55 protein-coding genes and 19 tRNA genes (1 of these 74 cut by a window edge) are annotated in these 57,427 nt (G+C 38.0%); 58 read left to right on the top strand and 16 right to left on the bottom strand.

What is annotated here, in order from left to right:
• Positions 1-169 precede the first annotated feature (169 nt).
• Positions 170-243, bottom strand: a tRNA-Gly gene (locus tag KJ562_01640).
• Positions 244-413: 170 nt separating this feature from the next.
• On the opposite strand from KJ562_01640, the gene KJ562_01645 reads away from it, so the two are divergent.
• From KJ562_01645 to KJ562_01655, 3 genes are read left to right on the top strand one after another with little or no spacing between them, the layout of a single operon-like run.
• The gene (locus KJ562_01645) at positions 414-686 is read left to right on the top strand and encodes a metal-sensing transcriptional repressor (GenBank protein ID MBU3964416.1); all 273 of its coding nucleotides are present in this window, start codon (positions 414-416) and stop codon (positions 684-686) included.
• Between the two features lie 9 nt (positions 687-695).
• Positions 696-2,216: a sulfite exporter TauE/SafE family protein gene (locus KJ562_01650; GenBank protein ID MBU3964417.1), complete on the top strand. Its 1,521-nt coding sequence runs from the start codon at positions 696-698 to the stop codon at positions 2,214-2,216.
• Positions 2,131-4,482: a heavy metal translocating P-type ATPase gene (locus KJ562_01655; GenBank protein MBU3964418.1), complete on the top strand. Its 2,352-nt coding sequence runs from the start codon at positions 2,131-2,133 to the stop codon at positions 4,480-4,482. Before KJ562_01650 ends, KJ562_01655 begins: the two co-directional genes overlap by 86 nt.
• A 106-nt stretch (positions 4,483-4,588) precedes the next feature.
• Here the strand turns inward: KJ562_01655 and KJ562_01660 are convergent.
• A tRNA-Pro gene (locus KJ562_01660) sits at positions 4,589-4,662 on the bottom strand.
• Positions 4,663-4,759: 97 nt separating this feature from the next.
• Between KJ562_01660 and KJ562_01665 the strand changes: the two genes are divergently transcribed.
• The 30 genes from KJ562_01665 to KJ562_01810 all read left to right on the top strand — a co-directional run bounded on the left by KJ562_01665 (position 4,760) and on the right by KJ562_01810 (position 25,915).
• Positions 4,760-5,716: a HAMP domain-containing histidine kinase gene (locus KJ562_01665; GenBank protein ID MBU3964419.1), complete on the top strand. Its 957-nt coding sequence runs from the start codon at positions 4,760-4,762 to the stop codon at positions 5,714-5,716.
• A gap of 49 nt (positions 5,717-5,765) precedes the next feature.
• Positions 5,766-6,155, top strand: a complete 390-nt coding sequence (locus tag KJ562_01670; GenBank protein MBU3964420.1) for a response regulator — start codon at positions 5,766-5,768, stop codon at positions 6,153-6,155.
• 25 nt (positions 6,156-6,180) lie between these two features.
• Positions 6,181-7,935, top strand: coding sequence for a GspE/PulE family protein (locus tag KJ562_01675; GenBank protein ID MBU3964421.1), 1,755 nt, complete (start codon positions 6,181-6,183; stop codon positions 7,933-7,935).
• A gap of 10 nt (positions 7,936-7,945) precedes the next feature.
• Positions 7,946-9,157: a type II secretion system F family protein gene (locus KJ562_01680; GenBank protein ID MBU3964422.1), complete on the top strand. Its 1,212-nt coding sequence runs from the start codon at positions 7,946-7,948 to the stop codon at positions 9,155-9,157.
• 39 nt (positions 9,158-9,196) lie between these two features.
• A complete protein-coding gene (locus KJ562_01685; protein ID MBU3964423.1) occupies positions 9,197-11,053 on the top strand; it encodes a type II secretion system GspH family protein in 1,857 nt (618 codons plus the stop codon).
• A 12-nt stretch (positions 11,054-11,065) separates the two neighbouring features.
• Positions 11,066-12,061, top strand: a complete 996-nt coding sequence (locus tag KJ562_01690; GenBank protein MBU3964424.1) for a prepilin-type N-terminal cleavage/methylation domain-containing protein — start codon at positions 11,066-11,068, stop codon at positions 12,059-12,061.
• A complete protein-coding gene (locus KJ562_01695; protein ID MBU3964425.1) occupies positions 12,061-13,524 on the top strand; it encodes a hypothetical protein in 1,464 nt (487 codons plus the stop codon). Before KJ562_01690 ends, KJ562_01695 begins: the two co-directional genes overlap by 1 nt.
• Complete coding sequence (pilM, locus tag KJ562_01700) at positions 13,521-14,618, top strand: type IV pilus assembly protein PilM (protein MBU3964426.1); 1,098 nt, start codon at positions 13,521-13,523, stop codon at positions 14,616-14,618. Before KJ562_01695 ends, pilM (KJ562_01700) begins: the two co-directional genes overlap by 4 nt.
• Positions 14,611-15,144 (top strand): hypothetical protein, encoded by a 534-nt coding sequence (locus KJ562_01705; GenBank protein MBU3964427.1) that lies wholly within the window; start codon positions 14,611-14,613, stop codon positions 15,142-15,144. Before pilM (KJ562_01700) ends, KJ562_01705 begins: the two co-directional genes overlap by 8 nt.
• Positions 15,134-15,706 (top strand): hypothetical protein, encoded by a 573-nt coding sequence (locus KJ562_01710; protein ID MBU3964428.1) that lies wholly within the window; start codon positions 15,134-15,136, stop codon positions 15,704-15,706. The genes KJ562_01705 and KJ562_01710 overlap by 11 nt, the downstream gene beginning before the upstream one ends.
• Positions 15,693-16,013, top strand: a complete 321-nt coding sequence (locus KJ562_01715; protein MBU3964429.1) for a hypothetical protein — start codon at positions 15,693-15,695, stop codon at positions 16,011-16,013. Before KJ562_01710 ends, KJ562_01715 begins: the two co-directional genes overlap by 14 nt.
• 108 nt (positions 16,014-16,121) lie before the next feature.
• Positions 16,122-16,193 (top strand) — tRNA-Arg (locus KJ562_01720).
• A 279-nt stretch (positions 16,194-16,472) separates the two neighbouring features.
• Entirely contained in the window at positions 16,473-17,534 is a 1,062-nt protein-coding gene (locus tag KJ562_01725) for a Fic family protein (protein ID MBU3964430.1), read from the top strand.
• Between the two features lie 284 nt (positions 17,535-17,818).
• Positions 17,819-18,769 carry a hypothetical protein gene (locus KJ562_01730; protein ID MBU3964431.1) on the top strand — a complete coding sequence of 317 codons (951 nt, stop codon included), beginning with the start codon at positions 17,819-17,821 and terminating at the stop codon, positions 18,767-18,769.
• A gap of 141 nt (positions 18,770-18,910) precedes the next feature.
• Positions 18,911-19,153, top strand: coding sequence for a hypothetical protein (locus KJ562_01735; protein ID MBU3964432.1), 243 nt, complete (start codon positions 18,911-18,913; stop codon positions 19,151-19,153).
• A gap of 8 nt (positions 19,154-19,161) precedes the next feature.
• The gene (locus tag KJ562_01740; GenBank protein MBU3964433.1) at positions 19,162-19,401 is read left to right on the top strand and encodes a hypothetical protein; all 240 of its coding nucleotides are present in this window, start codon (positions 19,162-19,164) and stop codon (positions 19,399-19,401) included.
• Positions 19,402-19,540: 139 nt separating this feature from the next.
• Positions 19,541-20,173 (top strand): hypothetical protein, encoded by a 633-nt coding sequence (locus KJ562_01745; GenBank protein ID MBU3964434.1) that lies wholly within the window; start codon positions 19,541-19,543, stop codon positions 20,171-20,173.
• A gap of 13 nt (positions 20,174-20,186) precedes the next feature.
• Positions 20,187-20,260, top strand: a tRNA-Arg gene (locus tag KJ562_01750).
• A gap of 2 nt (positions 20,261-20,262) precedes the next feature.
• Positions 20,263-20,333, top strand: a tRNA-Ala gene (locus KJ562_01755).
• A gap of 24 nt (positions 20,334-20,357) precedes the next feature.
• The gene (locus KJ562_01760; GenBank protein ID MBU3964435.1) at positions 20,358-21,566 is read left to right on the top strand and encodes a tyrosine--tRNA ligase; all 1,209 of its coding nucleotides are present in this window, start codon (positions 20,358-20,360) and stop codon (positions 21,564-21,566) included.
• Positions 21,550-22,530: an NAD(P)/FAD-dependent oxidoreductase gene (locus KJ562_01765; protein ID MBU3964436.1), complete on the top strand. Its 981-nt coding sequence runs from the start codon at positions 21,550-21,552 to the stop codon at positions 22,528-22,530. Before KJ562_01760 ends, KJ562_01765 begins: the two co-directional genes overlap by 17 nt.
• 60 nt (positions 22,531-22,590) lie before the next feature.
• Positions 22,591-22,679: transfer RNA gene (locus tag KJ562_01770), tRNA-Ser, on the top strand.
• Positions 22,680-22,900: 221 nt separating this feature from the next.
• On the top strand, positions 22,901-24,394 hold the full coding sequence (infB, locus tag KJ562_01775) for a translation initiation factor IF-2 (GenBank protein ID MBU3964437.1): 1,494 nt from the start codon (positions 22,901-22,903) through the stop codon (positions 24,392-24,394).
• A gap of 11 nt (positions 24,395-24,405) precedes the next feature.
• Positions 24,406-24,753, top strand: a complete 348-nt coding sequence (rbfA, locus tag KJ562_01780) for a 30S ribosome-binding factor RbfA (protein ID MBU3964438.1) — start codon at positions 24,406-24,408, stop codon at positions 24,751-24,753.
• A gap of 15 nt (positions 24,754-24,768) precedes the next feature.
• Positions 24,769-24,840: transfer RNA gene (locus KJ562_01785), tRNA-Cys, on the top strand.
• A 13-nt stretch (positions 24,841-24,853) separates the two neighbouring features.
• A tRNA-Leu gene (locus KJ562_01790) sits at positions 24,854-24,936 on the top strand.
• A 3-nt stretch (positions 24,937-24,939) separates the two neighbouring features.
• Positions 24,940-25,017 (top strand) — tRNA-Val (locus KJ562_01795).
• Between the two features lie 115 nt (positions 25,018-25,132).
• Positions 25,133-25,204: transfer RNA gene (locus KJ562_01800), tRNA-Phe, on the top strand.
• Positions 25,205-25,225: 21 nt separating this feature from the next.
• Positions 25,226-25,301 (top strand) — tRNA-Gly (locus KJ562_01805).
• Between the two features lie 107 nt (positions 25,302-25,408).
• On the top strand, positions 25,409-25,915 hold the full coding sequence (locus KJ562_01810; GenBank protein MBU3964439.1) for a 3D domain-containing protein: 507 nt from the start codon (positions 25,409-25,411) through the stop codon (positions 25,913-25,915).
• 80 nt (positions 25,916-25,995) lie between these two features.
• On the opposite strand, the gene KJ562_01815 is transcribed toward KJ562_01810, so the two are convergent.
• From KJ562_01815 to KJ562_01845, 7 genes are all read right to left on the bottom strand, one after another.
• Positions 25,996-26,079: transfer RNA gene (locus KJ562_01815), tRNA-Leu, on the bottom strand.
• Between the two features lie 17 nt (positions 26,080-26,096).
• Complete coding sequence (gene rplS, locus KJ562_01820; protein MBU3964440.1) at positions 26,097-26,690, bottom strand: 50S ribosomal protein L19; 594 nt, start codon at positions 26,688-26,690, stop codon at positions 26,097-26,099.
• Positions 26,675-27,358: an RluA family pseudouridine synthase gene (locus tag KJ562_01825; protein ID MBU3964441.1), complete on the bottom strand. Its 684-nt coding sequence runs from the start codon at positions 27,356-27,358 to the stop codon at positions 26,675-26,677. The genes rplS and KJ562_01825 overlap by 16 nt, the downstream gene beginning before the upstream one ends.
• Positions 27,359-27,402: 44 nt before the next feature.
• A tRNA-Val gene (locus KJ562_01830) sits at positions 27,403-27,478 on the bottom strand.
• A 166-nt stretch (positions 27,479-27,644) separates the two neighbouring features.
• A tRNA-Ile gene (locus KJ562_01835) sits at positions 27,645-27,716 on the bottom strand.
• 63 nt (positions 27,717-27,779) lie between these two features.
• Positions 27,780-29,633: an ATP-dependent zinc metalloprotease FtsH gene (gene ftsH, locus KJ562_01840; GenBank protein ID MBU3964442.1), complete on the bottom strand. Its 1,854-nt coding sequence runs from the start codon at positions 29,631-29,633 to the stop codon at positions 27,780-27,782.
• A gap of 36 nt (positions 29,634-29,669) precedes the next feature.
• Complete coding sequence (locus KJ562_01845) at positions 29,670-30,791, bottom strand: S1 RNA-binding domain-containing protein (protein MBU3964443.1); 1,122 nt, start codon at positions 30,789-30,791, stop codon at positions 29,670-29,672.
• A 115-nt stretch (positions 30,792-30,906) separates the two neighbouring features.
• Here KJ562_01845 and KJ562_01850 point away from each other — a divergent pair, with 115 nt between their 5' ends.
• From KJ562_01850 to KJ562_01915, 14 genes are all read left to right on the top strand, one after another.
• Positions 30,907-31,560, top strand: a complete 654-nt coding sequence (locus KJ562_01850; protein MBU3964444.1) for an MBL fold metallo-hydrolase — start codon at positions 30,907-30,909, stop codon at positions 31,558-31,560.
• A 3-nt stretch (positions 31,561-31,563) separates the two neighbouring features.
• Complete coding sequence (locus KJ562_01855; GenBank protein ID MBU3964445.1) at positions 31,564-31,764, top strand: hypothetical protein; 201 nt, start codon at positions 31,564-31,566, stop codon at positions 31,762-31,764.
• Positions 31,765-31,775: 11 nt separating this feature from the next.
• Entirely contained in the window at positions 31,776-34,298 is a 2,523-nt protein-coding gene (gene gyrA, locus KJ562_01860; GenBank protein MBU3964446.1) for a DNA gyrase subunit A, read from the top strand.
• Between the two features lie 16 nt (positions 34,299-34,314).
• Positions 34,315-34,839, top strand: coding sequence for a class I SAM-dependent methyltransferase (locus KJ562_01865; protein ID MBU3964447.1), 525 nt, complete (start codon positions 34,315-34,317; stop codon positions 34,837-34,839).
• A gap of 17 nt (positions 34,840-34,856) precedes the next feature.
• Positions 34,857-35,843, top strand: coding sequence for a pilin (locus KJ562_01870; protein MBU3964448.1), 987 nt, complete (start codon positions 34,857-34,859; stop codon positions 35,841-35,843).
• Positions 35,844-35,849: 6 nt separating this feature from the next.
• Positions 35,850-36,629: a DUF4215 domain-containing protein gene (locus KJ562_01875; GenBank protein MBU3964449.1), complete on the top strand. Its 780-nt coding sequence runs from the start codon at positions 35,850-35,852 to the stop codon at positions 36,627-36,629.
• Between the two features lie 4 nt (positions 36,630-36,633).
• Complete coding sequence (locus KJ562_01880; GenBank protein MBU3964450.1) at positions 36,634-37,209, top strand: hypothetical protein; 576 nt, start codon at positions 36,634-36,636, stop codon at positions 37,207-37,209.
• Between the two features lie 45 nt (positions 37,210-37,254).
• Complete coding sequence (locus KJ562_01885) at positions 37,255-38,016, top strand: pilin (protein MBU3964451.1); 762 nt, start codon at positions 37,255-37,257, stop codon at positions 38,014-38,016.
• A 108-nt stretch (positions 38,017-38,124) separates the two neighbouring features.
• A complete protein-coding gene (locus tag KJ562_01890; GenBank protein ID MBU3964452.1) occupies positions 38,125-38,499 on the top strand; it encodes a hypothetical protein in 375 nt (124 codons plus the stop codon).
• A gap of 115 nt (positions 38,500-38,614) precedes the next feature.
• Positions 38,615-38,696: transfer RNA gene (locus KJ562_01895), tRNA-Leu, on the top strand.
• A gap of 17 nt (positions 38,697-38,713) precedes the next feature.
• On the top strand, positions 38,714-39,637 hold the full coding sequence (locus KJ562_01900; GenBank protein MBU3964453.1) for a glycosyltransferase family 2 protein: 924 nt from the start codon (positions 38,714-38,716) through the stop codon (positions 39,635-39,637).
• Position 39,638: 1 nt separating this feature from the next.
• Positions 39,639-40,373, top strand: coding sequence for a GNAT family N-acetyltransferase (locus KJ562_01905; GenBank protein MBU3964454.1), 735 nt, complete (start codon positions 39,639-39,641; stop codon positions 40,371-40,373).
• Positions 40,370-41,401 (top strand): SDR family oxidoreductase, encoded by a 1,032-nt coding sequence (locus KJ562_01910; protein ID MBU3964455.1) that lies wholly within the window; start codon positions 40,370-40,372, stop codon positions 41,399-41,401. The genes KJ562_01905 and KJ562_01910 overlap by 4 nt, the downstream gene beginning before the upstream one ends.
• Before the next feature lie 29 nt (positions 41,402-41,430).
• Positions 41,431-42,558, top strand: coding sequence for a DegT/DnrJ/EryC1/StrS family aminotransferase (locus KJ562_01915; protein ID MBU3964456.1), 1,128 nt, complete (start codon positions 41,431-41,433; stop codon positions 42,556-42,558).
• Positions 42,559-42,635: 77 nt separating this feature from the next.
• Here KJ562_01915 and KJ562_01920 read toward each other — a convergent pair whose 3' ends face one another.
• The 4 genes from KJ562_01920 to KJ562_01935 are packed head-to-tail and all read right to left on the bottom strand — an operon-like array spanning position 42,636 to position 46,394.
• Positions 42,636-43,928, bottom strand: coding sequence for a phospholipid carrier-dependent glycosyltransferase (locus tag KJ562_01920; protein MBU3964457.1), 1,293 nt, complete (start codon positions 43,926-43,928; stop codon positions 42,636-42,638).
• Positions 43,929-43,988: 60 nt separating this feature from the next.
• Positions 43,989-44,396, bottom strand: coding sequence for an Hsp20/alpha crystallin family protein (locus tag KJ562_01925; GenBank protein ID MBU3964458.1), 408 nt, complete (start codon positions 44,394-44,396; stop codon positions 43,989-43,991).
• A 7-nt stretch (positions 44,397-44,403) separates the two neighbouring features.
• Positions 44,404-45,120, bottom strand: a complete 717-nt coding sequence (locus KJ562_01930) for a PrsW family intramembrane metalloprotease (protein MBU3964459.1) — start codon at positions 45,118-45,120, stop codon at positions 44,404-44,406.
• A 59-nt stretch (positions 45,121-45,179) separates the two neighbouring features.
• Positions 45,180-46,394 carry a tRNA (adenosine(37)-N6)-threonylcarbamoyltransferase complex transferase subunit TsaD gene (locus KJ562_01935; GenBank protein MBU3964460.1) on the bottom strand — a complete coding sequence of 405 codons (1,215 nt, stop codon included), beginning with the start codon at positions 46,392-46,394 and terminating at the stop codon, positions 45,180-45,182.
• A gap of 235 nt (positions 46,395-46,629) precedes the next feature.
• Between KJ562_01935 and KJ562_01940 the strand changes: the two genes are divergently transcribed.
• Positions 46,630-46,701: transfer RNA gene (locus tag KJ562_01940), tRNA-Glu, on the top strand.
• A 13-nt stretch (positions 46,702-46,714) separates the two neighbouring features.
• Positions 46,715-48,301, top strand: a complete 1,587-nt coding sequence (locus KJ562_01945; GenBank protein MBU3964461.1) for a glycosyltransferase family 2 protein — start codon at positions 46,715-46,717, stop codon at positions 48,299-48,301.
• 71 nt (positions 48,302-48,372) lie between these two features.
• Here the strand turns inward: KJ562_01945 and recG are convergent, their stop codons facing one another.
• Positions 48,373-50,505: an ATP-dependent DNA helicase RecG gene (gene recG / locus KJ562_01950; protein MBU3964462.1), complete on the bottom strand. Its 2,133-nt coding sequence runs from the start codon at positions 50,503-50,505 to the stop codon at positions 48,373-48,375.
• Between the two features lie 43 nt (positions 50,506-50,548).
• Positions 50,549-50,620, bottom strand: a tRNA-Arg gene (locus KJ562_01955).
• Positions 50,621-50,728: 108 nt separating this feature from the next.
• On the opposite strand from KJ562_01955, the gene KJ562_01960 reads away from it, so the two are divergent.
• The 4 genes from KJ562_01960 (at position 50,729) to KJ562_01975 (ending at position 52,773) form a co-directional block, all read left to right on the top strand.
• The gene (locus KJ562_01960; protein MBU3964463.1) at positions 50,729-51,709 is read left to right on the top strand and encodes a hypothetical protein; all 981 of its coding nucleotides are present in this window, start codon (positions 50,729-50,731) and stop codon (positions 51,707-51,709) included.
• A 28-nt stretch (positions 51,710-51,737) separates the two neighbouring features.
• Positions 51,738-51,825 (top strand) — tRNA-Ser (locus tag KJ562_01965).
• Positions 51,826-51,919: 94 nt separating this feature from the next.
• Positions 51,920-52,003 (top strand) — tRNA-Ser (locus tag KJ562_01970).
• 83 nt (positions 52,004-52,086) lie between these two features.
• Complete coding sequence (locus KJ562_01975) at positions 52,087-52,773, top strand: NYN domain-containing protein (GenBank protein ID MBU3964464.1); 687 nt, start codon at positions 52,087-52,089, stop codon at positions 52,771-52,773.
• A gap of 254 nt (positions 52,774-53,027) precedes the next feature.
• On the opposite strand, the gene KJ562_01980 is transcribed toward KJ562_01975, so the two are convergent.
• A complete protein-coding gene (locus tag KJ562_01980; GenBank protein ID MBU3964465.1) occupies positions 53,028-53,720 on the bottom strand; it encodes a hypothetical protein in 693 nt (230 codons plus the stop codon).
• A gap of 94 nt (positions 53,721-53,814) precedes the next feature.
• Between KJ562_01980 and pilM (KJ562_01985) the strand changes: the two genes are divergently transcribed.
• The 5 genes from pilM (KJ562_01985) to KJ562_02005 all read left to right on the top strand — a co-directional run.
• On the top strand, positions 53,815-54,873 hold the full coding sequence (pilM, locus tag KJ562_01985) for a type IV pilus assembly protein PilM (GenBank protein ID MBU3964466.1): 1,059 nt from the start codon (positions 53,815-53,817) through the stop codon (positions 54,871-54,873).
• A gap of 17 nt (positions 54,874-54,890) precedes the next feature.
• A complete protein-coding gene (locus KJ562_01990) occupies positions 54,891-55,430 on the top strand; it encodes a PilN domain-containing protein (GenBank protein ID MBU3964467.1) in 540 nt (179 codons plus the stop codon).
• A gap of 5 nt (positions 55,431-55,435) precedes the next feature.
• Positions 55,436-55,960: a type 4a pilus biogenesis protein PilO gene (pilO, locus tag KJ562_01995; GenBank protein MBU3964468.1), complete on the top strand. Its 525-nt coding sequence runs from the start codon at positions 55,436-55,438 to the stop codon at positions 55,958-55,960.
• Positions 55,961-56,002: 42 nt separating this feature from the next.
• On the top strand, positions 56,003-56,290 hold the full coding sequence (locus tag KJ562_02000) for a hypothetical protein (protein ID MBU3964469.1): 288 nt from the start codon (positions 56,003-56,005) through the stop codon (positions 56,288-56,290).
• A gap of 75 nt (positions 56,291-56,365) precedes the next feature.
• On the top strand, positions 56,366-57,427 hold the 5' portion of the coding sequence (locus KJ562_02005) for a GspE/PulE family protein (protein ID MBU3964470.1). Its footprint extends 669 nt past the window's final position; 1,062 of the gene's 1,731 nt are visible here — the first part of the coding sequence; it begins with the start codon at positions 56,366-56,368; the stop codon falls past the right edge of the window.

The following is a 57,427-nucleotide window of genomic DNA, read 5'->3' on the forward strand; positions in this document are numbered from 1 at the left end:
GGGTTTCCAGCAGGCGGGCAAAAAGGAAGGGGGTTGGGGGGAAGAAATTTTTGTCCGCCTGCTCACCGCGCCGAAGGCGCGGCTGGGGCGAGAACGGCGCTACTCTCTTGCTCCGATCCAAACTAAACCAAAAATCCGCTGAACAGCGGATTTTTGGTTTGAGGGCTTGTGGAGCGGGAGACGGGAATCGAACCCGCATTAACAGATTGGAAATCTGGAGTTCTGCCATTGAACTACTCCCGCAGAGGACTTATTAGGCAAGGTAAACCATTTTTAAATGAGAATATGCCTCTAATTTAGCACAGATATTGTCAAAAGTAAATTTGCTATTGACAATATATCTTTGCGTGATACCGTGTACCTACACCTATGGTTAAGGTGTACATAAATCATTAACTACTTATTTTAAAAACATGACTACTCGCAAAGAAAGGGCTCTTATAAATTTTAAAAAAACCCAAGGGCTGATGTTAAAAATCATTAAAATGGTTGAAACAGACAAATACTGCATTGACATTATGCAACAAAACCTGGCAGCAGTAGGGCTTTTGAGGTCAGCCCATCAAATGTTGATGGAAAATCATCTCAATACTTGTTTCAAAATGGCAATGGGAACAAAAAACGAAAAAATGAAACAAGAAAAGGCCCAAGAAATTCTAAAAGTCACAAAACTATTTAACAAATAACTAAATCATATGAGCGAAAACATAAAAGAACATACTTATCATATAAAGGGCATGCATTGCGCTTCTTGCGAGATATTAATAGAGAAAAGATTATTGGAATTGGAAAATATAAAATCAATAGAGGCCTCGGCTGCCAAAAGTAGGGCGCTAATTGAGCATGAAGGAGAAAGGCCATCGCCCGCAAGATTGAATGAAATCTTTAGAACAGAGGGCTATATTTTTTCCGACCAACCAGAAAAAGAGATGAGCCGGTTTAAACCAAGGGAATTTTTCATTACACTATTTTGGGGGCTGTTAATTGTTGCTGTATTCATAGGGCTGAATAGATTCGGACTATCTGGGCTTATAAATGTTAGCTCAAAGTCGTCACTATTGGTGTTTTTAGTATTTGGATTTATGGCTGGGATTTCCAGTTGCGCAGCATTAGTTGGCGGAATAATTCTCTCTATGTCCAAACAATGGGGAGAATTATACTCAAATACTGACTCTTGGTGGAAGAAAATTCAACCACACTTAATTTTTAACGCTGGCAGGATTATTTCTTACAGCGTTTTGGGGGCTGTTTTGGGCGCAATTGGAAGCAGATTAAATTTTTCTTTGAGCTTTGGGTCAATCTTGGTTATGGCTGTTTCAATTATAATGATTTTTCTGGCCCTGCAGATGTTTGGCTTTAAGGCGTTTAGGAAATTTCAGTTTACAATGCCAAAATTCATTACAAGATTTATTGCTGACGAATCTCATTTCAAGGGTCGCTATATGCCATTTTTAATGGGCGCATTTACCTTTTTCCTGCCTTGCGGTTTTACAATAACAGCACAAGGGCTTGCCCTAATATCTAGCAGCGCAATTCAGGGTGGCTTGATTATGCTTTTATTTGCCATTGGCACATTGCCAATGCTCTTGATGATTGGCTTGTCCAGCGTTAAATTTTCTCAAAAACCCCATTTGTCTCATAGGTTTTTGAAAATAGCTGGAATCTTGGTTTTGTTCTTTGCTCTGTATAATATAAATTCACAATTAAATGTTTTGGGCATGCCCAGTTTTAGCGACTTGGGCGCCAATTCTAATCAACCAAGAGCTGTTGTAAAAGATAATGGGCCTCAAAAACAAGATGGATTAGCGCCTATTGTTGATGGTAAGCAAATCTTAAAAATGGATGCTTCTTCTCGCGGATATTCGCCAAGTTATTTTAAAGTAAGGGCTGGGATGCCAGCAAGATGGGAAATCACTGATAAAGGAACCAGTGGTTGTACAAATGCCATTATTTCAAAAAATTTATTTGACGGAGAGATTCCCCTAACCCCAGGCCAGACGAGCATTAAGGAATTTATTCCTGGAAAACCGGGTAAGTATAAGTTTAGTTGTTGGATGGGCATGGTTTCAGGAATTATAGAAGTTATTGACGATGGCAATGTAGTACCAGAATATAATTCTTTAAATAGCAATGGAGATTCATTTAACCCATCAGGAGCAGAGGGTTCGGGTGGAAGCTGCGGCTCAAGCGGAGCATGCAGTTGTGGAGGAGAATAAAAATATAAATTTAATTTTTATGAAGATGAATCAGAAAACGATTCTAAAAATATCTGGCATACGCTGCGCTTCTTGTGTGGCAAACATTGAAAACGCTTTAAAAAAAGAGGCAGGAATTAAATCTGCTAATGTTAATTTTGCTTCAGAGAAACTTTATGCAGAGTTTGACCCCATAGAGACAAGCATTGCTAGCATTCAAAAAACAATTGAAAAATTGGGGTACATGGCGATAGAAGAAGTCACAGAGCAAGAGACGCATGACCATCATAAAGATGTGAAAGCTCAAGAAATTAAAAAACTAAAAACACGGCTTATCTTTGCCCTGGTTTTTGGTTTCCCGATTATCTATATGGCAATGGGCGAAATGCTTGGATTGCCAATGCCAACAGTTTTTAAAAATTACAGCGCTATCATCCAATTTGTTTTGGCAACAGCCGTTATTGTTTCCTGTTTTAATATCTGGGCATCTGGCTTTAGAAAAATGTTGGGCTTGTCTCCGAATATGGATACACTAATTTTTCTTGGCACAGCTGTCGCTTATTTTTACAGTTTAGTTATTTCTATTTTGATATTTTTAGGAACAAAAATAGAAGCTAATCTTTACTATGAAAGTGCAGCCATGATTTTGGTTTTTATTTCTTTTGGCAAATATCTGGAAGCAATAACCAAGGGCAAGACAAGCGATGCGATTAAAAAGTTAATTGGGCTCCAACCAAAAGAAGCGACCACAATAATCGGTGATGAGGAAATTAAAATTCCTATTTTTGAAGTAAAAGTCGGTGATATTATTTTGGTAAGACCTGGTGAAAAAATTCCAGTTGACGGGATTGTTATTGATGGATATTCCGGCGTTGATGAAAAAGCGATTACAGGAGAAAGCATACCCGTGGAAAAGAAAAAAGGCGATGAAGTGATTGGCGCAACAATTAATAAAACCGGTGTTTTGAAATTCAGAGCAACCCGAGTAGGCAAAGACACTATGTTGGCTCAGATTATAGAAATAGTGGAACAGGCAATGGGGTCTAAGGCTCCAATCCAGCTTTTGGCCGATAAGGTCTCTTTTTATTTTGTTCCATTTGTGATTGGCATTGCTGTTTTATCTCTCTTAGTTTGGCTTCTATTGGGACAATCACTTGCTTTTGCTTTAACAGTTTTTGTAGCTGTCTTAATTATCGCCTGCCCTTGCGCGTTAGGTCTGGCAACGCCAACCGCTGTGATGATGGGCACTGGCTTGGCAGCCAAAAGCGGCATTTTGATTAAGAGCGGTAAGGCGTTGGAAATCGCTAAGAATGTAAATATTGTTATTTTTGACAAAACAGGAACGCTAACTCGCGGAGAGCCGAGTATTACTGATATTATCCAAGTTAAGAATGAGATTAGCGAAGATTCTATCTTACAAATTGCTGCATCAGTTGAAAAGAATTCCGAGCATCCCTTGGCACAGGCAATTATTAATAAAGCAAAAGAGAAAAATCTTGTCTTGAGCAAAGCAGAAGGGTTTCAAGCCATACCCGGCCATGGTGTTTCGGCCCAATTGTCTGGAATTAAAAAAATACTTTTTGGAACAAGAAAACTAATGACTGACAATCAAATTAATCCAGACAGGATAGAAGAAAAAATGGTCGTTTTAGAAGACCAAGGCAAAACAGCAATGATTTTAGCGCAAAATAAAGAGATTATTGGCATTATTGCAGTGGCTGACACTCTTAAGGACTATTCAAAACAAGCAGTTCAGATGCTTCACAAGATGGGCAAGGGGGTTGCAATGATTACGGGAGATAATAAAAGGGTCGGGCAAGCCATTGCCAAGCAAGTTGGCATAAATAGGGTTTTGTCAGAGGTTTTGCCGCAAGAAAAATCAGCTGAAATTAAGAAGATACAAAGCCAAGGGAATATTGTTGCAATGGTTGGAGATGGAATAAATGATGCTCCAGCTCTGGCGCAGGCGGATTTAGGCATTGCATTGGGGTCTGGCACAGATGTGGCTATGGAAACAGGAGAAATAGTTTTAATCAAAGATGATTTGAGAGATGTGATAACAGCGATTGATTTGAGTAAATACGCTTTAAGTAAAATTAAGCAGAATCTTTTCTGGGCATTCTTTTATAATATTGTCGGCATTCCTATTGCTGCTGGTATTTTATATCCTTTTACTGGTTGGCTTTTAAATCCAGCGATTGCCGCCGCTGCTATGGCGTTTTCATCGGTTAGTGTTGTTTCAAACTCTCTTTTGATGAAAGCGTACAAACCAAGAATCATTAAATAATCTAAACAACAATATCTATAAAGGCGGAATTTTTATCCGCCCGTTTTTTGTTGAGTTCGTGGCGATAGAACAACCAATCGCCTCTGAATTTGAAAAAAGTTTAATCTGGTCGGGGTGCCCGGACTCGAACCGGGACTAAATCCTCCCAAAGGATTCGTGCTACCATTGCACTACACCCCGCATATATGATGTTAAAGGAAAATCAGTGGATTGTGAAGGGGTTGCTTCTTGCTTTCTTTTAAATGTGTTAAAATATATCAATATATAAGCGTGCCTAATGGCCAAAAAATTTTTCCAATTCAATATTTTCGCACAGTGTAAGAGATATCAAATTCCTGCATGGCAATGCCCCGAGTTTTTATTTTTTATTATGGGCATAATAATCATCATCTCAAGTATCTCATTTTATGCGATAGGCGAAAGATATGTGTCAGACCCCAGAATAGTGGCGTTAATTGTAATGATAGTTTCCATGACCCTTCTTGTCATCGCTTTCACGATTACACGCAGTTTTGAGGACTTGGCTGAAGCAAATAGAATGAAGGCAGAGTTTGTTAATATCGTTTCCCACCAATTGAGAGCTCCATTGACCAATTTAAGGTGGGCAACCCAATTTCTTCTGTCAGAAGATTTTTCCACAGTGGCTAAAAAACTTTCTACTGGCAAAGAATCAGAATACTTTGATATTATAAAAGAAAATTCTTACAGGATGGAACAATTGATTGATGATTTGCTTACCATTACTCGCTTAAAAGATGGTAGAACCAACAGCAAGAGGACAAAATTTTCTTTAGCAGGCATTACCAAGGGCACTATGGAAGAATGCCGGGCAATTGCATCAGCGTCTAATCTGTCAATAGAATTGAATGAGGATAAAAATGCGCCTTTAGTTTTTTCCAGTTATCCATTGATAAAGATAGTAGTTGATAACCTTTTGGGCAATGCTATCAACTACAGCAATGGCGGCGGTAAAATAGCGATTAAAATTAAGTCATTGCCAAAAAAGGTCCAATTTGAGATAACAGATGAAGGCATTGGGATTCCTGCAGAGGACCGGAAATATATTTTTGAAAAATTTTTCCGAGCCAAAAATGCTGTTAAGGCCGAGGTCTATGGAACCGGATTAGGGCTTTTTATCGCGAAATTAATTATTGACCAAATGAAAGGAAGGATTTGGTTTAAATCACAACAAGACAAAGGCACAACCTTTTATTTCACGCTACCAATCAATTAATCACTAATCACTAATAACTAATCAATAATAATTAATTATTTCTACTATTATGAGCAAAATTTTATTCATAGAAGATGAGGCAGCTATCCAAAAAACGCTTGGTGAGTCGTTGCGCTCAAGAGGTTTTGATGTGAAGTCAGCGCTTGATGGCGAAATAGGTCTCCGCTTGGCGAAGAGCGAAAAGCCGGACTTAATTCTTTTAGACCTGATATTGCCCAAAAAACACGGGTTAGAAGTTTTAGAGGAGTTGAGGAAAGATGAAACCACATCAAATATTCCGGTAATGATACTAACTAATTTGGAAAACGCCGGAGAGGTTGAAAAAGCAATTGAGCTTGGAGCAACCACTTATTTAGTAAAGGCAAACTACAGCTTGAACGAGGTCATAGAAAAAGTTGAACAAGCCCTGGCAAAAAAAAACATAGACAGCAAGGCATAATTAATTTTTTACTCTGTTTTTTATTATGAAACTTGATGTTAAAAGATTAAAAGCGTTCATTTTAGACGCTGATTTAGTCACAAAAGAGCAATTTAAGAAGGTAGAGCAGATAGCTAAAGCCAATGACCAGAATATAGAGGATGTTCTATCCTCTCATGATTTTATTTCCCCTGACGATTTGGCTCGGCTTAAAGCATATATTCTCGGGATGCCGTTTATTAATTTAGAGCAGTCCATAATCCCAAGCGATGTTTTAGAAATCATTCCAGAACCAATCGCCCGTTCTAACAACATAGTCGCTTTCAGAAAAGACAAGAAAAATTTAGAGGTGGCGATGATTGACCCGGATGACTTACAAACCATAGAGTTTATCAAAAAGAAATCCAACCTGAAAATCCTCCCTCGCCTGACTTCTCCGGAAGGGATTAAGAACGCCTTAGCCCAGTATAGAAAAACTTTAAAAGCGGAATTCCAAGACCTTATAAAAAAAGACGCAAATGGCGTGAAGGTTATTCCTTTTAAAAGAGAATTTGGAGACAAAGAAAAACAAAATCTTAAAAAAGTAGCCGAGGAACTGCCTGTTATAAGAATTGTTGATACTCTTTTAAGGCATGCGGTTTTAGATAGGGCTTCAGATATTCACATAGAGCCGACAGAAAAAGAGGTCTTGGTTCGTTATAGGATTGATGGCATATTGCACGATGCTATGACATTACCCAAGCAAATTGCCCCGGGTATTGTTGCGAGAATTAAGGTTCTTTCTAATCTCAAACTGGATGAGCAACGATTGCCCCAAGATGGACGATTTAAGTTCAAAAGCAATGACGATAAATATTCAGTAAGAGTTTCAGTCCTCCCTGTTTTGACTGGTGAAAAGGTGGTTATGCGACTTTTAGCAGAAGGAGCCAAGGGATATTCGTTGGAAGAATTAGGCCTTAAGGGCGAGGCCTTAGAATACATCCATTCAGCGATTAAGAGACCGACTGGCTTGATTTTAGTGACAGGGCCTACTGGTTCTGGAAAAACCACTACCCTGTATTCAATCTTGGAGATGTTGAATACCCCGGAAATTAATATCTGCACTGTGGAGGACCCTATTGAATACCGGATACCGAGAGTCAACCAAACACAGGTTATGCCGAAAATTGGGCTTACATTCTCTAGTGGGTTAAGGTCTTTATTAAGACAAGACCCTGATATTATAATGGTTGGCGAAATCCGCGACAATGAAACTGCTTCTTTGGCAATAAATGCCGCCCTCACCGGACACCTTGTTTTATCAACACTTCATACAAATGACGCTGCCGGAGCAATTCCAAGATTGATAGATATGAAAATAGAACCGTTCCTAATCGCTTCTACCCTCAATGTTGTTCTTGCCCAGCGGTTGGTCAGGAGATTATGCGCTTCAGGAGAGGAATACGCGCCAAGTCAGACAATTATTAAAAATTTATCCAAGCAATGCGATTGTTCAAGATTTCTCGCCGCCCTAAAAGAAGATAAAATAATAAAACAGAGTCAGAAGCTCACAGATATCAATTTTTATCATCCCAAAAAGAGCAAGTCGTGTCCGGAAGGATATAAAGGCAGGAGCGGTATTTTTGAGGTCTTGCCCATCACCGAGTCAATCAAGAGATTGATTGATGAAGGCGTTTTTTCAGAAAAAATAAAAGACCAGGCCATTAAAGAGGGAATGAGAACAATGGTGGAAGATGGTTTGGTTAAAGCAGCCCAGGGCATTACGACCATAGAAGAGGTGCTGAGAGTAATAATGGAATAACTCAAAATTTATGTCTGTCTATTCATATACTGCAAAATCGTTCAGCGGGAAAAGCAAAAAAGGAACAGTAGAGGCCAAGAGTAAAAAAGAATTGGCAAGCATGCTTAAGCAGGATGGGTTTTTTTTGATTTCAGCGGAAGCTGGGAAAGCGCCGAATAAGAAGATAAAAATTTCTTTAGGCATAAAATATGTTTCTCTTACAGAGAAACTGATGGCAACAAGGAATCTGCAGGTGATGATTGCTGCGGGAGTCCCTTTGCCAAGGTCATTGGAAATTTTGAGCACTCAGGCGAAGAACAAATATTTTAAGAAGGTTTTAGCCAATATTAAAAATGAGATTATTAAGGGGACAACTCTTTCAGATGCTCTGAAAAAATATCCAAGGGTTTTTCCGGAAATATATTACAGTATGGTTCAAGTCGGAGAGCAAACAGGTAAAATGGAAGAGGTTCTTGATATTCTCGCCATCCAACTTGAAAGAGCTCATGAGTTGAAGTCAAAGGTGATTGGGGCGATGGTTTATCCAGCAGTGATTATTGCAGCAATGCTTGTTATTGGAGTTATTATGTTGGTCAAGGTCGTGCCTCAGCTTAGTAAAACATTTGAGGAGTTGGGAGTAGACCTTCCTCCGATGACATTGCTTGTAATCGGACTCGGGAATTTCTTAGTCAATAGGTGGTATATAGTAATTTTAATATTATTGGTATTGGTCTTTGCAATTATAATTCTAATAAGAAATAAGACCGGCAAGAAGTATTTTGACGCATGGCTTTTGCGAATTCCAGTAATATCAGGGTTAATTAAAAAAATTAATTGCGCCTATACTTCTATCACCTTGAGCGCATTGATTCAAGGAGGGGTCCCGATTGTTACAGCATTGGGGATTTCGGTTGGCGCAGTGAGCAATACTCATTTCAAAGACGCGCTTAAAGACGCTGCCAAAAAAGTCCAAAAAGGAGAACGATTGTCTTCTGCTATGTCTAAGTTCCCGAATCTTTATCCGAACCTATTTTTACAGATGCTTCAAGTTGGCGAAGAGACCGGCGAAACATCTGGTATGCTTTCCAAATTAGCTAATTTTTTTGAGGGCCAGGTAAATAATATTACTAAGAATTTATCGTCTATTATAGAGCCGGTTCTTTTACTCTTTGTTGGAGCTGTTGTCGCTTTTTTTGCAATTGCCATGGTTCAGCCGATTTATTCAATAATGTCGGGCATGTGAGGAATCGTAAAGCGAAAAACACAAAACACAAAATAAAAAGTGAAAAAGATAAAAAAGAAATTATCCAATAAAGGATTGACTCCCCGCTTTTTTTCTTACAATCAAAATGGGGGGTTCACCTTAATAGAGGTGCTTGTTGCCACTCTTTTAATCTCCATTATTTTTTTGGGGATTTTCGGCGGTTTTCAGTTAGCAGTAAGGGTAGTGGCGCAATCCAAAGCCAGAATGCAGGCAGTGTATTTGGCGTCAGAAAAAATAGAAGAGATGCGAGGATTGAACTTTGTTGACATTGAAACAACCCAAGAAAGTATTGTCGTTAATGGCGTTGAATATAATACGGAAACAATAGTAGAGGATTTTGACGATTGCGCGGACGGGACTATTGAGGGATTTGATTGTTCTGGAGCAATTGTTTTGCCGGATACCGCGCCTGATGATTATAAAAAAATAAAAGTAAGGGTTTCCTGGCAGACCTTTTTTGGCGGTGAAATGGTTTTAAGCTCTTATGCTGCCTCTGAATCATTGGAAACAGGGGAAGGCAAGGGGGCTATGAGGGTTTCTTTAAGCGATAGCTTGGGCCAGCCAATAGAGATTTTGACTGGGGACCAATTAGCCCCATGTTCTGCGAGTTCAATCAATATAATAAACAATGGGTATGGCCTTGACCAATGTTATGGCACAGATACCAATAACCCCGGGGTCAGGGTTTTAATTTTGGATGAGTCATTGGAGCCGGATGATTATAAAATTATTGTTTCAAAGAGTGGTTATGCCGCAGCCGAGACATTTCGTTCTGGAGACACATACGGAGGAACAATAATCTCCACGCCAAACAGGAAAAATCCAACAATCAATGAAGGAGAGCTCTATCCGATTACTTTTATCATTGATTTGTTGAGCGATTTGAATATTAGCACAGCGCTCGCTTGGAGCGGAGATAGTTTTTTTGATACTTTTCTGAACCAGAACAAAATCTCTACAATAGAGAATCTTATTGTATCCAACGGACAAGCAACTCTAGCAACCAGCTCCCCTATTAGTTATTTTGATTCAGGATATTTAGAATCAACGCCAATAGTTCCCGGCGAGATTACTGAATGGTATGATTTTGAATGGTCGGAATTAGAAGACACAGATACAGATATTACATATCAGGTCTTTTATGCAACCAGTAGTTCGTGGCTTTTGGTTCCTGATATTGATATCCCGGGAAATAGCAGTGGCTTAGAAATGTCACCCGTTGATTTAAGCCAAATGGATATTAATAAATATTCTGAATTAAAAATAGGGGCGAATTTTTCAACAAGCGATGTCCTTAAAACACCCACCTTATATGAATGGCGCGCTTCTTGGAAGAATGGCGAGGAGACAATTATTTCCAATGTGAGTTTCGATATTAGGGGAGACAAGACAGTTGGGACAGATATCGAGGAATACTTGATTTATAAATATTCAGAAACACTAACATCAGATTCAGGCGGGCATAAATTAATATCAGGATTAGAAACAGATAATTACTATTTTTCAGGTTTTATAAAAAACGGAAGCGCGCTTAATCTTAACAGTAGTTTGAGCCCAATGCCTTTTAATCTTTTATCAGGCACAAGCACGGGATTTACTCTATACCTTGAATCAGACAATTCTTTACTCGTTAAAGTTAAAGATGTTTCAATCGCAGAGCCGGTTTTTGGCGCTGGAGTCCGACTTTCCAATCAAGGATTAGGATATGATGTGAGCTTGACTACGAATGAGTCAGGAGAAGCGTTGTTCCTTCCTTTGCAAATAAGCGCAAATTATGTTTTAGAGATTCAGGCGCAAAATTATTATGAAGAAACGATTCCTATTGCTGTTTCAGGAAATAATTATAAAGAAGTAGGCATAGAGAGATATGAATAAACGATTCTCACTATGAATAAAGGATTTACATTAATAGAAACAATTGTCGCTGTGTTTATTTTAAGCGTTATAACAACAGGGTTATTTTCTATCATCCCTGCCATTTATCGCGTTGATAGCTATGCTTGGCATCAGGCGCACGCAACCAATGAGGCAAGGAGAGGGATGAAGACAATGATAAGAGAAATCAGAGAAGCAATTACCGGCGAAGACGGGTCATATGTGCTTTTATCAGCCCAAGACAACGAACTCATTTTTTTCAGCGACATTGATAAAGACAATGACATAGAAAGAGTAAGATATTTTTTGGGAGGGACTTCAGATTATCAACAGACGCAGGAATGCGTTACCTATATTGACGGGGGCTCATGTTCAATAGTATTTTCTGATTTTTTTAATGGAACATTAAATCAAGCAGTAGTACAGGTAGGCGTTAAGGGCGATTTCGGGCTGTCTAGCGAACTCGCCAATATTTATGCTGATAGTGTTTTATTGGGTTCAATTTGTTCCAGCGTGTCATCTTGCGAAGATTGTTCAACTGTCTGGAACGGAATAATGAGCTTTGATGTTATGGGTCAGGCGTCTGATAATTATTTGCAATTGACAGCTGATGCCAGTAGCTATGTTAATGACATTTGTTCTCCGGGATATTTTGCTATGCGCGCGCAGTTTCAATTAAATTGGCAGGCAGAGGAAGCAGGAAAGGAAAGAGAGTTTAAGAGAGGGGTTGTTGAGCCAATCGGCGATATTCCACAATACCTTACAGATACGGAGGAAATAACTGTATTGTCCCGCTATGTTCAAAATCAAATAAACAGTCCACAAAAAACCGTTTTTAAATATTATGATAAAGATGGGCAGGAAATAATTGACCCGATAGAAAGAATAAACAGCACTAAGATTATAAAGATTATGTTGATAGTGAATGTTGAGCCGAATCGCGCGCCCGATGATTATTATCTGCAAAGCAAAGTTCAATTAAGAAATTTAATTTTTGATAACGAATAATGAATAGGGAAAAAGGATTTGTCATCACTTATATATTGGTCTTTGGTTCAGTGTTTTTGGTTTTGTTGGTGGCTCTTTTGGGCTTTATCTTAAGCCAAATGAGGCAGTCGCAGCACGAGTTGGCTTATGAACAATCTCTTCATATCGCAGAAGCAGGTCTAAATAGATATAGGTGGTATTTACTGCACAAAGAGCAGGAACTTTTTGGCGGGATTGAGATTGGTTGTCCGCCTTCTGATTGCGTTTCTTGCGACCCCTGCGAATACGAATATAGTTTGCCGGGCATCGGAGTAATCGGCAGGTATCGGTTGGATGTTGTTGAGGAGAGACCATGCGACATAACTACATCAATACAAGTGACTTCAACTGGCTGGACCAATCAGTTTCCCAATGCAGACAGAACAATAAGGGTTCATTATATCAAACCAACGGTTGCAGAATATTCATATATTCTTGACCATAATGTTTGGGCAGGAGATGACCGGCTAATTATGGGACCATATCATTCCAATGGAGGAATCCGTATGGATGGGCAAAATAATTCTTTTGTGAGCTCTGAACAGGAACAATGGGTTTGCACTGATTCGTATGGTTGTTCTCCATGCCCACAGGAGTGCGATTATAGCCCATTGCAAGGATGCGTTTGCTCTGGTGTTTTTACTACTGCCAATGGCAACGAAGATTTATTCAGAACAGGCGTGTCCCATTTTGACTTTGAGGGGATTACCATTGATTTGGGCACAATAAAAGGACTCACAAAACCGCCACCAGAAGGAGAGGGCAAGGGCATATATATTCCTCCTTCAAATGCTTATGGTTATCATGTTATAATCAACCAAAGGCAGTTGTCTGTAAGAAAAGTTGAGCGAGTGAGCAGTGTGTATGCTTATGATACGGAGTTGGGTTATTTCTGGGAGTATTCAATAATCAGCAGAGAGAGTTCGGCTGTTAATTACAATTTAAGCGATTGCGGATTGGTATTTATTGAAGACAATGTTTGGCTTCAGGGTACGGTGAGCGGAAAAATCACTATGGCTATCGCTGACCTGATTACACCGAGCACAACAAGAAATGTTTGGCTGAAAGACGATATTGTATATTTGAATCCTGATAATTCCGACAGTTTGGTGGTTCTTGGGCAGAACAATGTTTTGATAACCCCTGACTCGCCTAATTATTTGGACCTGCAAGGAGTGTTCATAGCCCAGACCGGCCATTTTGGAAGAAATTATTATTCTCCGTATAGTTATCCGAGTTATGCTAAAAAAGAACAGCTAAATATGTTTGGCTCTATCATTAGCAACGGCAGAGTGGGCACAAAATGGACATCTGGCAGTGTATGGGTCTCTGGCTATAAAGAGAGGCAGAATATCTATGACCCGACTATGAGCTTTAATCCCCCGCCGTTTTTACCATCTATTTCAGAGGAGTTTAGTTATAAAAAGTGGGAAGAAATACAATGAAGTTTAATGTGCTTAATTTACATCCCGGGACATTTGGGTTAGATATTTCTGACCTGTCTTTAAAAGCGGTTTCATTAAAGAAACACAGAAGACATTTAAGAATAGAGTCGCTCAAAGGAATTCTTTTGCCAGATGGCATAATTCAAGGCGGGGAAGTCAAAGATATAGAAAAACTTGCTGATTTTATAAAAAAAATAGTTAGCAAACTTAGGGGGCTTGATACTAATCAGGTGATTGTGTCTCTACCAGAAGAAAAGTCGTTTATACGGTTGCTTCGTATGCCGATAATGCCTGCGCAGGAAATAAAGGAAGCTGTACGATTTGAGGCAGAGAACTATATTCCGTTTTCAATAGACAAAGTTTATCTTGATTCACAGATTGTTCAGTCATTGGATAAAGATAATAGTTTCGTGGAAGTTCTGATAGCTGCTTTGCCGAGAAAAACAGTTGACCCTTATGTGTCTGCGATTTATGAGGCCGGCCTTATTCCTGTTGCCATGGAAACCGAATCCCAGGCAACTGCGCGAGCGCTGATAAAGGGTTCTTATATCCAGAAACCGGTTTTCATTGTTGATATGGGCGCAACTTCTACGAATTTTAGTGTTTATTCAGGCAATTCTCTGCGCTTTACTTCGTTTATCCCATTTTCTACAAATAGCTTAACAACTGTTTTATCTAAGGCATTAAAAATTAGCCCGCAAGAAGCGTATAAAGCGCAACTTCTATATGGATTTCAAAAGAAAGGAGAACGGTCTAAAAGAATATTTGAGGCGCTCCTTCCCTCAATAACCGGATTTATAGAGGAAATCAATAAACATATTGATTATTATCAAACCCATTCTTCCCAGAAAGTAAAAGATAGCGCTGATATGGATGTGAAAGAATTGATTTTCTGCGGAGGCGGAGCAAGGATTAAAGGGTTAACTGGTTTTATGTCTGAAGAAACAGGGCTGAAGGTTCAAAAGGGGGATCCATTAACAAATCTTCCATTGGAAGAGAAATTGAATAAGAAAATATCTAAAGACGAGCTACTCCCTTTTACAACAGCCATAGGACTTGCCTTGAGGGGATACAAAATTGAACTATATGATTAATTTATTGCCACCAATTGAAAAAGGTAAGAGGAGGCGAGAAAAGCAATTAAAATTGATTTGGATTTTAGGCATTTTAGTCGTGGCATCAGTCCTTTCATTCGCCTTGATTTTGCTTTCTATGAGGTTTTATATCGCTGGCCAGATAAGGGAGCAGGACATTTTAGTAGACGAAGCAAAAGGAAAAAATATTAAGGTAAATATTCTTCAGGAGAAAATAAAATCAGTCAATCGCACCTTGTCAGGACTGAATGATTTTTATCAGAGCCAATTTCCTCTTACAGATTTTTTGGAAAGGATCTCTAAATTACTTCTTCAGGATATGTATTTAGAAAGGTTCTCATATCAGGAGGAGGGCTCGCGCGTGACTTTTACCTGCTATGCACCGACAATTGATTCAATTTATCAATTCCGCGAAAGGGTTAGAAGCCAAGACGATTTTGAAGACATCAACTTTGTATTGCCGGATTGGCTTGAGCCAAACAATATAATTTTTAGAGTGAGTTTTAAGCTAAAATATGAATTATAGAAAAATATTTTATTTATCTATATTCTTGATAATACTCACAGTGTTTTTGCTTTTTATGTTTTGTATTTTTCCGGCATTAAGGGCGATTAACTTGAGCTCAAAAGAATTGGCGCTTCGCCGTCAGGAGCTTGCGTCAATTGAGTTTTTAGCTCAAAGCTTTGAGGATTTTGAAAAGAATTTTCAATTTTATGAAGAAGGGCTTGCTGAAATGGATAATCTCCTCCAGGCAGAATCCTTAATTGACCCGGAGATACCAGTGAGTTTTATTAATTTTTTTAAAGAAGAGGCATTAAATCTTAATCTTGTTTTAAAGATTTCCCCTGTCGCCTTTCATGAGAATAATAATGGACAATGGGATTATATGGTGTTCAGGATTGATGGTATGGGTAAGTTTGTTGATGCGATGAAATTTCTTGAAAAATTAGAAAACAGCAGGTGGTTAATAAAGGAAACGACATTTGACATTTCAAGCGTAAGGCAAGTCCAAGGGGCAGAAGAGTCAAAATTTGGCGGGGATTATGTAGAAATTTATCTTTCAATCGAGGCCTATGCCAAGAATTAATTTTAGAATAAATATCAAGGGCGCAAAGCGGATATCAAGAAGAGTTCTTTGGTTTTTAGGGGAAAGGGCATTTGTTGTATTTTTAACCCTTGTTTTTGTATCTCTTTTTATTGGAGCTGTAATTTTTTATTATTATGGTTTCTTGGTCATAATTGATGAACCCGAGGCAAGACCGCAAGAGGTTCAGCTTGGCGATGAGTCATACCAGCAGTTTCTGGAAAACTATCGCCAGAGGAAAGCGAACTTTGAAAATACTGACTCTAAAATTTATTTTAATCCGTTTTTCCATACAAATATTCAGCAATAAGAGGGAATTATTTTTCTAATTATTTTGCGCTAATACTCCTTGAGGCGGGCCTGTCCGCCTCAAGGGCTTGATTTAAGTAGGGTTTTTATTGTATAGTGTGAAGCATTAGCCCTCGTAGTTCAACGGATAGAATAGGGCCCTTCTAAGGCCTAGATATAGGTTCGATTCCTATCGAGGGCACAAGCGACCACTTCGTGGTCTAAATTAAAGGTTAAAAATGAAAAGTTAAAAATAAAAGATAAAATTAGAAATTAGAAATTAATATTATTATGGTGGCTATGGTGTAATGGCAGCACAGAAACTTGTGGAGTTTCCAGAGGCGGTTCGAGTCCGCTTAGCCACCAAAAATGCCAAAAACCCTTGTATTTACAAGGGTTTTTGGGTTTTATGTTTACTGGTTGTTTGACTTTTGTTTTGTAATCTAATATAATCTTATATAGTTAAAGTATAAGATAATTTATGACAAAAAATAAACGATTTGACCAACGATTATCTCAGATTCCAGCTAAGATATGGTCAAAAATAACACAGATTGATGAATTAAAAGGACAATGGATTGCTGGCGCACGATTAAGTCCGCAGATTTTAGGTCGCTTGAAGCAGTCGGTTTTGATTACCTCCACTGGCGCCTCTACTCGTATTGAGGGCGCTCGTCTTTCTGATGAGGATGTAGAAAAATTGATGCGAGGTATTGATATTCAAAAATTCACTGATAGGGATAAGCAAGAAGTGAAAGGTTATTTTGAATTGCTCGAAAATATTTTTAATTCTTGGAAATCTCTTAAATTTTCAGAAAATACTATTAAGCATTTTCACAAAGAGCTTCTTAAGTATGTCCAAAAGGATGAGATTCACCGAGGTGATTACAAAAAAGAAGAAAACAAAGTGCATATGATTAATGCAGTTGGCGAATCTGTTGGCGATCTTTTTGATACTGCGCCGGCATATCTCACGCCGAAAGAAATGCAGGAATTGATTGAGTGGACTCAATGCGTACTGAATGAAAAAAAATATCATCCACTTCTGGTTATTGGTAGTTTTTTGGTTGATTTTTTACAAATACATCCATTTCAAGATGGCAATGGTCGGCTTTCCCGTGTTTTGACCAACCTTCTTTTATTAAAAGAGGGCTATTTATATGTGCCCTATATTTCTCATGAGAAATTAGTCGAAGACAATAAGCCGGAATATTATCTTGCGCTTCGTCAAAGTCAGAAAACATTTAAGACAAAACGCGAAAACATTATTCCGTGGCTCGATTTCTTTTTAACTATTTTCCTTAAACAATCGCAGATGGCTGTTGAGTTATTATCTAAAGAAAACATAGAAAAACTTCTTTCAAGGAAACAACTTGCAGTATGGCAGTATTTGCAAGAAGTGGACGAAGTAAGTCCCGGCGAAATCGCTAAAAAAGCAAAAATTGCTCGTCCTACAGTTAATCAAGTGATGGATAGACTTTTGCGCCTTAAGAAAATCGAACGCATTGGCCTTGGCCGAAGCACAAGGTATAGGAAGATATAAAAATCATTTATAATCTTCAATCTATTCGGTGCTTGACTCAACGGGTTCTAATATCGTCCGATAGACGACCCTGTCATTCGGAAACCCAAAAACCCTTGTAGTAAATGAAGGGTTTTTTGGTTACACTATAGGCAATTTTTGTTCTCCAGTCAGACAAGTGTTATAGATGATAATCAACCAAACGAGGATATAGAGGAAGTCGTTTATCAGAATAAAATGGAGATGGGTTTAATGATGTTTTTTTTAATGCTAAAATACTAAGAATCATTAATATCTATAAAACTATGAATGATCAAAACGAAAAAGTGTCGCCAAAGCATGTTTTTTTGCATCTTTTCTCGATAAGCATGCTTTATGTAACAACAATAAATATTCTTACGCTAATTTTTCAGTTTATAAATCAGAGCATAAAAGACCCCCTTGTTTATAGCATTTATAGCAGCATTAACTCTGCAGCATATTATAGCCATAACCTTGTCAGGTCCGCATTAGCATCAATTATCATAGTTTTTCCATTATTTATTTGGGGTTCATGGTATTTGAATAAAATCTATTTAAGAATTCCTCAAGTCAGACAGATGAAAACTAGAAAATGGCTCATATATTTAACCCTCTTCATTGTTTCTCTTGTAATAGTCGGTGATTTTATCAGAATTGTTTGGGGATTTTTGGGCGGAGAAATCACTTTACGCTTTATCCTAAAAGCGTTTGCAGTTTTCATCACTTCAGGATGTATTTTCGGATATTATTTATGGGATGTGCGCAGGGAAGCGCCATCCAATCGTTCAAAATATTTTGCTTGGTTAGCGAGCGCAGTTGTCTTAACATTAATTGTAATTGGTTTTTTTCTCACAGGCTCTCCAAAACAGGAAAGATTAATGCGTTTTGATTATCAAAGGGTTAGCGCTTTGCAGGAAGTACAGTATCAAATAATAAGCTACTGGCAGAGCAAGGAGCGTCTGCCACAAGAACTTCAAGAATTAGAGGACCCGATAAGTGGATTTATGGTGCCACAAGACCCGCAGACAGGAAATCTATATGAATATACTATAAAAGGAGAGAATGAATTTGAGCTTTGCGCGGAATTCAATTTACCAAGTGATGAGAAACTGGATATAGCGGAACCAAGAATGTTGTCTGGTTCCAATTTTTCAAAGTGGAGTCATCCAGCAGGCAGATTTTGTTTTGAAAGAACAATAGACCAAGAGCTTTATCCGCCTTTCAAAAAATTATAGAAATACCTAACCTTTAGGATAGAAATTTTTCATTGACTACCCTGCGTCGAAAGCCCCGCCCTTTAGGGCGGGGAGGTTGACATTGATTTTTTGTTTTGATAAAGTAAGAATGTAAGAAAGTATTACTTAATTTAAAAATTTATGACTACAATAGTTAGGGCAACAGCTAAAGGTCAAATTACCCTGCCCATTCGATGGAGGCAGAATTTTGCTAGTAACCGCTATATTATCAAAGAGAGAGGCGGGAAATTAGAGATTGCGCCGTTTAATCTTGAAAGGTTAGAAAAAGAAGAGGGATATACGGTATTTGACGCTATCCGCGATAACAAGGGCAAGGGAATTAAGGCCAGGGACTTGGTTAAGATGTTGAAAAAAACGATTTAACTTTTTTTATGAAGGGAATAGAGAAATTATTAAAAAAGATTAACAAGCAGGATAGGCAGAGATTATTGGAGTTCATAGAAAAGTTGATTCAAGGCGAGGGAAAAGGATTGAATATTAGAAAAGTCACGGACAGTGATTTTTATCGTTCAAGGTCAGGTCGTTTTAGGATTATATTCCATTATGAAAATAAGGAGATTATCATTGACAGTATTAAATTAAGGGATAAGAATACATATAGACGATTGTAAGTTGCCCCCATAGTTCAACTGGATAGAGAAATTCTGCGTTTCAACATGTATTATTAAATCAAGAAATTGTTTTAATAGAACAAGTTTTATCTATATTTAGGGCTATTGCTATTTCTATTGAGCATGTTAAAATGAAAATATGAGAATTCACTCAATAGAAAAAATAAAAGAGTTAAAAAGACTAAGAAGGAAAGGACTTAGTATTAATGAATTAGTAACGCAATTATCAATCCCGAAGACTACGGTATGGCACCATATTCACGATATTGATGTTCCGGCAAAATATATTCCGACACTGAGAGCCAAAAGAGGTGGTAGTAAAGAACGTAAACAGAGAAACATAGAAAAAGCACAGAAACGCGCTCAAGAATTATTACGAAGTCCTAACAGGGATTTGTCAATCGTAATAGCTATGCTCTATTGGGCCGAAGGGAGCAAAAAGGGGTGCGAATTTATTAATTCTGATGGGAAAATGATAAAATCCTATTTGACTGTACTAAGAAATGTATTTAATGTTCAGGAGGAATTTATAGAGCCAACTATGAGAATATTTTCTGGCATGGATAGAAGAGAATGTTTAAATTATTGGTCCTTTATTACAGAAATACCGAAGCATAGATTTATTATTCGATTTAATGATGGGGGTAGTAAAGGAAGAACTAAATACGGAATGTGTAGAATAACAGTAAAGAAAGGGGGCGATATTTTAAAATTAATACAATCATTGAAAGATCAGGTTTATGAAGAGATAATGAACAAAACTGTAGTATAGTATTCATACAGATGCCCTCGTAGCTCAGTGGACAAGAGCAGGACACTCCTAAGGTCAAGATCGCAGGTTCAAATCCTGCCGAGGGCACAGGGCCCGTAGTCTAGTGGCAAAACACGTCTATGGCATAGATGAGCTGAGGGTTCGATTCCCTCCGGGTCCACAAGGGTTAATTATTAAACCTATTATGAAAATTGATTCTAAAAAAATAGACGAGGTTCTGACAAGGAGCGTTGAGCAAATTGTCGACAGAGATCACTTCAGTAAAGCCCTTGCTTCGGGTAAAAAATTGAGAATTAAGCATGGCATTGACCCAACTGGAGACAAGATTCATATTGGCAGAGCCATCCAGCTCTGGAAATTAAAAGCATTTCAGGATTTAGGGCATAAAATCGTTCTGATTATCGGCGACTTTACTGCTCGCATCGGCGACCCATCAGATAAGCCAGAAGGCAGAAAAGGACTTAAAGACGAGGAGATAAAAAAGAATGTCAAATCATATTCAGACCAAATTGGGAAAATACTTGATTTAAAAAAGACCGAAATTAGATATAACAGCGAATGGTTTAATAAGATGCCTCTTGGTGATTTTTTGCATTTGTCTGGCAATTTTTCTGTTCAACAATTAGTTCAAAGAAGAAATTTCCACGAAAGATGGAAAAAAGGAGAGCCAATTTCATTGAAAGAGATTTGCTATCCCCTTTTGCAGGGCTATGATTCAGTAGCAGTCAAGGCAGATATTGAATTGGGCGGTTATGACCAGCTTTTTAATCTTAATGCTGGAAGAGATATTCAGCGATTATTTGGAATGTATCCGCAAGATATAATGACCTTAAAAATGCTTTCAGGGCTTGATGGCAGAAAGATGTCCACTAGTTGGGGTAATGTGATTAATATTGTTGATAAACCGGAAGATATGTATGGGAAATTGATGTCTATGCGGGATGAAATGATTTTTGATTATTTTGAGCTTTGCACGCTTCTTGCTGAAAAAGAATTAAGCGAAATTAAAAGAGAACTTAAGAATAAGAATATTAATCCAAGAGACATTAAAGCCAGATTAGCCAGAGAGATTGTTTCTATGTATCACAGCGAAAAATTAGCGCAAAAAGCAGGGCAAGAGTTTGATAAAATATTCAAAGAGAAAAGAATGCCCTCCAAGATGCCAGTATTTTTTACTCCAAAGCCGAGTTATCCAATAGTTGAGCTTTTATTTCATCTAGGACTAGCCAGCTCTAAGGGGGAGGGCAAGAGATTGGTGCTCCAGGGAGGAGTTAGAGTTGATTCTAATGTAATAAAAGATTTTAAACAGGAAATAAAAGTGAGGGATGAAATGATTATTCAAGTTGGCAAAAGAAAATTTGCTAAGCTAATTACCCATGACATCAGATGCTAATAAAGAAAGAGTCGCCATTGTTGGCGCAGGAATTATTGGACTTTATTTGGCTTGGCGCTTAAGCCAAAAGGGCCATAGCGTCACGGTGTTTGAGAAAAAGAGCAATATTGGAGGCAAGCCCTGCACTGCCCTGATATCAGAAAGGATTAAAGAGTATTTGCCAATAAGCGATAGAGTTTATCAAGGAAGAGTAGAATCAATTTTAGTTCATTTTCCCAAGAAAGACATCAGAATTAAAGCGCGCCCTGCTTATCTTGTTTTTAATAGAGATGCCCTGGAGAACTTTGTCTATGATTTAGCAAAACAAGCAGGCGCAGAGATAGTTTTTAATAAAGAAATCAAGGAAATTCCAAAGGGTTTCACAAAGATTATTGGATGCGACGGAGCCCTATCGCAGACAAGGCAATTATTATCTATACCAATTCCTGTTTGTCGTTTGGGAATACAATTTTTTGTTGATAGGGCTGATAGGACTGATATGGCCGGAGAATCTATTGAGGTTTGGCCTCAAAAATTCGCTTGTCCTCCGAAATACGGCTTTGCGTGGAAAGTTCTCAAGAAAGACAACATTGAATATGGAATTATTGGCCCAACCAAAGAGGCGAAGAATGGGCTTGATGTATTTTTGACAAAACAAGAAATATATTTAAATGAAGGTGATTTTAAGGCAGCGATGATTCCTCAAGGATTGCGGTTGCCAAAATCAGACAAGATTACTTTGCTTGGTGATTCCGCTGGCATGACCAAGCCGACAACTGGTGGGGGGATTATTTGGGGATTTAAAGCTGGCGATATTTTAGCAGATTGTTTTCCTGATTTTAAAAAATATCGAAGAAAGACCAAAAGATTTTTTATTCTCAAGATTTTAAAAGGCAGAATAGCAGTTTCTGCTAGTTATTTCTTGGGCAATTATTTCCCCTTCCTGCTCCCTAAAAAAATATCAATTGACCCAGATTTATTTTAAATCTGTCATCTGTATTTTAGGAATAGTAAATAATCAATAATAAATAATAAATAATGACTTGGAGAGGTACCGAAGTTCGGCTATAACGGCACGGTTTCGAAAACCGTCGGCCCCTAAAGGGCGCGTGGGTTCAAATCCCACCCTCTCCGCATAAATTTTTGCCTTTACAAAAATTTGAGTAGTTAGTAATTAGTAATTAGTAGTTAGGACAAGGAAGTAGATTTTTATTCAAACAAAAATTTATTCCTAACTACAAATTACACACACAAATTACGATTTCAAATAAAGGAAAAAGCCGCATGAGGCGGTTTTTGCTTGAAAAATAGCGGGATTAGGTGTATTATTCCTATTACTCTATCTATGTCTGCATATGAAAAAATCAAAAAAAGACAATTTAAAAGAACGGGCGCCGATAGTGGTGGTTATTGGTCATGTTGACCATGGTAAGTCCTCGCTCTTGGAGGCGATTAAGGATTTTCGAATTACACAAAAAGAATCAGGCGGGATTACTCAGCATATCGGGGCTTATGAATTAGAGCACAAAGGAAAGAATATTACATTTATTGATACGCCCGGGCATGAAGCGTTTTGCGCTATGCGCTCAAGAGGCGCTAATGTTGCTGATATGGCTGTTTTAGTAGTAGCTGCCGAAGAGGGAGTGAAACCGCAAACAAAGGAAGCGATAAATTGCATTCAAGAAACAGGCATACAGGTTATTGTGGCTATCAACAAAATAGACAAGCCAGAAGCTAATCCGCAAAAAGTAAAAGGCGAATTAGCAAAGGCAGGAATAGTTACAGAAGACATGGGTGGCAATATTCCTTGTGTTCTAACTTCTGCGACCCAAAAGATAGGGATTGATGATTTGCTGGAAATGATTTTATTGCTCGCCGAGATGCACGAGATTAAGGCTAGATATGAAAAGCCAGCAGAAGGCGTGATTATTGAAACTTATTTGGATGATAAAAGAGGGTGCATGGCAACGCTTTTGGTCAAAGACGGAATTTTAGAAGCGCAGGACATTGTAGCCACACCGTCAGCCATTGGAAAGATAAAAAATATGGAGGATTTCCAGGGCAATAATCTTAAGCAAGCAATTCCCTCTCAGCCAGTTTCGGTCTTAGGATTTGAAACAGTGCCTTTTGTGGGAGAAATTTTTAAAACATTTCCTGATATTGAAAAGGCGAGAGAATATGTTATAAAAGAAGGCAGAGAAAAACAGCAAAACTGTATTCAAACGGAAGAGGGGCATAAGTTCTTGAATATTATTTTAAAAACAGATGTTACAGGGTCGCTGGATGCCATAGAAGGAATGATTAGGGCAATACCGCAAAATGAAATGGCGGTCCATATTCTCAAGTCAGGAGCAGATACTATCACGGAAGATGATGTCCAAACAGCGGTTTCTGGAAAAGCGAAAATATTCGCTTTTAGGATAAAAGCGAATCCAAATGCCATAAGGTTGGCTGACCAGAAAAAGGTAACTATTCTGCATTACGATGTCATATACGAGCTGATTCAAAATCTTAGGCGCTTGATGAAGCAGGAAGCAGAGCAGGAAATAGTGCGTAGAGATATCGGGAAAATGCAGATATTAAAGGTTTTTATGACCGAGAAAGACAGTCAGATTGTAGGTGGCAGGGTGGTGGAAGGAGAAATTATTAAAAATTCTAAATTAGAAATATACAGGAATAACGAATTAATCGGCAAAGGTACGATTTCAGGAATCCAAAAAGAGAAAAAATCAGCGGAAAGAGGGGTCTTGGATGACGAAATAGGAATACTTTATCGGGGGACCACCAAGATAGAAGAGGACGATATTTTATCCTTTTTCGTAGAAGAGAAAAAGCAAGTAGATATTTAAACATAATATAAATGTTTTCAAGGATAGACCGACTTAACGAGCTTTTAAAAAGGGAAATAGGAAGCATTATTTTAAGAGAAGAAGGGTTTGATAGAAATGTTTTGGTCACGATAACTAAAGTGGATATTTCAAGTGATTTGAGCAACGCAAAAGTGTTTGTGAGTGTGATGCCTGCGGACAGGAGAAGGGAAATGATAAATTATCTTAGGGCTGATATTTATAACATACAGAAAATTCTGGACAGGAAATTGCGCATAAGAAAAGTTCCTAAAATAATTTTTTGTGAGGAAAAACAGGTTGAAGAAGCGGGAAGAATTGAGGAATTGTTGTCAGTGATTCATAAAAATAGCGAACAATAATTGATAATTGTCTTTGGCCAGGTAGCCAAGTAGCAAGGCAGCGGTCTGCAAAACCGCTATACGTGGGTGCAACTCCCGCCCTGGCCTTAAAATATATTGCGCCGGGGTGGTGGAATGGTTTACACGATGGATTTAAAATCCATTGGGCGCAAGCCCATGTGGGTTCGACTCCCACTCCCGGCATATGGGCGGTTAGCTCAGTTGGTAGAGCGTTCGCTTGACGTGCGAAAGGTTTCACTGGTTCGAGCCCAGTACCGCCCACCAAGCCGCGGTAGCTCCCTCCTTCGCCCTCATAATATTCGGGCTTCGGAAGGGCAAGTATCAATTTTGAGAATCATATTTGCTTTTCCGAAGCTCTGGTACTCCAGAGCACAGGAGAGCCGCGGTAGCTCAGGGGTAGAGCAAACGACTGAAAATCGTTGGGTCGTCAGTTCGATTCTGACCCGCGGCACATAATTGAGCATTTTGAAATGCGGGTGTCGTATAATGGTTCATTACGCTACCTTGCCAAGGTAGTGATGGCGGTTCGATTCCGCTCACCCGCTCCAAAAATACGCCTGTTTGGCGTTTTTTGTTCCAAAATACCCAAAATCCTTGACAAGTAGGGTGTAAAAATGCTATGATATAGTCAGATTCGGAAAAAATATATAAATATATGAAAACTAAAATTCAAGGATACATTGAATTTTTTATTATCTGGGGCGTTGTTGGCGGAGTAATTTTTTCTTTGTCAGGCGCTTTAGCTGCTTACCAGGACAATTCTTTGCCTGATGATTATTTTGAATCAGGAGGCGCTTTGGCATTTGTTCAAGGAAATAGCGCTGTTTCCAATATAGAGCATTTTTTAGCAGTGCCGAGAGCAACAAATTCAAAGACGATTAAGGTTGTTGTCACTGCTTATTCTTCTTGCCCAATGGAAACAGATGACGACCCATATATCACTGCTTCTGGCTCATGGGTTCGTGACGGCATAGTGGCTACAAATTTTCTTCCCTTTGGTACAGAAATAAGGATTCCAGAGATATATGGAGACAAGGTTTTCGTTGTTGAAGACAGAATGCATTCCAGAAAGACGCAACAAGTGGATATTTGGTTTCCATCTAAGCAAGAAGCCCTTGAATTCGGAGCGCGTTATAGCTATATAGAGGTTGTGGAGATTTAAATTAATATTTGATTGAATTAGGAAAACAAAAAATCGCCCTGAGTTTATCAAAGGGCGATTTTTTGTTCTTATAATAGAGGTGCCGAGGGTGGGAGTTGAACCCACACGCCATTGCTGGCACATCCCCCTCAAAGATGCGAGTCTACCTATTTCTCCACCTCGGCTCTCAACCAACGCTGTCTCATTGCTTATTTTCGTTTTTCAGCTCTTGTGCGCGATTTTCTTCAATAATCGACTCTTGCTGATTAGTGTTTTCAATTGGATTTTCGATGTTACTATTATCACCCCCTATTGGCATAGTCGCTTCTGGCATAATTTCTGGCGCTGTGTTATTCGGAATTTCTTCGCTTTCTGTAGGCATAGGTGTTTCTTCAACAGAAATTTCTGGCATAAACTCTTTGGCTTTAAGTCGCGCCTTTCTACCGCTTGCCCGGCGAAGATAAAAAAGCTTAGCCCTTCTCACCTTGCTCTTTCTTATTACCTCTATTTTTTTAATAGTAGGGGAAAAGATAGGGAAAATCCTTTCTACTCCAATTCTGTCTATCACCTTTCTTACGGTGATGGTGGCGCCGATTTCTTTGTTTCTTCTTTTCGCCAATACAACACCCTCAAATATCTGTATTTTTTCTTTTTTCTCTCCATGTTTTGAGGAGCTGGAATCAGGCATGATTTGATAAACCCTAATCGTATCTCCTGGTCTGATATCTGGAATTGATTTTGTCTCTTGTTCGTGATTTGTTACTTCTTCGTTTTCTATTGTCATAAGTTTTTCAATAATTGTTTTAAGTCATCTGGCAATGGAGAAGAAAATGTTTTTTCCTCACCATCCATTAATTTAATTGTTAGTCCGCTGGCATGAAGGAATTGCCTTGTTAATACTTTTGGCACTATCTGATTCTTGAAAGAATACAGCTTGTCTCCTATTATAGGATGTCCTATATAAGAAAAATGAACTCGTATTTGGTGTTTTCTGCCGGTCTTTGGAATCGCCTCTATCAAGGTATATTTATCATATTCTTCTATCATTTTCCATTGCGTTTCAGCCAATCGAGACCCTGTTTTTTTGGCTAAAGGACCGAGCCAAGGGTATGCCCTTTGTTTTTTTCCGTCTTTATCTCTATTAATCAGGGTTTTGATAATTCCTTCCTTTTCTTGGATTTTACCCCAAACCAGCGCAATATATTTTTTTCGTACATCTCTTGTTCTAAACTGTTTTTGGAAAAAAGACAAGGCCTGATTGTTTTTTGCTACCAACAACAGCCCAGAAGTGTCTTTGTCCAAGCGATGAATCAATCCATATCTTGGTGGTTCGCCGACATTTTTAAGTTCAGGATTAGATTCAACTATCTCAGCCATCAGTCCGGAATCATTGTCTGAAAAAACAGCAATTCCTGCTGGTTTGTCCAAAACTATAATGTTTTCATCTTCATAAATAATTTTCATAGTGCTTGGACAGATTGAATCCATCTTGTGATTATTTTGTCAAATGGTGGGCGAGAGAGGATTTGAACCTCTGGCCTGCCGCGTGTAAGGCGGATGCTCTAGCCGCTGAGCTACTCGCCCTTTATCCTCCCAACTTTTTATTTAAGAAAAGTTAGGAGGGCAAGGTGGGCACGGTTGGATTTGAACCAACAACCTCGGCCTTATAGCGGCAACTCTGATTTAATATAATAAATAATTGTAGTTGCCGATATATCGATGATTTCATATTGATTTTATCTCTTTGGTATGGGCACGGTTGGACTCGGACCAACAACCTCGGCCTTATAAGAGCCTTGCTCCGCCATTGAGCTACGTGCCCACCCCAAAGAGATAAATTAGTAAATGAAAATCATCGCTATAAGAGCCTTGCTCCGCCATTGAGCTACGTGCCCTTCTTCTTCCTGCTGATTTTGAGGATTTTTTCAATTTCTTCTCTTTCCAGAGTTTCTTTTTCCATCAATTCCTTAGATAATTTTTCCAAAAGGTTCTTTTTTGCTTTTAGGACTTTTATTGCTAAAGCGCTTGCTTCTTTGATTATTTTTGATACTTCTTCGTCTATTTGTTCAGCTATTTTTTCAGAGTAATTTCTTTCTTCGCCGAAGTCCTTTCCCAAAAACTGAAGTTCGTTTCTTTCTCCGAAAACAATGGGTCCGAGTTTCTCTGACATGCCATAGTCCTTCACTAATCTCCGCGCCAATTCAGAGGCGATTTTCAGGTCATTGCTTGCGCCTGTGCTCACCTCCTTGAATTTCATCTTCTCTGTGAAGTATCCTCCGAGCAATGTAGCTATGTCTGCCAAGAAATCAGATTTTGCCTTAATGCTTTTTTCCTCTATCGGCGATTTAATAGTATATCCTGCCGCCATTCCTCTTGAAACAATAGAAACCTTTCTTACCGGTTCTCCTTTGTCGGTAAATGATGCGACTATTGCGTGGCCTGCTTCATGATAGGCAGAAATTTTCTTTTCCCTTGGCGACAAGACATGGCTCTTCCTTTCAGGCCCTAAAAGAACTTTTTCAATTGATTCTGTCAGTTCTGCTTGGTCTATTTGGTGCTTGTTCCTCCTAGCAGCCAAGATTGCTGCTTCGTTTAAAAGATTTTCCAAATCAGCCCCGGAAAAACCAGGAGTCCTTTCCGCTATTTCTCTTAAATGGGTGTTTTTCGCCAATGGTTTGCCTCTGGTGTGGATTTTAAGGATTGCCTCTCTGTCTTCTATGCTGGGTAGATTTAAGATAACCTGTCTGTCAAATCTGCCTGGTCTTAAAAGTGCAGGGTCCAAAATGTCCGGGCGATTGGTTGCAGCGATTATAATGGTTTTTGAGTCCCTTTCAAATCCATCCATTTCAACAAGTATCTGATTCAATGTTTGTTCTCTCTCATCATGCCCACCACCCATTCCCATTCCTCTTGTCCTGCCAATAGCGTCTAATTCATCAATAAAGATAATCGCTTTATTGTGTTTTTTCGCTTCCTGAAATAATGACCTTACTCTTCCGCTTCCTACGCCAACGAATAATTCTATAAACTCGGAACCAGCCACAGAAAAAAACGGAACATTGCTCTCGCCTGCGGTTGCTCTTGCCAATAGTGTTTTGCCGCATCCCGGTGGGCCTAATAGCAAAACGCCTCTTGGAATTTTTGCACCCATATCCAGGAATTTTTTAGGGGTCTTTAAAAATTCAACAATTTCTTTCAATTCTTCTTTTGCTTCTTTTAGTCCAGCCACATCCTCAAAGTTTATCTTTTGTTTTGGATGACCCTCTGCGCCAAAAACACGAGCTCTTGCCTTGGAAAAATTAAATGTTTGCATTGCTCCCATTTTTGCCTGTTTCGCAAACGACCAAAAGAATAAGCCGAAGATTAATAAAGGAACGGCGAATAACATTATTGAGCCAATTTGTCCCCAGCCCGCCTTGGGCTCCTGAACAACCATATTGACCTTTTCCAATTTTTCTTTTTCAACACCGTAATTAGCCAGAGATTCTGAAAGAGCTAATTCAGTTTCTTTTCTGCTTTGCCCCTGACTGTTGTCGTTATATGTGACGAGAATATCATTTCCAACAACCACAATTTCTTTAACTTTTTCTTGAGCTATTTCTTGGCTAAGTTGGCTTATGGAAATTTCTTTTTCAACATCAGGGGTTGGAGAAAGAATGGCAAAAACCACTGATATGCCTAAAAAAATCAGTACAATAACAAAAAAGTTCTTCGCTAAGTTTTGCGTTGCTTTTTTCATTATTTTTTTGTTTATAAATACAGGACTATGTCTATTCTAACCGTTTTTCAGGCGTAAGCCCATACGATGAGTGTCTATATCAAGGGCGATGATTTCAAACTTATATTTTTTGCCCTTTTGTAGAGATTCTTTTTCCTTATCTTGGTTGTTGAATTCCGAGAGATGGATCAATCCCCTGATTTTTGGTTCAATTTCAATAAATGCTCCTAATTGATTTATTTTTACCACTTCTCCTTCTATAATATCATTTTTCTTGTATTTTTTATCTATATCTTTCCAAGGGTCTTCTTTTAATGCTTTTAGGGATAGCGAGACCCTTCCGTCTTGGGATATTTCAGTAATTTTTGCCTTAATTATATCTCCAACCTTAACCACATCAGAGACATTGTCTATCAATTGCCAATCAAGCTCAGATATGTGAATAAGTCCTTCAGCTTGAATTTTTTCCAGCTTTAGTTCTTCCGCCCCGCTCTCTTTTAGCAATGGAAATTTTATAAATGCGCCGAAATCGGCAAGTCCGGTAATTTTTCCTTCCACTATATCGTTGACCTTGTATTGTTCTAAAAGTTCGTTTATTGCCTTTGAGGTAACCGCTTTTTCAGAAAAGATGAGTTTGTTTTCCTGCGGAGAAACATCAATAATTTTCACCTCTAATTGCTGGCCCACTAATTTTTGCAGATGTTTCAGTATTTCATTTGAGTCCCCGTCCTTAACCCGTGGATAATTTTTAATTGAGAGCTGTGAGAGAGGGAGGAATCCCTTTATCCCTTCCATTTCAGCCAGAAGTCCGCCTTTATTTGCTCCCGCGATATCAACCATAACTGTCTGGGATGCTTTCTCGGTTTCTTTCAGAGTTTCCCAGCTCACCTCTTTTTGGGCGTCGGTAAGCGATAGCTCCAAATAACCATCTTCGTTATCTACTTCCACAATCTTTGCCTTTATTAGCGCCTCGGGCTGTAGTCGTTTTATTATATCTTTGGCTGCGTAATATTCTTTTCCATAAATTACGCCCACGCCAACAGGGCCCAAATCAACATAAACAGCAAAATGTCCGGCTCCGATAATCTTGCCCTCTATTGTCTGCCCCTTTTTCGGAGGAGTGGCAATATTTTGCAATTCATCTTTTGGCTGAATTGTTTTTTCAATTATTTTAGTCATAGTAAAATAAAGGGTAGCATAAAAGCCTGTTCATATCAATAGGAAGGTTGAGTTTGTCTTTACTAAATGTTATAATCATAAAAGATTTAAAAATAATTAAGCGTTTTTGTTTATTATGGATATACTTTGGCATGGTCAATCGTGTTTTGAAATAAGGGTGCCCTTGAATCAAAACGAAAAGAAAACGATTGTTATAGACCCGTTTTCGCCGGAGCAGACCGGATTAAAAATGCCGTCTATCGCGGCAGATGTTTTATTAATCACCCATCAGCATACTGACCACAATAATGTTAAAGCAATAAAAGGCCCTTTGTTTTTAATAGAAGGCCCAGGAGAATATGAGGTAGGAGGAATATTTATACAAGGCATTCCTGCGTCGCATGGGAGCATGGATAAAGAAAATTTGGGGGGCATCACCATTTATACGATTGAAGCAGAGGGTATTAAGTTATGTCATTTAAGCGACTTAAATCAAGGCGAACTTTCTTCCGAACAAGTTGAGGCCATAGGAGATATTGATATATTAATGATTCCCATAGGAGGCACTTACACAATTGACGGAACAATTGCTTCTAAAGTTATTAATCAGATTGAGCCAAAAATAGTAATACCAATGCATTACAAGATACCGGGTCTGAAAGTGAATTTGAAAGACATTGATAACTTCCTCAAAGCAATGGGGCAAGAAAGCATCGAGCCGCAGTCGTCATTGAAAATAAAAAAGCAAGGATTGCCAGCGGAAATGAAAATAGTTGTTTTGAAGCCGTAGAAAATGAAATTTTTACAAAAAATTCAATCATTATCTTTGGAAAAAAGAAAAATGGTCTTATGGGTGTCTGTGGCAATCATAGGATTGATTTTTTTAATCGTGTTTTTAGCAGTAATTGCCTTCAGATTTAAATCATTTGATTTTCAGAATTTTGGGCAACAGCTCAATATCCCTTCTTTTGAAATTCCTGATTTAAACGAATAATTTTTACAACTATGCCAAAATCAAAATCAAAACCAGAGCCAGAGCCAGAAGAAAATAACAAGGCCAAGAAGACAGACAATGGAGACAATGAAAACGGGTTAGAGAATATAGGATATGTAAAACCCAGAGAAATCTGCGAAGAAATGAAGGAGAGCTATATTGATTACGCAATGTCAGTAATTGTTTCTCGAGCATTGCCCGATGTGAGGGATGGGTTGAAACCAGTGCACAGGAGAATTCTTTACGCAATGGGAGAAGAGGGTCTTTATTACAACGCCAGATTTAGGAAATCAGCAACAGTAGTTGGAGCAGTTCTTGGCAGATATCATCCACACAGCGACGCTGCGGTTTATGATTCTTTGGTAAGAATGGCGCAGGATTTTTCTTTGAGATATATGCTGGTAAAAGGCCAGGGCAATTTTGGATCAATTGATGCGGATCCTCCAGCCGCTCAAAGATATACAGAGTGTCGGCTTTCAAGGGCGGGGCAGGAGATGTTAAGGGATATAAATAGAGATACTGTTGATTTCATAGACAACTATGACTCAACAAGGAAAGAACCGACCGTTTTGCCGTCTCCGCTTCCCCAGCTTCTATTAAACGGCTCATTGGGAATTGCGGTTGGTATGGCGACAAGCATTCCGCCACACAATCTTGTGGAAACATGCGATGCAGCCATACATTTGATTGATAATCCCGAAGCCACAACCGAGGAATTATTTCAGTTTATAAAAGGACCTGATTTCCCGACAGGTGGCATTATCTTTAACCAAAAAGAAATAATTTCTGCTTATGCCCAAGGCAAAGGACCTGTTTTGGTTCAGGGTAAGGCAGATATAGTTGAGGAAAAGAACGGTGGGTGGAAGATTGTTATCAATGAAATACCTTATCAAGTTAATAAAGCAACATTGGTGGGACAGATAGCCAAGTTGATTCAGGAAAAGAAAATTAAAGGAGTAAAGGATGCTAGGGACGAATCAGACAGAGATGGTATCAGGATTGTCATAGAATTAAAAAAAGAAGCGTTTCCGCAAAAGGCGCTGAATTGTCTCTATAAGTCCACTGATTTACAGAAAAAATTCCATCTCAACATGATAGCTCTTGTTGATGGGATTCAGCCAAAAGTTTTGTCTTTATCAGAAATGCTTGGATATTTTTTAAAGCATCGTCAGGAAGTTGTGTTGCGGAGAACTAAATTTGATTTAACAAAAGCCAAAGAAAGGGAGCATATTCTTTTGGGTTTGGCAAAATGCTTGGCAAAAATAGACCAAGTCATTGAAACCATTAAGAAATCCAAAAACAGGGATGATGCCAAGAGCAACTTAAAGAAAAAATTTCAACTCACGGACATTCAAGCAGAGGCAATTTTAGAGACAAAGCTTTCTGCTTTAGCTCGTCTTGAAATACAGAAAATAGAAGATGAGCTTAAAGAGATAAAAGCAAAGATTGAAGAACTATCTGGAATTGTTAAGAGCCCTGCAAAAGTAAAGGCAGTTGTGAAAAAAGAACTCAAAGAATTGAAAGAGACCTATCCTGAACCACGGAGAACTAAAGTATATGTGAAAAAAGCGGAAGAAATATCAGAAGAGGATTTAGTGCCAGAAGAAGAGGTTTTGATTACTCTTACCAATAAGGGATATATCAAGAGAGTGAGCCCGTCTTCCTATAAGATTCAAAAGAGGGGCGGGAAAGGCATTATGGGCATCAAGGCGCAGGATGATGATTTTGTGGAACATTTCTTTTTAGCAAATACTCTTGATAAGATATTGGTCTTTACTGATTCCGGTAAGGTTTTTGCAATGCCTGCTTATGAGATTCCTTCTGCAACAAGGATTTCAAAAGGCAGGGCATTAGTTAATTTCTTAGAAATCAGCCAAGAAGACAAGGTTTTAGCAATTTTGCCTCTTGGTAAAAAAGATGACAGCGAACAAATGAAGTATTTAGTCATGGCAACCAAGAATGGTATAATCAAAAGAACAGCGCTTGAAGAGTTTCGCAATTTAAGGAGTTCTGGTTTGATAGCGATTCGGCTCAAAAAAGGCGACTCATTAAGGTCTGTAAAAAAGACGAGCGGAAAAAGTGAAACAATACTTGTGAGCAAACAGGCCCAATCAATCAGATTCAAAGAAGAACAGATAAGACCGATGCAGAGAAGCGCGGCAGGTAATAAGGGAATGAATCTCAAAAAAGGAGATGAAGTAATTGGAATGGAGGCTATTGAGAAAGACCAAGTTAAGGACTATATTTTAATAATCACTAGCAAGGGATATGGCAAGAGAAGCGGGGTTTCCTCGTATCGTCAGCAAAGCAGAGGAGGCACAGGAATAATGACAGCCAAGCTCACAGCCAAAACAGGCGATTTGGTTAAGGCAGAGATTGTAAAGGGCGACGAAGAGTTGATATTCATTTCAAGAAATGGTCAGGTTTTGAGAACTACTGCCAAAGGAATATCCGCGCTCGGCAGGGCAACCCAAGGAGTAAGAATAATGCGCTTGGATGAGGGCGATAGCGTAGTTTCATTAATAAAGTTGTAATATTTAATTTTTGAATATGGTTAGTTTTTTGGAACCGGAAAAAATAATAGAGCAGATCCCTTTAAGTCAGGATTGGCAAACAGCAGAGTTTGGCTGCGGTCCGGGCGGTTTTGCAATTGCTTTAGCAAGGCGAGTGCCGAAAGGGATGGTTTATGCTTTGGACATCCAAGAAGAACCGCTTTCCGCTTTAATTGGAAGAGCTAAAGGTGTGGGCTTATCGAATATTAAAACAATACAATGCGACTTAGAGGAACCCAAGGGCTCTACGCTTAAAGATGAATCAATGGATTTGGTGCTGATAGCAAATGCATTGTTTCAAATAGAAGACAAAGACGCATTTTTGAAAGAAGCCAAGCGAGTGCTCAAACGAAATGGCAATTTAGTGATAATTGATTGGAATCCGGACTCTCCTTTCGGGCCTGAAGAAAATAGAGTTTCTCTTGAACAAGCGCACAAAATAGTTAAGTTTATGGACATTAAGCTGGTAAAAGAGTTAGAGACCGGCACCTACCACTGGGGAGCAATTTTCGTAAAAATGTAATCTCTCGGCAAGGCAAAATGAAAAAAAAGATTATTTTTTTCACACTGATTTTTTTAGGGGTTTTTATAGTTTGTCAATCTGTCTTCTCTGCGACATCTACCGGCGGTTTTGTCACAGTTAATTTAAATTCTTCTTATTCATATCCGGCTGTGGGAGCTGCGATTACTATAACAGCAGGGGTTAATATAAATACAACTCAGTGTGTGATCAATTTTGATGATGGAATAGAGATATCATTGGATTGTTGGGAGGCAAGCGATTGTCTCTCAAATCCCAATTGTACTTGGTCTGATTCTACTGATCCTACTGACCCCCGCGGTTCCGGAAGTTGTTCTTATTCTTTCAGCCATAGTTACGGGACGAGCGGAGAAAAATTTATTACTTTTTATTGCATAAATTCAGCAAGCTATGAAGCTGGGGTAGATATTCTTATAGAGGTAGGTGGCACACCACGGCCCTGTGAACCTGATGGGTGTAATAACTATTGTCCGCAAAATTGCGATGTAAGCCAAGACTATGATTGCGCTTGTGTCGGCGGAAATGGGTGCTGCGCACCTGGATGCGATTTTACCACTGATAGTGATTGTCCTCCTCCACGGCCGTGTTCTCCTATTCAGTGCGACCAAATTTGTCAGCCAAATTGCAATGTCAGCCAAGATTCTGATTGCGGATGCCTTGGAGGGAACGGTTGTTGCGCCCCGGGATGCACTATTGCTAATGACAGCGATTGTCCTCCTGTTCCAACCCAGTATGACAATCCCTTAACTTGGAGCGATGTGCCAGAACTTTTGCAACAAACCATAGAAACCATTTTTGGTATGTTAATGGCTTTGGCAGTCCTGATTATCATAATTGGTGGTTATGTAATGGTAACTTCTGGCGGGATTCCTTTAAGATTTGATAAAGGCAAGAAGATAGTTATCTGGGCATTAATAGGATTTGCCGTATCTGCTGTCTCTCGAGGCATAATCGCTTTAGTGGAAATGATTATAGGGAAACAATAGAAAAATATGAAAACCAAAAGTAATTTAATAATACTATTTTTCGTAGCGGTTTTTTCTATTTTTATATTATTTTCTACAACAAGGGTATATGCTGGAAACCCTTTTCCGCCTGACGATGTAATTGTATCAGCAGACACGGTATTTTTAGGCGATTCAAGTCAGATTCAAGTCACAGTCAAAGCATATCCTTTGGCATATGCCTGGAAGATAAAGGTGGACTTCGGAGATGGGTCGGGCATTAGAACAAGGGTTTGCTTTATTGATTCAATACTTGGTCAGTGTACTCTAAATTTTCCGCATCCGTATGGTACTATAGGAAGCTATGCTGTTAAAGTGAATGTTTGTGATAAACAAAATATTACACTATGCAGAACTGGTCGCGCAACCGCTGTCGTGAATGGTCCTTTTGTCTGTGGGAATAACACACTGGAGCCACCAGGCGAAGAATGTGATGATGGAAATACTGTTTCCGGAGATGGATGTAGCCAGAGTTGCAAAATAGAACACCCATCTCCGCCACCTGTTAATAATGATTTGAATCCACTTCAAGCAAATACTTTTGGAGAATTATTTAGAGATATTGTTGGCGCGATTTTTTGGATAGCAATAATTTTAGGACCTCTACTGATAATCGCTGGAGGGTTTATGATAATTTTTGCTGGCCTGGATGGGGGCAAAATAATCTTGGGCAAGAAAATTATTCTATACACTGCTGTAATTCTTGGTATAATATTGATAATAAAGGCAATGGCTGACTTTTTCGCGCCTGATGTAACTTTTTTATAAAATTATGAAAAAAACAACATTAATTTTTCCTTTGATTTTGGTGATTCTTTCCTTATTTATTATCGTTGGCCAAGCGCAAGCGCAAATCACTATTACCAATCCATTAACTCCGGGGAATATAGATTTTGACGAAATGCTTATAAGGGTCTTGGGCTGGGTATTCGGGTTTGCGTTAGTTATCGGTGTTTTAATGGTAATAATAGGTGGCTATATGATGATTGTTTCCTCCGGCGACCCAGAAAGATTTTCCACAGGCAGAAAGACCGTTGTTTATGCTTTGTCTGGTGTTGCCATTGTAACTGTGTCAAGAGGAATAATCGCCTTGGTGGGGCAAATACTGCCACAGGGAGTGGATGCTGGAACAGCTCTGTATAATATAATAGTTTATGCCTTTGGATTTTTAATAGTAATAAGCGTTTTAATGCTTATTATTGCGGCCTTTTTATTCATCACTGGCGGAGGAAATCCGGAACAAACAACAAAAGCAAAGAGGTGGTTGATATACGCCTTAATCGGATTGACTGTTGCGGTAATCAGTAGGGGGCTGGTAGCGCTTGTTCTGTTAATAGTCACTCCTTGATGAGAGTATTTAATAAAAGTTAAATATAAATTTTAGAAATTGCTTATGAAAAAAAATTGTTTACTTTTTATAATGTTAATCATTTGCGGTTTGTTTTTGGGATTGAGCCAGCAAGTATGCGCAGCCAATCCGCCGGGCTTTGCGGTTGCGTTTATTTCTGAAATTGGTCCCACTAATATACAAACAGGAGATACTGTTAACGGTACGCTTATTATAGAAGCAAGTTGTTATAGTGGTGCGGTTGGCGGCGCGGTATTTTTTAAACCAATAATAAATTTTGGCGAGGCGCCTCCACCTTCGGCAACTGCCCCGGACGAGCAATTGGAGGGAGGTCCTTGTGTATGTGTGAACGATAGTAACGATACATCGTTAAAAACAGTAAGATGCAGCTATAATTTTAGCCATACCTACAGTAGAACCGGCACTTTTGCGGTCATCCCAAAGACCTCATATTCTTCTTTCGGATCTTCTGCCGTAGGTTCAAGTGGAACAGCAGAAACCATTTATGTTACAGAAACGCCTACGCCAACTCCGCATGGAAACGATATCAATCCATTGGTGGCTACCGGAATCGCAGAGCTCATAAGGCAACTTACTGACAGAATTTTTATATATTTTAGTGGTTTAGCGGTCTTGTTCGTAATCATGGGTGGGCTTACTATCATGACAGCAGCTGGAAGCCCAACGCGGGTTATGAAAGGAAAAAAGATTGTTATTTTTACTATTGTTGGTTATGCCCTTATTATATTAGCAAGGGCGATTGCGATGCTGATTGTAAGAATTTTAGATATTAATGTTGTGATTTAGCTTCCTGTGGACAAAATACTTGCTTTTTTACGCTTAAGGATTAAAATAGTATAATAAAACAAAACTTCAAAGGTCGGTTAATTGAAAAAAAATAATCAATAAAAAACAATGAACAAGAAAATATTGGGGATAATGAGTTTGGTTGTGATTGGAGGACTATGCTTTGCGCCATATTTGGCTTTAGCAGCACCAACTCCTCCTTCTGTAGGACTCACGCCAAGCCCAACAGACCCGCCGAATATAGACCCAAATGCATTACTTGCAGTGATAATTAGATATGTATTTGGTTTCATGATAGTCGTAGTAGTTCTAATGCTTATGATTTCTGCTTATATGTTTGTAACAGCAGGGGGTAGCCCAGAACAAGTAGGAAAAGCAAAAAATTTCCTTATTTATGCCTTAATCGGATTAGCTGTTGCTGTTTTAGCCAGAGGATTAGTTGGTATAGTGTTGACTATGCTTTGGGGAGCCTCAACAACATAATAAGAGAGTTTTTATCTCTAAATTATAAAAATCAATCTCCTTTGTAAAGAGGAGATTGATTTTTTTCAAGAAAAAGGATAATTTAAGAAGAGATGCGATTTGTTATAAAAGCTAAGCCGAGGTGGTGAAATTGGCAAACACACTAGCTTTAGGAGCTAGCGCCGTAAGGTTTGTGGGTTCAACTCCCACCCTCGGCATTAATTTTATAAAATTAATGAAAATATCCTTTATAATTCCTATTTATAATGAAAGCGGAAATATTCCAGAGCTTTATCGCAGGTTAAAAAAAGCAATAGAAAGCGATTTCCGTGATTTTGATTATGAAATAATATTTGTGGATGACGGGAGCAATGATAATTCTTTTGATTTAATAGAAGGATTACATAATCAAAATACCAAGGTCAAGGCAATTAAATTTAGTAGAAATTTTGGTCATCATATAGCCATCACAGCTGGGCTGGATATTGCTGTTGGAGATTTCGTAGTGATGATGGATGGGGACTTGCAGGACCAACCAGAAGAGATAATCAAGCTATGGAATAAGTTGCAGCAAGGATATGATGTGGTTTATGCTCAAAGAAAAAACAAAAAATTTGGCTATTTTAAAAAAGTCACCTCGAAATTATTCAATTTTTTAATCAAAAAATTAATCGATGAAGATATTGAAATTAATAGTTCCATTTTTAGGATTATGACCAAAGAAGTGGTAGAAAAAATCAAAGAATTAAGAGAATCCAACAGGTATATTATAGGCCTGATCGGTTGGGTTGGGTTTAAGCACATAGCGCAAGAAGTAGAACACGGGGAGAGATTTAAAGGCAAGGGTAAATATGATATTAATAGGCAATTTAAGTTAGCCCTTAATGCTATTTTTTCTTTTTCCACCATTCCCATTAAAATAATAACTAGGATTGGATTATTATTTATTCTTTTTTCGCTTTTTTTAGCAATTTATATTCTTATTAAAAAATTTATTTATTGTTCTATTATCGCAGGATTGACTTATGCTATTTTATTGATATTTTTTGTCGGAGGAATTCAAATTATAGCCATTGGGATTATAGGAGAATATATTGTCAGAACTTATGCAGAAGCAAGAAGAAGGCCGTTGTATATAATTAAGGATAAATTAATTTAACATGGAGTTTTTTGTAGAAAAATTTGATTCTGAAGTATTGGGCAAGACCGTTGCCAAGCTAATTCTTGACGAACCCATTAGTAAGAGGTTTCAAGACAAATACAAAGAATTTGTTGCAGGGAATAATCCTGATATAGTTTTTGCCTTTACTCATTTTTATCAACAGAACATTAATTTTTTAGAAGAACAAGAGTTTGGACTAATAAGCGTTAGAACAATATATAAATGTCCAGATTTGACTTCCAAAAAGCCCAATAATGACCCAGATTTAAGCATTAAGGAGAAAGTGGATTGTCGGTTAACGCCGGATAATGATTCTGTCCAAGAAATTCTTAAAATAATTGCTCGCACTAGCAGATATTGCAAGGATATTAAATTGGGAGAAGAGTCGTGTTTTAAAATATATAATCAATGGCTTGTTAATAGTTTTTCAGGATATGCTAAAAAAATATTTTTTCTTTTTTATAAAGAAGTAGTGATAGGATTTGTCACGCTTAAAGAAAAAGACGATAAGGTTTGGGTGGACCTTATAGGAATAGGCGCTGGCCTTCAAGGAAAGGGGCTAGGAGATTTGCTTATTGATAAATGTAAGCAATATTGCCAAGAGAACAAAAAAGAGCTATGGGTTATTACAGAGGGAGAAAATATAGGAGCGAGTAGGTTTTATCAAAAAAATGGATTTTTGATTCAAATTTTAGAGCTGGTATTCCATAAACATTTAAATAAATCATTATGAAAAAAACAATTTTAATAGCAGGGTCTGGCGGATACTTAGGTAGCGAAATGGTGAAAGATTTTTTATCTAAGGGATATAAGATTAAGGCATTAGATAGGCATTTTTTTGGTTATAAATTCGGAGATATTGAAAATAAAAACATCGAAGTCATTCAAGAAGACATAAGGTGGATAGGAGAAGATTTTTTAAGAGGAGTAGATGTTATTATAAATTTAGCTGGGCTTTCCAATGACCCAAGCGTTGATTTAGCGCCTGCAGCTAGCGAGGATATAAATTATATAGGGGCAGTAGAATTGGCGAAAAAAGCAAAGAATGTGGGCGTAAAAAAATACATTTTTTCTTCTTCTTGTAGCGTCTATGGCCAAGGAGACGATACTCAATTAACAGAGGAATCAAAATTGAGGCCGGTTTCTCTTTATGCTATTTTGAAAGCCAAAGCAGAGGAAGAAATATTATCTCTATCAGATGATAATTTTTGCGTTACTTCATTAAGGAATTCAACACTTTACGGATTATCAGAGCACAGAATGAGGTTCGATTTAGTGGTTAATTTGATGACGCTTAACGCATGGAGAGATGGTAAGATTTTTGTTTTGGGCGGTGGTGAACAGTGGAGGCCGCTGATGCACTTGAAAGACGCGATTAATGCTTTTGAGAGAGTCATTGAAGAAGACAACCTCTCCAAGATAAATAAACAAACATTTAATGTCGGCTCAAACAATCAGAATTATAAAATAATTCAAGTCGCTAATTTGGTGAGGAATGTTTTGCCAAATACTAAAATCGAATCTATTCCAAGCGACACAGACAAAAGGGACTATAATGTTTTGTTCAATAAAATTAGACAAATTCTGAATTTTGAGCCACGGTTCACCGTGGAGGATGGGATAAAAGAAATAGTAGAGGCATTAGAGAGAAAAATAATCGATGGCAATGACACTAGGACCAATACCGTGAGATATTATAAGCATCTAATAGATACTGATAGAGTTTTATCAGACGTAAAGCTTCGGGGAAGAATATTTTAAATTACAATATAAATCATAAATATAATTTTATGAAAATTGAATTTTATAGACACAATCTTAATGATGACGACAAAAAAGAAGTTCAAAAGATTTTAGAATCTTTGTTTTTAACCACAGGAGATTCTGTTGTGGAGTTTGAGAATAAATTCGCAAAATATACTGAGAACCAGCATGCCCTGGGCATTACCTCTTGTACAGAGGGACTTTTTTTGGGATTAAAATATTTAGGCATTAAAGATGGAGACGAAGTGATCACGACCCCAATGTCTTTTGTGTCCACCGCCAATAGCATAGAGTATTGCAATGCCAAGCCAGTGTTTGTAGACGCGGAGAAGACAACAGGGAATATTGATATTGATAAGATTGAGGCAGTCATTGCTCCCAATACAAAAGCAGTAATTCCTGTTCATCTCTATGGGCAGATGTGCGACATGAAGCGCTTAAAAGAGATTGCAATTAAGAATAATCTTAAAATAATTGAGGATTCTGCTCATTGTATAGAGGGGAGCAGAGATGATGTTAGGCCCGGGCAATTGGGTGACATCGCTTGTTATAGTTTCTATGCTACAAAGAATATAACCTGTGGCGAAGGTGGCGCGATAACATGTAATAATCAAGATGCGCATGATTGGATTAAAAAAGCGAGATTACACGGCATAAGCAAGTCAGCTGCCGATAGATATACAAAAAGATATGAACATTATGATATGGATTTTTTGGGCTTTAAGGCAAATATGACCAATATAGACGCAGCCCTACTGATTCATCAAATAGACAGAATAGAAGAATTATTGTCAGCTAAAGAGAATATAGCAAAAAGATATGATGATGGGTTTAGTAATAATCTATTTATATCAATTCCTAATGTTTTGCCAAATAGCAAGCATGCTCGCCATATTTATACCATATGGGTTAATCCACAAAAGAGAGACGAGTATATGCACCAGCTTCAAGATGTTGGAATAGGGGTTGCGGTGAATTTTAGGCCAATTCATTTGATGAAATATTATAGGGAGAAATATGGGTATAAGCCCGGAGACTTTCCTGTTGCAGAAAAAATTGGGAATAGCACCATTACAATTCCGCTTTATTCTGGCCTGAAAGATGAAGAAGTAGATTATATTATAAATTCAATTAATAAGATTATAATTCAATAAAATTTAGCATTAAAAAAGTTGATAAATGAACTAAAAATCCGCTTAAGCGGATTTTTAGTTAGACCGTAGAAGTGCGTTTAAAATATATTGAAATATCGTTGAAATCCGTAAGTGGTGGGAGCTGAGGCGATAAACCCACCTATGATAATAAGAATCATTATCCAAAACAATTTTTTATTGTGTTTTCTTATCCAATCCAAAATGATTCCCAAATTAACAATTGTGAGAACATATGAGGGGAAATAGTGATAAAGGAAAGTTGAGCGAGAAATTAGGATGAACGGCAATAAATTAAACAGATATCCGAATAAAATAAAGAATATTAAAAATGGAGATATGGCAAACTCATCTCTTATTTTTTTTGACAATAAGCTGAATACCAACATTATCATTCCGATACTTGATAGTATCCAGATGACATAGTTTCCAACCAATCCAATGGCAGCAACATTGGGCTTGTCTGCTGTTGTGGTTGCTGTTGGCTCGAGCCAGTATGTTATCGTCGTTTCCATAAAAGGCCATTCGTAAAAACGACTACTGCTTGGGTGTGAAAAATCACCACTTTCTTGGCTTTGAAACATTATATAATTCATTCTTGCCAATTTCCCTGGGAAAGAAAGCTGTTCAAAATCGTCCCCTCTAAATTGTATTGGAGAAAATCTTTCTCCATATTGATTCCAAAAATTATCCACCTTATTATTGTTCGGAGTAATATGGAATTGGACCCAAAATGACAAACAATAAACGAATATAACACAAATTCCTAAAACAATTCCAGTTTTTGACCATTCTCTCAAACGAGCCTTTGATTCTGATAATTTCATCATTACAAGAAGAATGGCTGTAGCAATTATGCCGAGTCCTGTCCATTTGACTGATAGGCAAGCACCCAAACTTAATCCTGATAAAATAATAAAAAGCCATTTTATTTTGATGCGTTTTTCATCCATGGCTTTCAAAAGCAGAAAGAGGCCGAGGATGCCGAAGAATATGAGAAAAATATCAATAAGAATAAGCCGCGACTGAACGAGAATAGCATTTTCGCAAACAAATAAAAATCCTCCGATCAGAGCGATTTCTTTTGATTTGGTCAGTATTTTTATAAAAGCGTAAAACACCATTAGAGACAATACTCCGAATAGCGCTGGTAAAAATCTTAATGCGAAAAAAATATAAGGAGAGCAAGGATGCCCCACTTCTTCAAATGTGCAGTTTGGTTCTATATTAAAAATCCAACCAGCCCCAGCGAGCATCATTTCTCCCAATGGAGGATGCCCAGAGAAAGAGGGGTCTCTCGTCAAATAGGCAGAAGCGAATTTGCCATAATGATATTCATCAAAAACTACCTCTGAAGGGTAGTTTAGGAACATAAAATGGGTGAGGAAGGATAGAGAAATTAGAACAATCAGAAGCCAGTCCGTCTTTGTCATTTATTTATCCTTTATAGTGATTTTTTTCTTGGAAATTGTTTGGGCTTTTGGGATTTTTAGAGTGAGTACTCCATTTTTTACCTCTGCCTTAGCTGAAGCGATTTTCGCTTTTTCAGGCAAGATGATTTTTTTGGAAAATGGTCCCCAATAACACTCCTGCTGAAAGTAATTTTTTATTCCATCGCTTTCTGGCTTCTGGCGGGAGCCCTTGATAATCAGCATATCCTCTTCAGCAGAGATGTCCAAATCGCTGGCGCTGATGCCTGCAATTGTTGACTGGATGACGATTTCCTTGTCGGTTTCATAAGCATCTATTGCCAACTCGCCCTCGTTGTTTTGGGATAGCCACTGTTCCTGTGGTTGTTTTTCTTCTTTTTCCGGTTGTTCTGATTTTGATTTTTTAAACATAATTTTATTAAAGCGGTTTGCGCATACCGTAAATTTTTAATTTGTTAACCTTTTTGAATTCGTATAAAACAACGAGGAATAAGCCGAAGAGCATTGATATTATAATCACTGCCTTAGACCATCCTTCTATCGTTATAGCAAGATTATACACCCCATGCAAGATGATAGAAGCTGTCAGTCCTGTAATAAAAAGCAAGGTATTTCTTTTCTTTTTAATAAGAGATAGGGCTAAAAAGAATCCGATGTTTGCCGAGCAAAGGGCATGCAGAAATGTTGCGCCAATAAATCTTCCGCTTAGAGTGAGAATTGTTTTTTCCAAAAGCTCGGGTTGTTTTAGGACAAACAGGACCAAGATGTTTTCTAAAGCAGCAAATCCCAGTCCAGCTATTATCATATAAATCATTGCGTCTATTGGTTCGTCAAACGCAGGGTCTCTTAATATCCTAAATTTTATTATCAGATATTTTGCCACTTCCTCAACCAAAGCAACGCCTAAAAGAAAATAAATGGCAAGCATTACGCCGGAAGGAAGGTTAAAGTTTTTGAGTACGCCTACAAAGCCCCACTCTATCAAGGCAACAGGTAGAGTAATTGCCATTCCGTAAATAAATATCTTTATCACCATTTCATTTGGTTCAGGCCTCTTGTCTTTTCTAAGATAAAAAAGCAACCAGATAATACTTGGCACAAGCCCGAGAATTATGAAAATAGGGTATTGAAACATAATTTAATCAATAATGATTAATCATTTATCGCTAATCACTTATCATTGGTCATTGATGATTAATCAGCGATGCGGAGATTTGGTTCTGCTTTGATTTTATTCCAATTTATCGCTTTTTTATTTGGGATTCGCAGATACGCAGACATTGCTATCATCGCCGCGTTATCTGTGCAGTATTTGCCACTTGAAACAATTAGGTTAGCTTCTGGACTGTATTCTTGAACTTTTTTTTCAAATTGTATTCTTAATTCTTTATTCGCTGCCACGCCTCCGCCGAGCATAATTGTTTTTACTCTATAATCCCTCGCTGCTTTAAGGGTTTTCTTGATTAACACATCGATAATTGCTTGTTGGGCTTCTTTTGCAATCAGGCGGATATATTCTTTTGATTTTTTTATTTTACTGTTTCTTTTTATATAATCATACAATACTGATGTTTTAAGTCCAGAAAAACTAAAATCATAATCCTTGGTATTGAGCATTGGCCTCGGCAGTTTTATTGATAATTTATCATTGATCATTGATGATTGCTTGGCTTGTTGGGCAATGACTGGTCCGCCAGGGTAGCCAAGACCAAGGATTCTTGCTATTTTATCAAATGCTTCGCCAGCAGCATCATCTCTTGTCTCTCCCAATATCTTATATTGCCCAATTTTTTTTACTAAGATAATCTGCGTATGCCCACCGCTTACTATCAAACAAATCGCAGGCAATTTAATTTTATTTTCTGTTTTCTGTTTTACGTTTTGCGTTTTGCGCTTTGCGCTTTCGCCAATTGGCGTTAGCCAATTGGCGAGTAGGTGTCCCTCAATATGATTCACTGGAATTATTGGTACTCCCCACCAATAGGCGAGCGCTTTGGCGAAATTAACCCCAGTCCAAAGACAGGGGTCAAGGCCAGGGCCTACAGTCACTGCGATATAATCAATCTCCGGCTTCTGATATTTTCCCAAAAACTTCTCTGTTTTATCGTAAAGGAATTTTTCTCTTTCTAATATATTTTTTAATTTTAGATTTTTAACTGTAATTTTTAACTTTTCATTTTTAACTTTTAACTTAAGCATATTTGTTGCCCTTAAACCTTGTTCTAAAAGCGGGACAAGATTTTTTTGGTGTTCCCTCCGCGCAAAAGATGGATACACTCCTCCCCATTTTTTATGAATCTCCTTTTGCGATGAGATAAGATTAGACATTAATTTAAAATCTTTGGCAGATGGTTCTGCCAAAGCAATACAAGTATCATCGCAGGATGTTTCTATTGCTAAAATTTTCATTGCTTACTTAGAATATCAAACCCCTTGAATTTTTACAACTTTTTGTCTATTATAAAGCCACGCTTGGAAGTCCCAATTTTCAATTTACAATTTTCAATGAAATTACAAATCTTAATTTCCAAACCAAATTTTGAAAATTAGTGCTTGGTATTTATTTGGGATTTGAAAATTAAAAATTTGATTCAAAATTCGAGTTTCATTCAAAATTCAAAATTAGAAATTAAAAATTAATTCTGGCCCTATCGTCTAGTGGTTAGGACATCAGGTTTTCAACCTGACGACCGGGGTTCGACTCCCCGTAGGGCCGCAACATTATTTCTATGCCTGATAAATATTATCTAAGAATTGCTTTTGCGTCTGATTTGAAAAAAACAAGCGAGCGGTTATTATACCGCTTTTTAGAAATGCTGCCTGGCATAATAACATGGACAACCCTTCTCGGCGCAATTCTGTTGTCTTATCTTAAGCCCATATTGATATCCATTTTTATTATCATTTTTGTAATATATTGGCTTTCCAAGACAATATATTTTTCGTTTCACCTAAGAGTAAGTTATCAAAAAATGAAGCAAAACATAGAAATTGACTGGTTAGGCAAGTTGAACAAGCTTGGTACACCCTCCAACGGACTGCCGATTCATCACTGGAATGAAATATACCATTTAATAGTTCTGCCAATGTATAAGGAGCCGTATGAAGTTGTAAGAGAATCCATAAAATCGCTTTTAAGAACTGATTATCCCAAAGACAAAATGATTGTTATTTTAGCCCAAGAAGAGAGGGCTGGAAATGATTTCAATAATGAATTGTCCAAGAAGATAGGTCAGGAATTTAAAAATAGTTTTTATCAATTTTTTATTACTGTCCACCCAAAGGACTTACCCGGGGAAATAGCAGCAAAGTCCTCAAATGAAACATGGGCAGCCAAGAAGGCAAAGGAGCTAATATCTGTGCTCAATATTCCTTTTGAAAAAGTCATTTTTTCATCTTTTGACATAGACACAGTTGTTTCTGCCGATTACTTCGGCTGTCTTACTCATCACTATTTAACTACCCCAAAGCCATTGCGAACCAGTTTTCAACCAATCCCTTTGTTTTTAAACAATGTCTGGCAAGCCCCTGGAATATCAAGGGTATTTTCTTTTTCTTCAAGCTTTTGGCATTTGATTAATCAGCAAAGACCGGAAAAATTAATAACTTTTTCATCGCACTCAATGCCGTTCAAGGCATTAGTTGATGTTGGTTTTAAGCAAACAGATGTTGTTTCAGATGATTCCCGGATTTTTTGGCAATGCCTTTTATTTTATGATGGCGATTATCGCGCAGAGCCGTTGAATTGTTCCATATCCATGGATGCCAATGCAGCAGAAACGCTTCGCAGAACTATTGTTCATATGTATAAACAACAAAGAAGGTGGGCTTATGGCGCAGGAGAAATTCCTTATTTTATTTTCGGATTTTTAAAGAATAAAAAAATATCTCTCAAAAGAAAGATTGCCTTAGCATTTGAAGCTATAGAGGGGCACTGGAATTGGGCTTGCGCCCCCATCCTTATTTTCGCCTTGGGCTGGCTTCCGATTTATCTTGGTGGCTCGGAATTTACCCAAACGATTTTTTCATACAATCTGCCAAAAATACTCGGCAGAATTCTTACAATTTCTATGCTTGGCTTGATTATGTCTATGTATTACACTTTTTATCTTTTGCCCCCAAAACCAAACACCAAGAAACAGAAATTAAATATTTTGTGGGCCTGTGTGCAATGGATATTGGTGCCCTTTACAATGATATTTTTTACTGCTTTTCCAGCCATAGACGCGCAGACAAGATTGCTTTTGGGGAAATATATGGGATTCTGGCCAACCCCGAAGCACAGGAAAGTGCAAAGCGTAAAACAAAAAGCGTAAAACAACAATTTAAAATTTAAACTTTTATTTTTGCACTGTTATTTTGCGCTTTACACTTTACGCTTTACGCTTTATTCCAGGTGAATATTTCTGCGGAAAAAAACCAATCTCTGTCTTAAGAAGGGGAGATTTTTTAGTTCTGGGTCGCGCGTTAATATATCCTGCGCTGTTTCCCTGGCTTTTTCTACCAAAGAGAAATCATCCAAAGCATTCATCGCAATATCAGGCAGACCCCATTGTTTTGTTCCAAGGAATTGTCCAGGCCCCCTTATTTTCAAATCTTTTTCCGCCAACTTAAGCCCATTGTCTATGGTTGCCAACGCTTTGAGTCGGGCATAGGCATTTTTAGACCGGGTATTACAGAATAACAGGCAATATGCTTGGTCGCCTTGTCTGCCTATCCTGCCTCTGAATTGATGTAGTTGCGACAAGCCGAATCTTTCCGCTCCTTCAATAACCATCACTGTTGCGTTGGGGATATCTATTCCCACCTCTATAACAGAAGTGGAAACCAGAATATCTATTTTCTGCCTCCTGAAATCCTTCATTATTTTATTCTTATCTGTGTTCGGCATTTTGCCGTGGAGCATTGCGATTTTAAATTGAGGGAACACTTCTTTAGATAGCCGTTGATATTCTTCCTTGACTGCTTTCACTTCTGACCAGCCCGACTTATCTTCTTTTCCTTCTTCTAATTCTTTTTCCTCAATCCGAGGACAAATCACGAACGCCTGTCTGCCCCTGCCCATCTCTTCTTCAATTAATTTGTAGATTTTTTTCCTATCTTTTTGGGGGACTAAAAGGGTTTTTACTTTCCTTTGCCCTTTTGGCATTTGGTCAATCAGAGATAAATCCAAATCACCGTAAACTGTCAGAGCCAAAGTTCGGGGGATAGGAGTGGCGGTCATTGATAAAAGATGTGGAATAATTGTTTTCCCAGCGCGATGGAGCTTGGCACGCTGTTCCACGCCGAATCGGTGTTGTTCGTCTAAAATCACAAGTCCTAATTTTAGAAATTTTACCTTATCTTGAATTAAAGAATGGGTGCCGATTAAAATATCTATATCTCCTTTTAATGTATCCTCTAAAAGTTTTTTTCTGGAAATTTCCACTGCCTGGCGTTTAAGTTTTTTGGAAATAAATTTGTCTGTTTTTGAAGTGAGCAAACCGATATTTATTTTACAATCTTGCAGCAACGCGCCAATGGTTTCAAAATGTTGTTTTGAAAGAATCTCTGTGGGCGCCATAAAAGCAACTTGATTCCCGGACTTTATCACATTTAAACTTGCCATTGTAGCTACAACTGTTTTACCAGAGCCGACATCTCCTTGGAGTAGGCGGGTCATTGGTCTGTTCTTTTCCATATCTTTTAATATTCTCCAAGCAATTTTTTTCTGTGAATCAGTGAGCTTAAATGGAAGAGATTTTACGAATCGCTGAATAATCTCTACCTTAATAGGCATAGGAACGGTCTTGAGCCGGGAGATTTCCTCTTTCTTGCCTAATACAAATAATTCCAGTAAAAATAATTCTTCAAAAGCAAATCTGTGCTTTGCTTTTTCCGCCATTTTAGCAGAGCTTGGGAAATGTATTTCAGAGATAGCTTTTTTAATGGCTAAAAGATTGTTTTCTTTTATAATATTCTCTGGCAAAGTTTCTGGAACTTTTTCGGAAAACTCTTTTAGCAATGGCCTGATGATGAATCTTAACCACCTTGAAGAAACGCCCCTGATTTCAGGATAAACAGGGATTATCCTACCAGTATGAGTGAATTCATTTTGTTTGCCATTTGCTTCAGACCATATTTTTTCGTAAACAGGATTGGAGAAATAAGCGCCTTCTTTGCCAATAGAGATTTTTCCTGCCAGACAAACAATATCTCCGGACTTAATAGATTGAATTAAATATGGTTGATTAAACCAAGTCGCTTGCATTGTTCCGCTTGAATCCTTTATCACTGCTTTTGTAAGGGAAAATCTTTTTCTGAATGTGGTTTGGTTTTCAATCTTTAAAACCTCGCCCTTGATACAGGCGGTCTCGTTTATTTTCAGTTGGGATATTTTTTTGAGATTGGAAAAATCCTCGTAGCGGTGGGGGAAATAAAAAAGAAGGTCACGAACAGTCCTAACCCCCATTTTTTCAAGTTTTTTTATATACACAGGTCCGATTTTCTGAAGCTCTCCTACTGGAGTGGATAATTGCATATTATTACGAGGTTATTACGAGGCCGGGCCTCGTAGTTCTTTGTGCCCCCGAGAGGAGTCGAACCTCTATCACAAACTCCGCAAGTTCGCATTCTGTCCATTGAACTACGGGGGCTTGATTATATATAATTTAGCATAGAAAGCTCTTAATTTCAATGTTTTGCCGTATACTTAATACAAAAATTATGTTAACATGGAGATATAGCCGAATAGGCTAATCATTATGAGAGTTATTTTATCTCCGCAAAAACAGAAAAAATTAATGCAAGCCATTTTGTCTCGTATCTCAGTGAAAGATGTAGCAAAAGCATGCTCTCTTTCCGAGAGAACAATTAGAGATTGGCGTAGAGCAAAGTTTTCAATAGACCTAAAGGCTCTGCGTAAATTATGTAGCAAAACTAATATTCCCTTTCCTTCTAATGCTGAATTAAAGGATGATTATTGGTATACAGATGATGGCTCATCCGCTGGTGGCCTGGCAGTTTATAAAAAATATGGGAGAGTTGGAGGAGATCCTGAATATCGGAAGAAGAAATGGTATGAATGGTGGGAGAGAGAGGGACAATATAGAAATAATTTAATAGCTGGCCACCCTCTTCCTTTTAAGAAGCCAAAATTGTCTCAAAGTTTGGCAGAGTTTGTCGGGATTATTTTAGGCGATGGTTCTGTTGCTGAAAGACAAATTGTTATAACGCTCCATAGTAAAGATGATAGGGAATATGGTAGATTTATCGTTAGTTTAATAAAAAAATTATTTAATGTGCCAGTGGGTACCTATTTAAGGAAGGATCAAGCAACAATTAATTTTATTATTTCAAGAACTAAATTGGTTAATTTTATGGTTGGAAAGCTTGGACTGGTGAGAGGAGACAAAGTGAAACAACAAGTAGATGTTCCAAAATGGATAAAAGAAAACAAGAGATACGTGATTGCCTGTATTCGTGGACTCATAGACACCGATGGGTGTGTTTTTGATCATCGTTATAAAGTGAATGGAAAGGCTTATAGCTATAAAAAACTTTCTTTTACAAATCATTCTAAGCCACTTCTCGAATTTGTTTTTAACAATTTAAAGAGGAATAAATTAAATCCTAGATTGGCACGGGATACAGATGTTTTTCTTGATAGCAAAGAAGATATGAAAAGATATTTCAGAATCATTAATTCTCATAACCCTAAACACTTGAAGAGATATTCAAAATGAGATAAGATAAGCTAAAGTAAGCATTTTGGGAGGAGTACTCAAAAGGTTACGAGAGCGGGTTGCTAACCCGTAGGGGTTTAAAAAGCCTCTTGTGGGTTCGAATCCCACCTCCTCCGCAGACGAATATAGATGAGGAGGCACTGAGCACAGTAGTGCGAATGTGCCAAATATTTAAGTTAGAATAAATAGCGCCAGATACTAATTTTAAATGGAGGAGTCGCATAGTGGTTTAGTGCACCGGTTTTGAAAACCGGCGTCCGCAAGGACTCGTGGGTTCGAATCCCACCTCCTCCGCAGATGCAATTTCTTATCGGAGCGACCCGAGCGATTAATTTAAAAAATGAAATAAGGATTTTCAGAAGAATCAAAATATCAATATGGATTTACAGGAATTTAAAAATAAAGTCATATGTGAAGAGTTAGAAATTCCTGAAGATTATGGAAAGATTTTTTCTTTTGTAGATTTTTCTAATGTAAATAGATGGTTTGAAAATGATAATCAAGATTGGAATAATAAATTGCTTACTAACAGCGAGAAGCTTTCTATAGATCTTGAAAAGTTAAAATCATTTACAGATATTTTTAGCGAAAAGGTAAGGATATATTACGGAGAAGATTCTAAAAATCAAGGGTCGCTAAAATTTACTTATGTAATCAGAAAAATATTCGGAAAACGAAATGTAGTAATAAAAGATTTACAGAGAATAAAGCATTATATTGAATTAGAGGGGGCAGATAACATTAAGCATATTTTTAGAGATAAGGATGGGAGATATTATGCGGAAATTAGAAAATGTAATTTTGATGTAGAAATTTCTGTTGATGCTATTAAAATGCTTCGGCACTATGATACTTTTTGCATTCTTTCGAGCGATGCGGACTTTACATATTTAAACAACTTTTTAAGAAAAGAAGGAAAGAAAGTTATTATAATAAAAGGTGGATTTATTACTGCTAAGCTAAGGGAATCGGCTGACTTAGTTATCAATGCTCAAAAGATAAAAAAATATATAGCTCGAATAATAAAAGACAAAGACCTGACTGAGTCAGGTCTTTGTGGATAGTTCTCCCGAATTAACCTCGGGCAGGTATGAATCCAATATACTATACTTAAAATTAAAGTCAATGGGTATTATCCACATAGGTAAAATTTATCTCAAAAATAAAGACATTTGTTGAGTTAGTTGTTTAGGGTTAGTGTAAAAGATATAATTTTTAAAATCTTCAGTATTGTCTCGTTTATAGAAGATAGGCCATGACCCATGTGCCTCGGTTACTGCGTGGCAAAGTCCGTCTCAAGCACACGAATCATTGGTTTTTATCCTCGCGCGACAACCGCGCCCCAAACCCGCTGGGCGTGGTTTTGTTTTAGGACTTTCGCGCATTCTTCCATTGTTGCGCCAGTGGTGAAAACATCATCTATCAATAATACATCTTTATTTTTAATCAACTGCCCAAACAGCGGATTCAATTCAAAAGCATTAAGAATATTTTTTATCCGTTCTTCTTTTGTGAGCTCTGCTTGCGGAAGCGTTGTTTTTGTTTTCACAAGCAATCCTGGGACGAAAGAGATGCCGATTTCTTCGGAAAAATATTTAGCGATTTCTTCGGATTGGTTAAAGCCCCTGTTTTTCAGTTTTTTTCTGCGCATTGGCACGCCACAGACAATTAAATTATCACAGCATTGGTTTACAGAGAGTAATTGATACGACAGGAGCGTTTGATTGTCCAATAATTTAAAGTGAGCTATAATTAAATCAGATAAATGGTTGGACAAGTCCTTGATGCGATTGTATTTGCATAAATGGATTATTGATTTGACCATTTTGTCATTGTAAGCAGTGGCAGCATGCAGACCGTCAAGATACTGGAATTTTTCATAGGACGCATCCTTGAAAATATCAATTAACGCAAAGCAATCCTCGCAGAGGCATTGCCCTGGTTTATTGCAATTTACGCAACGCTTTGGCCAGAGGCCGTCTAAAATAGTTTCTTTTATGGTTTTCCACATTGTGTGTTTAAAAATAATAGCAAAAAAAAAGAAATAAGGGTAAAATAGATTAATCGCAATAATCGCAATAAAATAATATTATATCATTTTTTAAATGCCGTTATTTTCTAAAAACTTTTTAGGCATTGATGTTGGCACCTCGTCTATCAAGATAGTGGAGTTGCAAAAAAGCAAGGGCATTACTTTGTCCAATTATGCTATTTTAGGCGCTGACTATTTTGGCGCAGATGATTTTCAGACCCGAGAAAAAGGCATGCTTTCTATTTCCGAGGATGATATCTCTAAGGCACTTATGGTTATGTTGAAAGAAGCAGGAATAAAATCAAAGCAGGCATTTTTTTCTATTCCTGATTACGCAACCTTTTTTACCACCTTTGACCTTCCGTCAATGTCTGCGGAAGAAATTCCTGAAGCAGTAAAATATGAAGCGCCGCGCCGAATTCCTTTGCCCTTATCAGAAGTAATTCTTGATTGGCAACTTATTAAAGGCGGTCCCTCTAAAGAGGGTCGAACGCCGTTGCGGATTCTATTGGTAGCTGTACCAAAAGAGATAATCAACCAATATCAGAACATAGCATTGTCAGTGGGGCTCAAGGTGATTGCTTTGGAGGCAGAAGTGTTTGCCATTATCAGGGCATTGATTAAATATCAGGATAAGAGCAATATTATATGCCTTGTTGATATCGGAGAAAGGAGCACCACAATTAATGTTGTTGCCCAAGGAATCTTAAAGGTTTCCCACAGCTTTGATGTGGCTGGTGAAGATTTTACAAAAGCATTTTCTGATTCTCTGCAGATTGACAAAAGAAAAGCAGAGACAATTAAAAGGATGTATGGACTTACTGATAAAAATCCAGGCATCAAGGAAATAATCAAACCGCAAATAGAAGCAATTGTTAAAAAGATTAAAAATACCACCGATGAATTATATTTAGAGGATAAAGAGAGGATAGGAAAGGTCATTATTTCCGGAGGAGGAGCTATGTTAGCAGGAGGAGCAGATTATTTTTCTAAAAAACTTGATTTGCCGGTAGAGTTAGCTGACCCGTTTATAGACATTTCATACCCGCCCATTCTCTCGGAGCCATTGAAAAAAATCAGTTCTGGATTTACAATAGCAGTAGGAATGGCTCTCCGCGGTTTTAATAAGTAAAAGTTAATATTCTTCTTATGGTGCAGGTGATTCCAAGAAAAGTTGCTCCCCAGAAGTCCTTGGTCAAAAAGATATTGCCCTGGTCTTCTTTGTTTTTAATAGCGCTGATGGTTATCCTTTATTTCGTCTTTGATTTTCAGGCCAAAAGAGCAGAGACATCTTTAGTAGAAGTAAAAAATGAGCTGGGCAGAACTCAAACAGAAGAGCAGGCAGAGCTTCAGAAAATTGTTTTGGGTTTCCAGAAAAGAATTGAGGATGTTGCTATTCTATTAAAGGACAGAGAAAAGGTTTCAGATATATTGGCCTTCCTTGAGACATATATTCATCCGAAAGTATATTTTGATTCAATGACCCTTAATATTGAAACTCGGCTAATAAATCTACAGGGGATATCAGAGGATTTTACAAGTTTGGGCCAACAGATTTTCGCCTTTCAACAGGACCCGTTTATCAAAGAAGTAAAGCTGTCTAATGTTTCTCTATCTGTAGAGGGGGGAGTAAAATTTGTTATAGAATTGTTCTTGCCAGATAAAAGCGAGGACATAACTAAGAAATAATTATAATGAAATACGCTATTATCATTGTCGCTGTGAGCATATTGATTTCCCTGACATTGGGCATTTTCTTAGTTTGGCCTCAATACAGGGGCTTTAGAGATATACAGAGTCAGTTGAATCAGAAAGAATTGCAGTTGGAAAATCAGAATAAATATATTCAATCACTGAAGGTCGCTAAAAAAGAAATGGATGAGCGGTCGGATATAGTTTCTAAAATTGAGAGCGCTCTCCCCATTGGTTCTGACGCGCCTTCTTTGCTTGAGTTCCTGCAAAACGCATCTGCCTCATCTGGCATTAGTTTGGACAATATTAGCTTGGAAAAGGCCTCTCCTGGCGACGAAAAAGAGAGGGTTAAGAGCCATTTTTTCAGCGCAGAATTGTCTGGTTCTTATTTTTCATTTAAAAATTTCTTATTTGCCCTTGAGACGAGTTCCCGCTTGATAGAGGTGGAGCAAACAAATTTTTCTGTGCCATTAACAGAAGGGCAATCAGCATTGATTAAAATTAGAGCAAGAATCAGTTCGTATTAATAACTAATAACTGATAACTGATTAATGATTAATGATTAATTTATGGCTATAGTATTTTACGAAAAAAGGAAGAAAGAAATTTATATAGCAATTGCTGGTTTGGCATTGATAGCCATTCTTGTTTTTGTTTTAATTAAAATTAAAGGAGGCGGGTTTATTGTGGGAGAATCAGCGTTGTCTCTTCCTGTAGTCAAGGAGGTTAAGATAGATTTTCAAAAAATAGAGGAGGAAATTTGGAACGACCTAAAATCCTTTACGCCGATTTCTCCTCTTTCAGAAGGCATTGGGAGGGAGAATCCTTTTGCCCCTGCGCTTCCTGTGTCAAATTGATGGTCAGTCATTGTCAGGCGAAATTTTTATATACTTTTGCAGTCCACTCGCGCGGGTGGTCTTCTTCTTAATGAAATGAATTTAATAAACCAACTATTAAAACAAAGGGTTATTGACAAGAAGATTGCAGATTCTTTGGTAAAAGAATCTGCAAGTTCTGGACGAACCATTGAGGAGGTTATATTAAGCAAACAATTATTGCCGGAAAACAAGCTTTTTCAGATAAAAAGCGATACTCTTGGCATCCCCTTAAAAGAGATTATCTCGCAAGATATTCCGGGCGATGTTTTGGAGCTTATTCCGCAGGATTCCGCAGAGCATTATAAGATGGTTCCGCTGGAGAAGAAGCAGAATATGCTTGAAGTGGCGATGGTTTATCCAGAAGATTTAAAGGCGCAAGAGGCCTTGAATTTTTTAGCCAGGCAAAGAGGATTTAATTATCGCGTGAGCTTAATTACCTTAAGCAGTTTTCAGAATTTTTTGAAGAAATATCAAAACTTGGGGAGAGAAGTTAAAACAGCTCTTCAAGAATTAGAGAGACAGCTTCAACCCGGGAGACAAGATTCTGCGTTAAAAACCAAAGAGGAAATCGTTCAAAAAAGAAGCGAGGCCCCTATCAGCAAAACCGTTGCAGTTATCTTAAAACATGCTGTAGAAGGAAGGGCCTCGGATATACACATAGAACCCATGCCAGGCAGAAGCAGGATAAGATTTCGATTAGACGGTATTTTGCATTCCAGTTTATTCCTGCCACAGGAGGTTCATCCTTCCATAGTAGCCAGAATTAAAATTATATCTAAATTAAAAATAGATGAGACGCGAATTCCGCAAGATGGCCGTTTTTCCGTAAATATGAACAATCAAAATATTGATTTTAGGGTTTCAACCTTTCCAACAACGCTTGGCGAAAAAGTAGTAATGAGGGTGCTTAATCCTGATTTAAGGGTTTCCACATTTGAGGAATTAGGGTTAGTTGGAAGAAATTTAGAGATTTTGAAGAAAGCGGCGAAAAGGCCTTATGGTATGATATTGTCCACAGGACCTACTGGTTCTGGGAAAACAACTACGCTTTATGTTGTCCTGGATTCTGTTAACAAGGAAGGCGTTAATATCATCACACTGGAAGACCCAGTAGAA

This window comes from Patescibacteria group bacterium, assembly GCA_018900835.1.
In the GTDB taxonomy this organism is placed as follows: Bacteria; Patescibacteriota; Minisyncoccia; order Minisyncoccales; family PEYH01; genus PEYH01.

What these genes read in the sequence shown, in the direction of transcription:
- KJ562_01870 (MBU3964448.1), top strand. Translation starts at nt 34,857, where the DNA reads ATGAAAAAAAAGATTATTTTTTTCACACTGATTTTTTTAGGGGTTTTT.
- KJ562_01930 (MBU3964459.1), bottom strand. Translation starts at nt 45,120, where the DNA reads ATGTTTCAATACCCTATTTTCATAATTCTCGGGCTTGTGCCAAGTATT.
- KJ562_01675 (MBU3964421.1), top strand. Translation starts at nt 6,181, where the DNA reads ATGAAACTTGATGTTAAAAGATTAAAAGCGTTCATTTTAGACGCTGAT.
- rbfA (MBU3964438.1), top strand. Translation starts at nt 24,406, where the DNA reads ATGTTTTCAAGGATAGACCGACTTAACGAGCTTTTAAAAAGGGAAATA.
- KJ562_01730 (MBU3964431.1), top strand. Translation starts at nt 17,819, where the DNA reads ATGAATGATCAAAACGAAAAAGTGTCGCCAAAGCATGTTTTTTTGCAT.
- KJ562_01905 (MBU3964454.1), top strand. Translation starts at nt 39,639, where the DNA reads ATGGAGTTTTTTGTAGAAAAATTTGATTCTGAAGTATTGGGCAAGACC.
- KJ562_01910 (MBU3964455.1), top strand. Translation starts at nt 40,370, where the DNA reads ATGAAAAAAACAATTTTAATAGCAGGGTCTGGCGGATACTTAGGTAGC.
- ftsH (MBU3964442.1), bottom strand. Translation starts at nt 29,633, where the DNA reads ATGAAAAAAGCAACGCAAAACTTAGCGAAGAACTTTTTTGTTATTGTA.
- KJ562_01735 (MBU3964432.1), top strand. Translation starts at nt 18,911, where the DNA reads ATGACTACAATAGTTAGGGCAACAGCTAAAGGTCAAATTACCCTGCCC.
- pilM (MBU3964466.1), top strand. Translation starts at nt 53,815, where the DNA reads ATGCCGTTATTTTCTAAAAACTTTTTAGGCATTGATGTTGGCACCTCG.
- KJ562_01920 (MBU3964457.1), bottom strand. Translation starts at nt 43,928, where the DNA reads ATGTTCCTAAACTACCCTTCAGAGGTAGTTTTTGATGAATATCATTAT.
- recG (MBU3964462.1), bottom strand. Translation starts at nt 50,505, where the DNA reads ATGCAATTATCCACTCCAGTAGGAGAGCTTCAGAAAATCGGACCTGTG.
- pilO (MBU3964468.1), top strand. Translation starts at nt 55,436, where the DNA reads ATGAAATACGCTATTATCATTGTCGCTGTGAGCATATTGATTTCCCTG.
- KJ562_01655 (MBU3964418.1), top strand. Translation starts at nt 2,131, where the DNA reads ATGGAGATTCATTTAACCCATCAGGAGCAGAGGGTTCGGGTGGAAGCT.
- KJ562_01645 (MBU3964416.1), top strand. Translation starts at nt 414, where the DNA reads ATGACTACTCGCAAAGAAAGGGCTCTTATAAATTTTAAAAAAACCCAA.
- KJ562_01650 (MBU3964417.1), top strand. Translation starts at nt 696, where the DNA reads ATGAGCGAAAACATAAAAGAACATACTTATCATATAAAGGGCATGCAT.
- KJ562_02000 (MBU3964469.1), top strand. Translation starts at nt 56,003, where the DNA reads ATGGCTATAGTATTTTACGAAAAAAGGAAGAAAGAAATTTATATAGCA.
- KJ562_01740 (MBU3964433.1), top strand. Translation starts at nt 19,162, where the DNA reads ATGAAGGGAATAGAGAAATTATTAAAAAAGATTAACAAGCAGGATAGG.
- KJ562_01690 (MBU3964424.1), top strand. Translation starts at nt 11,066, where the DNA reads ATGAATAAAGGATTTACATTAATAGAAACAATTGTCGCTGTGTTTATT.
- KJ562_01695 (MBU3964425.1), top strand. Translation starts at nt 12,061, where the DNA reads ATGAATAGGGAAAAAGGATTTGTCATCACTTATATATTGGTCTTTGGT.
- KJ562_01680 (MBU3964422.1), top strand. Translation starts at nt 7,946, where the DNA reads ATGTCTGTCTATTCATATACTGCAAAATCGTTCAGCGGGAAAAGCAAA.
- KJ562_01845 (MBU3964443.1), bottom strand. Translation starts at nt 30,791, where the DNA reads ATGACTAAAATAATTGAAAAAACAATTCAGCCAAAAGATGAATTGCAA.
- KJ562_01990 (MBU3964467.1), top strand. Translation starts at nt 54,891, where the DNA reads ATGGTGCAGGTGATTCCAAGAAAAGTTGCTCCCCAGAAGTCCTTGGTC.
- KJ562_01665 (MBU3964419.1), top strand. Translation starts at nt 4,760, where the DNA reads ATGGCCAAAAAATTTTTCCAATTCAATATTTTCGCACAGTGTAAGAGA.
- KJ562_01945 (MBU3964461.1), top strand. Translation starts at nt 46,715, where the DNA reads ATGCCTGATAAATATTATCTAAGAATTGCTTTTGCGTCTGATTTGAAA.
- KJ562_01715 (MBU3964429.1), top strand. Translation starts at nt 15,693, where the DNA reads ATGCCAAGAATTAATTTTAGAATAAATATCAAGGGCGCAAAGCGGATA.
- KJ562_01935 (MBU3964460.1), bottom strand. Translation starts at nt 46,394, where the DNA reads ATGAAAATTTTAGCAATAGAAACATCCTGCGATGATACTTGTATTGCT.
- KJ562_01810 (MBU3964439.1), top strand. Translation starts at nt 25,409, where the DNA reads ATGAAAACTAAAATTCAAGGATACATTGAATTTTTTATTATCTGGGGC.
- KJ562_01745 (MBU3964434.1), top strand. Translation starts at nt 19,541, where the DNA reads ATGAGAATTCACTCAATAGAAAAAATAAAAGAGTTAAAAAGACTAAGA.
- KJ562_01975 (MBU3964464.1), top strand. Translation starts at nt 52,087, where the DNA reads ATGGATTTACAGGAATTTAAAAATAAAGTCATATGTGAAGAGTTAGAA.
- KJ562_01900 (MBU3964453.1), top strand. Translation starts at nt 38,714, where the DNA reads ATGAAAATATCCTTTATAATTCCTATTTATAATGAAAGCGGAAATATT.
- KJ562_01880 (MBU3964450.1), top strand. Translation starts at nt 36,634, where the DNA reads ATGAAAAAAACAACATTAATTTTTCCTTTGATTTTGGTGATTCTTTCC.
- KJ562_01885 (MBU3964451.1), top strand. Translation starts at nt 37,255, where the DNA reads ATGAAAAAAAATTGTTTACTTTTTATAATGTTAATCATTTGCGGTTTG.
- KJ562_01980 (MBU3964465.1), bottom strand. Translation starts at nt 53,720, where the DNA reads ATGTGGAAAACCATAAAAGAAACTATTTTAGACGGCCTCTGGCCAAAG.
- KJ562_01725 (MBU3964430.1), top strand. Translation starts at nt 16,473, where the DNA reads ATGACAAAAAATAAACGATTTGACCAACGATTATCTCAGATTCCAGCT.
- KJ562_01890 (MBU3964452.1), top strand. Translation starts at nt 38,125, where the DNA reads ATGAACAAGAAAATATTGGGGATAATGAGTTTGGTTGTGATTGGAGGA.
- KJ562_01825 (MBU3964441.1), bottom strand. Translation starts at nt 27,358, where the DNA reads ATGAAAATTATTTATGAAGATGAAAACATTATAGTTTTGGACAAACCA.
- KJ562_01760 (MBU3964435.1), top strand. Translation starts at nt 20,358, where the DNA reads ATGAAAATTGATTCTAAAAAAATAGACGAGGTTCTGACAAGGAGCGTT.
- KJ562_01855 (MBU3964445.1), top strand. Translation starts at nt 31,564, where the DNA reads ATGAAATTTTTACAAAAAATTCAATCATTATCTTTGGAAAAAAGAAAA.
- KJ562_01915 (MBU3964456.1), top strand. Translation starts at nt 41,431, where the DNA reads ATGAAAATTGAATTTTATAGACACAATCTTAATGATGACGACAAAAAA.
- pilM (MBU3964426.1), top strand. Translation starts at nt 13,521, where the DNA reads ATGAAGTTTAATGTGCTTAATTTACATCCCGGGACATTTGGGTTAGAT.
- gyrA (MBU3964446.1), top strand. Translation starts at nt 31,776, where the DNA reads ATGCCAAAATCAAAATCAAAACCAGAGCCAGAGCCAGAAGAAAATAAC.
- KJ562_01765 (MBU3964436.1), top strand. Translation starts at nt 21,550, where the DNA reads ATGACATCAGATGCTAATAAAGAAAGAGTCGCCATTGTTGGCGCAGGA.
- KJ562_01710 (MBU3964428.1), top strand. Translation starts at nt 15,134, where the DNA reads ATGAATTATAGAAAAATATTTTATTTATCTATATTCTTGATAATACTC.
- KJ562_01960 (MBU3964463.1), top strand. Translation starts at nt 50,729, where the DNA reads ATGAGAGTTATTTTATCTCCGCAAAAACAGAAAAAATTAATGCAAGCC.
- KJ562_01925 (MBU3964458.1), bottom strand. Translation starts at nt 44,396, where the DNA reads ATGTTTAAAAAATCAAAATCAGAACAACCGGAAAAAGAAGAAAAACAA.
- infB (MBU3964437.1), top strand. Translation starts at nt 22,901, where the DNA reads ATGAAAAAATCAAAAAAAGACAATTTAAAAGAACGGGCGCCGATAGTG.
- KJ562_01670 (MBU3964420.1), top strand. Translation starts at nt 5,766, where the DNA reads ATGAGCAAAATTTTATTCATAGAAGATGAGGCAGCTATCCAAAAAACG.
- KJ562_01850 (MBU3964444.1), top strand. Translation starts at nt 30,907, where the DNA reads ATGGATATACTTTGGCATGGTCAATCGTGTTTTGAAATAAGGGTGCCC.
- KJ562_01865 (MBU3964447.1), top strand. Translation starts at nt 34,315, where the DNA reads ATGGTTAGTTTTTTGGAACCGGAAAAAATAATAGAGCAGATCCCTTTA.
- KJ562_01705 (MBU3964427.1), top strand. Translation starts at nt 14,611, where the DNA reads ATGATTAATTTATTGCCACCAATTGAAAAAGGTAAGAGGAGGCGAGAA.
- KJ562_01875 (MBU3964449.1), top strand. Translation starts at nt 35,850, where the DNA reads ATGAAAACCAAAAGTAATTTAATAATACTATTTTTCGTAGCGGTTTTT.